At 68.7% G+C, this 56,417-nt stretch carries 49 protein-coding genes and 8 pseudogenes (1 of these 57 running past the window's edge); 28 read left to right on the top strand and 29 right to left on the bottom strand.

Going from position 1 to position 56,417, the window contains the following annotated elements; genetic code table 11:
- On the bottom strand, positions 1-1,200 hold the 5' portion of the coding sequence (locus OG978_RS44575) for a sensor histidine kinase (protein ID WP_326770778.1). The gene continues 36 nt to the left of window position 1, outside the view; the window shows 1,200 of its 1,236 coding nt (coding positions 1-1,200); the start codon lies at positions 1,198-1,200; the stop codon falls past the left edge of the window.
- A complete protein-coding gene (locus OG978_RS44580; protein WP_326770779.1) occupies positions 1,197-1,853 on the bottom strand; it encodes a response regulator transcription factor in 657 nt (218 codons plus the stop codon). Before OG978_RS44580 ends, OG978_RS44575 begins: the two co-directional genes overlap by 4 nt.
- Before the next feature lie 168 nt (positions 1,854-2,021).
- Between OG978_RS44580 and OG978_RS44585 the strand changes: the two genes are divergently transcribed.
- The 4 genes from OG978_RS44585 to OG978_RS44600 are packed head-to-tail and all read left to right on the top strand — an operon-like array spanning position 2,022 to position 5,609.
- Positions 2,022-2,555 carry a hypothetical protein gene (locus OG978_RS44585; RefSeq protein ID WP_326770780.1) on the top strand — a complete coding sequence of 178 codons (534 nt, stop codon included), beginning with the start codon at positions 2,022-2,024 and terminating at the stop codon, positions 2,553-2,555.
- A 2-nt stretch (positions 2,556-2,557) separates the two neighbouring features.
- Positions 2,558-3,694, top strand: coding sequence for a peptidoglycan-binding domain-containing protein (locus OG978_RS44590; RefSeq protein WP_326770781.1), 1,137 nt, complete (start codon positions 2,558-2,560; stop codon positions 3,692-3,694).
- Positions 3,694-4,419, top strand: coding sequence for an ABC transporter ATP-binding protein (locus tag OG978_RS44595; RefSeq protein WP_326770782.1), 726 nt, complete (start codon positions 3,694-3,696; stop codon positions 4,417-4,419). The genes OG978_RS44590 and OG978_RS44595 overlap by 1 nt, the downstream gene beginning before the upstream one ends.
- Entirely contained in the window at positions 4,416-5,609 is a 1,194-nt protein-coding gene (locus OG978_RS44600; RefSeq protein WP_326770783.1) for an ABC transporter permease, read from the top strand. Before OG978_RS44595 ends, OG978_RS44600 begins: the two co-directional genes overlap by 4 nt.
- A 263-nt stretch (positions 5,610-5,872) precedes the next feature.
- Here OG978_RS44600 and OG978_RS44605 read toward each other — a convergent pair whose 3' ends face one another.
- The 3 genes and pseudogenes from OG978_RS44605 to OG978_RS44615 all read right to left on the bottom strand — a co-directional run.
- Positions 5,873-7,222: an IS630 family transposase gene (locus tag OG978_RS44605; protein ID WP_266686931.1), complete on the bottom strand. Its 1,350-nt coding sequence runs from the start codon at positions 7,220-7,222 to the stop codon at positions 5,873-5,875.
- Between the two features lie 184 nt (positions 7,223-7,406).
- A pseudogene (locus OG978_RS44610) lies at positions 7,407-7,682 on the bottom strand (hypothetical protein); the annotation flags it as partial.
- A 476-nt stretch (positions 7,683-8,158) separates the two neighbouring features.
- Positions 8,159-8,626, bottom strand: a pseudogene (locus tag OG978_RS44615) (FAD-dependent oxidoreductase); the annotation flags it as partial.
- Positions 8,627-8,895: 269 nt separating this feature from the next.
- On the opposite strand from OG978_RS44615, the gene OG978_RS44620 reads away from it, so the two are divergent.
- Positions 8,896-9,291 (top strand): hypothetical protein, encoded by a 396-nt coding sequence (locus tag OG978_RS44620; protein WP_326770784.1) that lies wholly within the window; start codon positions 8,896-8,898, stop codon positions 9,289-9,291.
- A 301-nt stretch (positions 9,292-9,592) separates the two neighbouring features.
- On the opposite strand, the gene OG978_RS44625 is transcribed toward OG978_RS44620, so the two are convergent.
- The 4 genes from OG978_RS44625 to OG978_RS44640 all read right to left on the bottom strand — a co-directional run bounded on the left by OG978_RS44625 (position 9,593) and on the right by OG978_RS44640 (position 12,537).
- Complete coding sequence (locus OG978_RS44625; protein ID WP_326770785.1) at positions 9,593-9,949, bottom strand: helicase associated domain-containing protein; 357 nt, start codon at positions 9,947-9,949, stop codon at positions 9,593-9,595.
- A gap of 198 nt (positions 9,950-10,147) precedes the next feature.
- Positions 10,148-10,288, bottom strand: a complete 141-nt coding sequence (locus tag OG978_RS44630) for a hypothetical protein (RefSeq protein WP_326770786.1) — start codon at positions 10,286-10,288, stop codon at positions 10,148-10,150.
- Positions 10,289-10,549: 261 nt separating this feature from the next.
- On the bottom strand, positions 10,550-12,082 hold the full coding sequence (locus tag OG978_RS44635) for an alpha/beta hydrolase (RefSeq protein WP_326770787.1): 1,533 nt from the start codon (positions 12,080-12,082) through the stop codon (positions 10,550-10,552).
- A 185-nt stretch (positions 12,083-12,267) separates the two neighbouring features.
- Positions 12,268-12,537, bottom strand: coding sequence for a hypothetical protein (locus OG978_RS44640; protein WP_326770788.1), 270 nt, complete (start codon positions 12,535-12,537; stop codon positions 12,268-12,270).
- Between the two features lie 765 nt (positions 12,538-13,302).
- Here OG978_RS44640 and OG978_RS44645 point away from each other — a divergent pair.
- Complete coding sequence (locus OG978_RS44645; protein ID WP_326770789.1) at positions 13,303-13,668, top strand: hypothetical protein; 366 nt, start codon at positions 13,303-13,305, stop codon at positions 13,666-13,668.
- A gap of 341 nt (positions 13,669-14,009) precedes the next feature.
- On the opposite strand, the gene OG978_RS44650 is transcribed toward OG978_RS44645, so the two are convergent.
- Positions 14,010-15,005 (bottom strand): alpha/beta hydrolase, encoded by a 996-nt coding sequence (locus tag OG978_RS44650; protein WP_326770790.1) that lies wholly within the window; start codon positions 15,003-15,005, stop codon positions 14,010-14,012.
- A 114-nt stretch (positions 15,006-15,119) separates the two neighbouring features.
- Between OG978_RS44650 and OG978_RS44655 the strand changes: the two genes are divergently transcribed.
- Both OG978_RS44655 and OG978_RS44660 read left to right on the top strand, forming a co-directional pair.
- Positions 15,120-15,500, top strand: a complete 381-nt coding sequence (locus OG978_RS44655; protein WP_326770791.1) for a MerR family transcriptional regulator — start codon at positions 15,120-15,122, stop codon at positions 15,498-15,500.
- A 60-nt stretch (positions 15,501-15,560) separates the two neighbouring features.
- Positions 15,561-16,787 (top strand): MFS transporter, encoded by a 1,227-nt coding sequence (locus OG978_RS44660; RefSeq protein ID WP_326770792.1) that lies wholly within the window; start codon positions 15,561-15,563, stop codon positions 16,785-16,787.
- A 76-nt stretch (positions 16,788-16,863) separates the two neighbouring features.
- Here OG978_RS44660 and OG978_RS44665 read toward each other — a convergent pair.
- A pseudogene (locus OG978_RS44665) lies at positions 16,864-17,003 on the bottom strand (IS3 family transposase); the annotation flags it as partial.
- Positions 17,004-18,242: 1,239 nt separating this feature from the next.
- On the opposite strand from OG978_RS44665, the gene OG978_RS44670 reads away from it, so the two are divergent.
- The gene (locus OG978_RS44670; RefSeq protein ID WP_326770793.1) at positions 18,243-18,650 is read left to right on the top strand and encodes a hypothetical protein; all 408 of its coding nucleotides are present in this window, start codon (positions 18,243-18,245) and stop codon (positions 18,648-18,650) included.
- 1,111 nt (positions 18,651-19,761) lie between these two features.
- On the opposite strand, the gene OG978_RS44675 is transcribed toward OG978_RS44670, so the two are convergent.
- Entirely contained in the window at positions 19,762-20,604 is an 843-nt protein-coding gene (locus tag OG978_RS44675; RefSeq protein ID WP_326770794.1) for a hypothetical protein, read from the bottom strand.
- A 542-nt stretch (positions 20,605-21,146) separates the two neighbouring features.
- On the opposite strand from OG978_RS44675, the gene OG978_RS44680 reads away from it, so the two are divergent.
- A complete protein-coding gene (locus OG978_RS44680) occupies positions 21,147-22,538 on the top strand; it encodes a glutamate decarboxylase (RefSeq protein WP_326770795.1) in 1,392 nt (463 codons plus the stop codon).
- A gap of 293 nt (positions 22,539-22,831) precedes the next feature.
- On the opposite strand, the gene OG978_RS44685 is transcribed toward OG978_RS44680, so the two are convergent.
- A complete protein-coding gene (locus OG978_RS44685; RefSeq protein WP_326770796.1) occupies positions 22,832-24,787 on the bottom strand; it encodes a hypothetical protein in 1,956 nt (651 codons plus the stop codon).
- 207 nt (positions 24,788-24,994) lie between these two features.
- Between OG978_RS44685 and OG978_RS44690 the strand changes: the two genes are divergently transcribed.
- From OG978_RS44690 to OG978_RS48685, 8 genes are all read left to right on the top strand, one after another.
- Entirely contained in the window at positions 24,995-26,344 is a 1,350-nt protein-coding gene (locus OG978_RS44690) for an ABC transporter substrate-binding protein (RefSeq protein WP_326770797.1), read from the top strand.
- Positions 26,341-27,267, top strand: coding sequence for a carbohydrate ABC transporter permease (locus OG978_RS44695; RefSeq protein ID WP_326770798.1), 927 nt, complete (start codon positions 26,341-26,343; stop codon positions 27,265-27,267). The genes OG978_RS44690 and OG978_RS44695 overlap by 4 nt, the downstream gene beginning before the upstream one ends.
- Complete coding sequence (locus OG978_RS44700; RefSeq protein WP_326770799.1) at positions 27,264-28,130, top strand: carbohydrate ABC transporter permease; 867 nt, start codon at positions 27,264-27,266, stop codon at positions 28,128-28,130. The genes OG978_RS44695 and OG978_RS44700 overlap by 4 nt, the downstream gene beginning before the upstream one ends.
- Positions 28,131-28,132: 2 nt before the next feature.
- A complete protein-coding gene (locus OG978_RS44705) occupies positions 28,133-29,890 on the top strand; it encodes a glycoside hydrolase family 36 protein (protein WP_326770800.1) in 1,758 nt (585 codons plus the stop codon).
- A gap of 23 nt (positions 29,891-29,913) precedes the next feature.
- Positions 29,914-30,912 (top strand): LacI family DNA-binding transcriptional regulator, encoded by a 999-nt coding sequence (locus OG978_RS44710; RefSeq protein WP_326770801.1) that lies wholly within the window; start codon positions 29,914-29,916, stop codon positions 30,910-30,912.
- Between the two features lie 273 nt (positions 30,913-31,185).
- Positions 31,186-31,407 (top strand): hypothetical protein, encoded by a 222-nt coding sequence (locus OG978_RS44715; protein ID WP_326770802.1) that lies wholly within the window; start codon positions 31,186-31,188, stop codon positions 31,405-31,407.
- A gap of 131 nt (positions 31,408-31,538) precedes the next feature.
- Positions 31,539-31,661, top strand: coding sequence for a hypothetical protein (locus OG978_RS48680; protein WP_442817889.1), 123 nt, complete (start codon positions 31,539-31,541; stop codon positions 31,659-31,661).
- A 10-nt stretch (positions 31,662-31,671) separates the two neighbouring features.
- Positions 31,672-32,118: a hypothetical protein gene (locus OG978_RS48685; RefSeq protein ID WP_442817890.1), complete on the top strand. Its 447-nt coding sequence runs from the start codon at positions 31,672-31,674 to the stop codon at positions 32,116-32,118.
- A 1,435-nt stretch (positions 32,119-33,553) separates the two neighbouring features.
- Here OG978_RS48685 and OG978_RS44725 read toward each other — a convergent pair.
- Genes OG978_RS44725 through OG978_RS44735 form a run of 3 tightly spaced genes read right to left on the bottom strand, consistent with a single transcriptional unit; the run spans position 33,554 to position 37,142 of the window.
- Positions 33,554-34,423, bottom strand: a complete 870-nt coding sequence (locus OG978_RS44725; RefSeq protein WP_326770803.1) for a geranyl diphosphate 2-C-methyltransferase — start codon at positions 34,421-34,423, stop codon at positions 33,554-33,556.
- 14 nt (positions 34,424-34,437) lie between these two features.
- Complete coding sequence (locus OG978_RS44730; protein WP_326770804.1) at positions 34,438-35,685, bottom strand: family 2 encapsulin nanocompartment cargo protein terpene cyclase; 1,248 nt, start codon at positions 35,683-35,685, stop codon at positions 34,438-34,440.
- 35 nt (positions 35,686-35,720) lie between these two features.
- On the bottom strand, positions 35,721-37,142 hold the full coding sequence (locus OG978_RS44735) for a family 2B encapsulin nanocompartment shell protein (protein WP_326770805.1): 1,422 nt from the start codon (positions 37,140-37,142) through the stop codon (positions 35,721-35,723).
- Between the two features lie 833 nt (positions 37,143-37,975).
- Between OG978_RS44735 and OG978_RS48690 the strand changes: the two genes are divergently transcribed.
- Both OG978_RS48690 and OG978_RS44745 read left to right on the top strand, forming a co-directional pair.
- Positions 37,976-38,575 (top strand): AAA family ATPase, encoded by a 600-nt coding sequence (locus tag OG978_RS48690; RefSeq protein ID WP_442817891.1) that lies wholly within the window; start codon positions 37,976-37,978, stop codon positions 38,573-38,575.
- Positions 38,572-38,709 carry a hypothetical protein gene (locus tag OG978_RS44745; protein ID WP_326770806.1) on the top strand — a complete coding sequence of 46 codons (138 nt, stop codon included), beginning with the start codon at positions 38,572-38,574 and terminating at the stop codon, positions 38,707-38,709. The genes OG978_RS48690 and OG978_RS44745 overlap by 4 nt, the downstream gene beginning before the upstream one ends.
- A gap of 57 nt (positions 38,710-38,766) precedes the next feature.
- Here the strand turns inward: OG978_RS44745 and OG978_RS44750 are convergent.
- The 5 genes and pseudogenes from OG978_RS44750 to OG978_RS44770 form a co-directional block, all read right to left on the bottom strand.
- Positions 38,767-39,465, bottom strand: a pseudogene (locus OG978_RS44750) (TniB family NTP-binding protein); the annotation flags it as partial.
- Between the two features lie 20 nt (positions 39,466-39,485).
- On the bottom strand, positions 39,486-39,680 hold the full coding sequence (locus tag OG978_RS44755; protein ID WP_326770807.1) for a hypothetical protein: 195 nt from the start codon (positions 39,678-39,680) through the stop codon (positions 39,486-39,488).
- 141 nt (positions 39,681-39,821) lie between these two features.
- A complete protein-coding gene (locus OG978_RS44760; RefSeq protein WP_326770808.1) occupies positions 39,822-40,721 on the bottom strand; it encodes an alpha/beta hydrolase fold domain-containing protein in 900 nt (299 codons plus the stop codon).
- Between the two features lie 157 nt (positions 40,722-40,878).
- Entirely contained in the window at positions 40,879-42,321 is a 1,443-nt protein-coding gene (locus tag OG978_RS44765) for an MFS transporter (protein WP_326770809.1), read from the bottom strand.
- 3 nt (positions 42,322-42,324) lie between these two features.
- Positions 42,325-43,638, bottom strand: coding sequence for a M20 metallopeptidase family protein (locus OG978_RS44770; RefSeq protein WP_326770810.1), 1,314 nt, complete (start codon positions 43,636-43,638; stop codon positions 42,325-42,327).
- A 58-nt stretch (positions 43,639-43,696) separates the two neighbouring features.
- Here OG978_RS44770 and OG978_RS44775 point away from each other — a divergent pair, with 58 nt between their 5' ends.
- The gene (locus OG978_RS44775; RefSeq protein ID WP_326770811.1) at positions 43,697-44,842 is read left to right on the top strand and encodes an Lrp/AsnC family transcriptional regulator; all 1,146 of its coding nucleotides are present in this window, start codon (positions 43,697-43,699) and stop codon (positions 44,840-44,842) included.
- A gap of 323 nt (positions 44,843-45,165) precedes the next feature.
- On the opposite strand, the gene OG978_RS44780 is transcribed toward OG978_RS44775, so the two are convergent.
- Positions 45,166-45,432, bottom strand: a complete 267-nt coding sequence (locus OG978_RS44780; RefSeq protein ID WP_326770812.1) for a hypothetical protein — start codon at positions 45,430-45,432, stop codon at positions 45,166-45,168.
- Positions 45,433-45,475: 43 nt separating this feature from the next.
- Here OG978_RS44780 and OG978_RS44785 point away from each other — a divergent pair.
- From OG978_RS44785 to OG978_RS44800, 4 genes and pseudogenes are all read left to right on the top strand, one after another.
- A pseudogene (locus tag OG978_RS44785) lies at positions 45,476-45,655 on the top strand (DUF4267 domain-containing protein); the annotation flags it as partial.
- Between the two features lie 200 nt (positions 45,656-45,855).
- The gene (locus tag OG978_RS44790) at positions 45,856-46,278 is read left to right on the top strand and encodes a hypothetical protein (RefSeq protein WP_326770813.1); all 423 of its coding nucleotides are present in this window, start codon (positions 45,856-45,858) and stop codon (positions 46,276-46,278) included.
- Positions 46,279-46,521: 243 nt separating this feature from the next.
- Positions 46,522-46,755: pseudogene (locus OG978_RS44795) on the top strand (ATP-binding protein); the annotation flags it as partial.
- Positions 46,755-48,083, top strand: coding sequence for a PP2C family protein-serine/threonine phosphatase (locus OG978_RS44800; protein WP_326770814.1), 1,329 nt, complete (start codon positions 46,755-46,757; stop codon positions 48,081-48,083). The pseudogene OG978_RS44795 and the gene OG978_RS44800, both read left to right, overlap by 1 nt.
- Before the next feature lie 427 nt (positions 48,084-48,510).
- Here the strand turns inward: OG978_RS44800 and ltrA are convergent, their stop codons facing one another.
- From ltrA to OG978_RS44835, 7 genes and pseudogenes are all read right to left on the bottom strand, one after another.
- Complete coding sequence (gene ltrA, locus OG978_RS44805; RefSeq protein ID WP_326770815.1) at positions 48,511-49,965, bottom strand: group II intron reverse transcriptase/maturase; 1,455 nt, start codon at positions 49,963-49,965, stop codon at positions 48,511-48,513.
- Between the two features lie 867 nt (positions 49,966-50,832).
- On the bottom strand, positions 50,833-51,396 hold the full coding sequence (locus OG978_RS44810; RefSeq protein WP_326770816.1) for a hypothetical protein: 564 nt from the start codon (positions 51,394-51,396) through the stop codon (positions 50,833-50,835).
- A gap of 139 nt (positions 51,397-51,535) precedes the next feature.
- Positions 51,536-52,123 (bottom strand): histidine phosphatase family protein, encoded by a 588-nt coding sequence (locus OG978_RS44815; RefSeq protein ID WP_442817911.1) that lies wholly within the window; start codon positions 52,121-52,123, stop codon positions 51,536-51,538.
- Positions 52,124-52,143: 20 nt separating this feature from the next.
- A complete protein-coding gene (locus OG978_RS44820; protein WP_326770818.1) occupies positions 52,144-53,262 on the bottom strand; it encodes an IS630 family transposase in 1,119 nt (372 codons plus the stop codon).
- A 193-nt stretch (positions 53,263-53,455) separates the two neighbouring features.
- Entirely contained in the window at positions 53,456-53,902 is a 447-nt protein-coding gene (locus OG978_RS44825) for a substrate-binding domain-containing protein (RefSeq protein ID WP_326770819.1), read from the bottom strand.
- A gap of 20 nt (positions 53,903-53,922) precedes the next feature.
- Positions 53,923-54,081: pseudogene (locus OG978_RS44830) on the bottom strand (RNA polymerase sigma factor); the annotation flags it as partial.
- A gap of 26 nt (positions 54,082-54,107) precedes the next feature.
- Positions 54,108-54,476, bottom strand: a complete 369-nt coding sequence (locus OG978_RS44835; RefSeq protein ID WP_326763754.1) for a YciI family protein — start codon at positions 54,474-54,476, stop codon at positions 54,108-54,110.
- A gap of 200 nt (positions 54,477-54,676) precedes the next feature.
- On the opposite strand from OG978_RS44835, the gene OG978_RS44840 reads away from it, so the two are divergent.
- The 3 genes and pseudogenes from OG978_RS44840 to OG978_RS44850 all read left to right on the top strand — a co-directional run.
- Positions 54,677-55,321 carry a dihydrofolate reductase family protein gene (locus OG978_RS44840; protein ID WP_326770820.1) on the top strand — a complete coding sequence of 215 codons (645 nt, stop codon included), beginning with the start codon at positions 54,677-54,679 and terminating at the stop codon, positions 55,319-55,321.
- A gap of 447 nt (positions 55,322-55,768) precedes the next feature.
- The gene (locus OG978_RS44845; protein WP_326771072.1) at positions 55,769-56,047 is read left to right on the top strand and encodes a hypothetical protein; all 279 of its coding nucleotides are present in this window, start codon (positions 55,769-55,771) and stop codon (positions 56,045-56,047) included.
- A pseudogene (locus OG978_RS44850) lies at positions 56,004-56,164 on the top strand (DUF6879 family protein); the annotation flags it as partial. The gene OG978_RS44845 and the pseudogene OG978_RS44850, both read left to right, overlap by 44 nt.
- Between the last annotated feature and the right edge of the window lie 253 nt (positions 56,165-56,417).

Genomic DNA, 56,417 nt, shown 5'->3' on the forward strand with positions numbered 1-56,417 from the left:
CTGTTCCGGGGGAGCGGTGGGCAGTTCGACTCGGACGGTGAGGCCGCCGCCGGGGCGGGGGGTGGCGGTGAGCTCGCCGTGGTGGGTCAGGGTGATCGCCCGGACCACGGCCAGTCCCAGCCCGGACCCGTCGCTCCGGTGTTCCCGACCGCGCTGGAACGGTTCGAAGAGCGTGGGAATTTCGTCCGGGTCCAGCACCGGGCCGGTGTTGCCGACCTCGATGAAGGCAAGGCCGCCGGCGGCGCCGGTGGTCACCGTCACCGCGCCGTCACGGTGGTTGTGCCGCACAGCGTTGGCCAGCAGGTTCAATGCAATCTGCCGGAGCAGTGAGGGGTCGCCCGCGACCGGGGCGGGCTCCGGGTCGGCGGTGATCCGGATGCCCGCCGTCCGGGCCTCGTCGGCCAGGTCCGCCAAGGCGTCCCTGGCGGCGTCCTCGAGGTCGACCGGATGCGGCGTCGGCTGTGCGCTCTCGCCACGTGCCAGTGTCAGCAGTGCCGCGATCAGGCGTTCACTGCGGGCGTTGGCGTCCAGCGCACGCTGGACGGCGGGTCTCAGGTCGGCCGGGACCCGGCCTTGGGCCAGCGGGATCTCCAGAGCGGTGCGCTGGAGGGTGAGCGGGGTGCGCAGTTCGTGCGAGGCGTGGGAGGTGAAGCGGCGCTGGGCGGTGAAGCTGCGGTCGAGGCGGTCGAGCATGGCGTCGAAGGTGTCGCCGAGTTCGCGGACCTCGTCGTGCGGGCCGGTCAGGCCGAGCCGTTCGTCCAGGGTGCTGCCGGTGCTGATACGCCGGGCCGCCGCAGTGACCTGGCTGAGGCGGTGCAGTGAGCGGCTGCTGCCCCACCAGGCGAGCAGCGCGGCGAGTGCGGTGAAGACGGCGAGCAACAGCAGGGAGCGCAGCAGCAGGTCACTGAGGACGGTGTGCTGAAAGTCCTCGAAGCGCTGGGCGGGACTGACGACCGCGGCGGGCATCGAGGAGCCTTGCGGGGTGGCGGTGGGGCTCGGCTCCGCCTGGGCGGGAGCCAGCACGCCTGCGGGGACAATGCGGTGGCGGTTGTCCTTCAGGAGTTGACGGGTGCTCAGCCAGTTCAGCAGGAGCAGCCCGCAGCCGAGGACTGCGAAGACCGCCGTGGTCATCAGGGTCAGTCGGCCGCGCAGGGGCAGCCCGTGCAGCGAGAGGCGGCGACCGGCCCGGGCTCGGTTCACAGCCGGTACCCGTAGCCGGGGTCGTTGGTGATCAGTGGCGGTTCGCCGAGCTTGCGGCGCAGCGAGTGGACGGTGACCCGGACGGCGGTGGTGGCCGGGTCCAGCGCCGCGTCCCACAGGCTGTCCCGCAGCTGCTCGGTGTGGACCGGGGCGCCGTCCGCGGCCAGCAGCAGTTCCAGCACTCCGAGCTCCTTGGGTGTCAGCTTCAGTGGCCGGCCGTCGCGTTCGGCGACCCTGCGTACGGTGTCCAGGTTGACGCCGTGCCTGCTCAGCACGGTGGCGCTGCTGCCGGCAGGGGAGCGGCGGCCCAGCGCGCGCAGCCGGGCGATCAGTTCCAGGTACGAGAAGGGTTTGGCCAGGTAGTCGTCGGCGCCCTGGCCGAGGCCGTCGACCAGGTCGGCGAGGGCGCCGGCGGCGGTGAGCATCAGGATTCTGGCCGGGTAGCCGACTGTGTTCAGGGCCCGGCAGACGGCGTCCCCGCTCAGGTTGGGCAGGTGCCGGTCCAGGAGCAGGACGTCATACTCGGCGGCGGCCGTCATTTCGAGCGCGCGGGCGCCGTCGTGGGCGACCTCGCAGACCATGCCCTCGGCGCGCAGGCCCTCGGCGAGCATCGCGGCCAGGTCCACCTCGTCCTCGACGATCAGCACTCGCATTCTGTTCCACTCCACTCGCCGCGCTCTGCGCCCTGCCCTGTCCTGTCCTGGTCAACGATGCCTCGGCAGGCGTTAGCCAGCGGTTAGGCCCACACTCACCCGTGCATAACTCGTCGGTCCGTAGGAATGGTGGAGGTCAATGTCGACGTCCAGCAGGGAGAGCGGGAAATGCATACCAAGACCGTACGGACCGTACTGGCGGCGACCGCCGTGACGGCGGCGCTGGTGATGACCGGCTGCTCCTCACAGGGCACGGCGCCCAACGTGGCCGGGGGCGACGGCGCGGGGAAGAGCAAGCCTCAGGACGACAGCGTGGTCCGGCGGGCCTGGGTGGACTGCATGCACAAGCAAGGGCAGACCAGCGTCGAGCAGGACAAGGACGGCAACATCACCTTCCCGGCCACCGGAACCGGTGTCGACAGTCCCGGCTCGGCCAACGGCTTCGACGCGGCGAGCAAGGTTTGCGACGCCAAGGTCCCCGGCATCCACCAGGCCCTGAAGAAGGGCAACGAGAAAATCGTCGAGCAAGGGCGCGCGTTTGTCGCGTGCGCGCGGAAGAACGGCTACGCGGACATCCCTGACCCCGACCCCAAGAGCGGCGTCCTCAATTTCCCGGCGAAATCGTTCAACACCTCCGCGTGGGACGCCATCCAGCCGGCCTGCGGCAAGCTCCCGATGCCCGGCTACTCGATCGGTCAGTGATCATGAGCCGCACTGTTGAGACCACCGCCCCCGCCCGCACCTCGCCCGCCCCCGCGCGAAAGAAGCACCGTAAGGTCGTCGTCGCGCTCGTCCTGGTCGCCGCGCTCGGCGGCTCGGGTGCGCTCGCCGCGATGCGCCCCTGGGAGCACCACGGCACCGCCTCCCCGCAGCCGTCCGTCAGCCACGGCACCGTCGCGGTGCAGAAGGGCTCGCTGTCCACCGGCATCCAGGTCGGCGGCGCGCTCAGCTACAGCACCCCGACTCCCGTCATCGCCTCCGGCCACGGAACCATCACCGCCCTGCCCGCCGTCGGCGCCGTCATCAAGGCGGGAGCGAAGTTCTACGAGGTCGACGGACGGCCCGTGGTGCTGCTCACCGGGGACCGGCCGATGTGGCGCGACCTCGGCCCCGACATCAGTGACGGACCCGACGTCGAACAGCTCAAACGCAACCTGATCAAGCTCGGCCACGCCGACGGACTCGGCCTGGCGGCCGATCAGAAATTCACCCGTGCCACCGTCACCGCCGTCAAGCGCTGGCAGAAGGCCCTCGGTGAGAAGCAGACGGGAACGGTCACGCTCGGCAGCGTCGTCATGCTGCCACAGGCGACCGTGCGGGTGCAGCAGCTCGGCGCACAGCTCGGCTCGGCCCTCGGGGCCACCGCGGTCATGACCGTGACCGGCACCGACCTGGTCGCCACCGCGCAGCCCGCCGACAACCAGCTCTCCCAGTTCAAGCCCAACGGCCGGGTGACGGTGAAGCTGGCCAACGGCAGCACCATCGACGGACGCATCCGCTCACTGGTCCGCGGCGGCACCGGTAACGGCGGGGACAACGGCTCGGACGGCTCCGGTGGCGCGGACAAGACCACCGTCACCATCGCGCTGGACCACCAGCGGCAGGCCAAGCAGGCCGGGCCCTCCTCCGTGACCGTCACCGTCGTCGGCGAGACCGTCGGCGATGCGCTCATCGTCCCCGTCACCGCGCTGCTCGCGCTGGACGGCGGCGGCTACGGAGTCCAGGTCGTCAGCGGCACCACCACCCGGCTCGTCAGGATCCAGCTGGGACTGGTCGCCGACGCCAAGGCGCAGATCACCGGGGACGTCCAAGCCGGCGCCCAGGTGGTGATCCCGAAGTGATGCCCCATCAGCCACCCGGCAGGGCACCCGTGCTGGTACTCTCCGGCATCACCAAGGAGTACCCGGGATCACCGCCACTGCGCATCCTGCACGGCATCGACCTCACCGTCGAAGCCGGAGAACTCCTCGCCGTCGTCGGCCCCTCCGGCTCCGGCAAGTCCACCCTCCTTGCGCTGCTCGGCTCCCTCGACCGGCCCACTGCAGGAAAGCTGCACTTCGAAGGACGCGACCTGTCCGCGCTCTCCGACCCCGAACTGGCCGCCCTGCGCGCCCACCGGATCGGCTTCGTCTTCCAGCAGTTCTTCCTGCTGTCCGGGCTCACCACGGTCGAAAACGTCGCCACCGGCCTCCTCTACAGCGGCGTCCCCGCCTCACTCCGGCGCGCCAGAGCCGCCGAAGCCCTGCACGAGGTGGGCCTCGGGCACCGACTCCACCACCACCCCGACCAGCTCTCCGGTGGCGAGAAGCAGCGCGTCGCCATCGCCCGCGCCCTCGTCGGCCGCCCCGCACTGCTGCTCGCCGACGAACCCACCGGGGCCCTGGACAGCGTCTCCGGCGCCGCCGTCGTCGAGCTGCTGCGCACCCTGAACGCCAACGGCACCACGGTCGTCGTCATCACCCACGACCGCGAGCTGGCCGCCTCCTTCCCCCGGCGAATCGCCCTCCATGACGGCCGCATCGACTTCGACGAACGCGGCCCGCACCCCGCAGGAGCTGTCCGATGACGCCACCCCTGCGACGCACCCGGCTGCGCCCGACGGACATGCTGCGTCTCGGCATGATCGGACCGCGCACTCGCAAGATGCGCTCCGCCCTGTCCGCGCTCGGCATCTCCCTGGGCATCGCCGCCGTCATCGCCGTGACCGGGATCTCCGCCTCCAACCAGGCGCACCTGCTGGAGCGCCTGGACCGGCTCGGCTCCAACCTGATCACCGTCGCCCCCGGCAACGGCGCCGACCAGAAGCCGGTGCCGTTGCCGTCCACGGCCGAGAAGATGCTGGCCAACATCGCCCCCGTGCAACAGGTCACCGCGACCGGGGCCACCAAAGCCCAGGTCTACCGCAACGACCTGATCCCGGCGCAGCAGACCAACAGCCTCACCGTGCTGGCCGCGCGGCTCAACCTGCTCGACGTCCTGCACGCCACCCTGCAGAGCGGGCGCTGGCTGGACAAGGCGAGCGAGGACCTCCCGGTGACCGTGCTCGGCGACCAGGCCGCGCTCCGGCTCGGCGTGACCGCACCGGGCGAGCGGGTCTGGCTGGGCGGACAGTGGTTCGTCGTCACCGGAGTCCTGGCCCCGAACGAGCTCGCACCCGAGCTCGGAACCGCCGCCCTGGTCGGCTGGCCCGAGGCCATCGCCCACCTGGGCGCGGACGGGACCGCCGCCATGGTCTACCTCAGGGCTTACCCCGAACGCGTCCCTGACGTACAGACCGTTGCCGGAGCCACCGCCGACCCCGCCAACCCGAGCACGGTCGCCGTCAGCCGCCCTTCCGACCTGTACACGGCACGGGCCGAGACCAAGAACTCCCTCACCGGACTGGTCCTCGCCCTCGCTGCGGTCGCCCTGCTCGTGGGCGGCGTCGGCATCGCCAACACCATGGTGGTGGGAGTGATGGAACGCCGCGGCGAGGTCGGACTGCGCCGCGCGCTGGGCGCCCGAGGCGGCCAGATCGCCGTTCAGTTCCTCATCGAGGCCGTACTGATGGGCCTCATCGGAGGAGTCGGCGGGCTGTTCGTGGGCGGCCTCGCGGTCTACGGCTACGCCTTCGCACAGGGCTGGCCCGCCTCCATCCCGCTCTACACGGTCATTGCCGGACCCCTGGTGTCGGTACTGGTAGCGGCCGTCGCCGGAATCTACCCGGCACTGCGCGCAGCCAGGGTGTCCCCGACAGACGCCCTGCGCTCGGCCTGACCGACGCGCCGGAGCCGCCGACTGGCACACCGCGGCGGCCGGAGAGATCTGACTTTGAGTCGGACATGCCACGGGCCCGGGGGATCAGCCATGACATTCCCGGGGCCCGACTCATGGAGTCGCACAGTTCAACGACGACCTGGCTGACGCTGGCGGGTGCGGGAGTTGAAGTGTGAGCTGGGGTGTTGTAGATCGGGTGAGAACGGGTTGTGGTGTCCATTGGCCCGGTGGTGGGCTAGTGTGATGCGCCAGAAAAGGCGATCTTAAGTCTGCCGCTGGTTTTCGGTGCTGGGTGGGCTGATTTTGGTGAGGTAGTCGGCGAGGGACTTGAGGATCTCGTCGGCGGTCTTGGTCCAGGTGAACGGCTTCGGGTTCTCGTTCCAGGTGTCGATCCAGGCGGTGATGTCCTTCTCCAGGGCTGTCACGGAGGTGTGGACGCCGCGGCGGATGAGTTTGTCGGTCAGCAGGCCGAACCACCGCTCGACCTGGTTCATCCAGGAAGAGCCGGTCGGGGTGAAGTGGACGTGGAAGCGGGGGTGTTTTCCCAGCCACGTCTTGATCTCGGCGGTGTTGTGGGTGGCGTAATTGTCACAGACCAGGTGGACATCGAGTCCGGTGGGCACGGCCTTGTCGATCCGGATCAGGAACTTCTTGAACTCGATGGCGCGGTGGCGGCGGTGCAGTTCCGATATGACGGTGCCGTCGGCGATGTTGAAGGCGGCGAACAGGCTGGTGATCCCGTGCCGGTAGTAGTCGTGGGTGCGGCGTTCGGGCATGCCCGGCATCATCGGCAGTACCGGCTGCGAGCGGTCCAGTGCCTGGATCTGGCTCTTTTCATCGACGCAGAGAACCACCGCCTTCTCCGGCGGCTGGTGGTAGAGGCCGACGACGTCGACGACCTTGGCGACGAACTGCGGGTCGGTGGACAGTTTGAAGGAGTCCTGCAGGTGGGGCTTGAGGTCGAACTTCTTCCAGATCCGCCCGACGGTCGATTTCGACAGCCCGCTGTGCTTCGCCATCGAGGCACGCGACCAGTGCGTGTCCTTGCCCGGGACGGACTCCAGAGTCGCCACGAGTACGTCCTCGACCTGGTCGAGCAGGACCGAGGGCGGCCTGCCGGGGCGGGGCTCGTCCGTCAGTCCGTCCAGACGCAGGGTGATGAACCTGGAGCGCCAGCGGTTCACCGTCGCGTGGGCGATGCCGAGTTCGGCCGCGACCTCCTTGTTCGTCCCGCCCTCCGCACACCGCAGCACGATCTTCGCGCGCAGTGCCAGGAACTGCGCGGTCTTCGCCCGCCGCGCCCAGCGCGTCAGCTCCGCACGCTCGGCTTCGCTGAGCACCAGGTCCGGCTTGCGCCGGCCCGGCCGCGGCTCATCCACCAAGCCCGCCAGCCGCCGGGCCACGAACCGCGAACGCCACTTGCGCACCGTCTCCACGGACACCCCACAGTCCGCCGCCACAGCGGTATTTGACGCCCCGTCCGCACAGGCCAGGATGATCCGCGCCCGCTCCGCCACACGGGCCGGCACCCCGCCACCCGCCCAGCGCAGCAACTCCGCACGCTCCTCAGCGGACAGCACGACTTCGACAGCACGAGGGCCTCGATGCGACATAAAAACAGCCTACAGACTTAAGACCGCCTTTTCTGGCGCATCACACTAGTGAATCGCCCTGGGTTTGATGGAGACATCGAAGACCCGGAAGTGAGGCACCCCCATCATGGTGGACAGGGCTGCTGCCGCTGTGACTGCGGTCACCGCTGGCCGCCTCAGAGACCTGAGCACATTGCCGATCACCCTGCGACTTCGCCCTCGCCGCGGTCGGCGCTGACGATGCCTCCTCGGCCTGCCCCATGACCGGTGCTGTCCCAACGGTCTGGGCATGGCCTTGCCCGGGCTCCTCTACGGGAGCCAGCACTTCGCCGACCCGCGAGCGGGCGATGGCCCACTCCTGCCATTCCCGCTCGGCCACGGCCAGTTCGGCCTGGATGCGGTCGGCCTCCTCCTTCAGCCCATCCACGCGACGGCGGGCGGCGACCTCGCGCTGTTCCAGCAACCCCACGACCGATGGCATCCACGACCTCCACCGGAGCGACGACACGACACGCCACCACTCCCACGGGAACACCCGCCCGCTCTATGCCCGACCAGCGAAAACGCCATCCTCAGGTTCGGTACGACAACAGCTACTCAGTACCGACCGCACCTCATCGACGGCTGCCTCATGGGCACCGGCCTGACCATCGGCAGCTGACCACGATCAAGCCGACATCAGACAATCAAGTTCAGGAGCGACGGAATCGGCCGGTCGCGGGACAAGACCTTGTCCGAGTCGGGCCGGAGCTGGGCATCCGGCGGATACTATGAGAAGGAGCGGAGGTGGACCGTCGAGCCCCGTCCCATCGCCGCTGAACTGTGAAGCCAGAGCGCCGAGTTGGTCGGCCTGGAGCAGTAGCGCTCCGCGATCGGCGCACCCACCGTCACCAGCGTCGGGTCCGGACCGCCGACCCGACCGCCGGTGACGCCCGTCATCGGCGCGCGTGCCCGGGCTCACGTCATGGGCATGAATTCGGGCAGGGTGAGGGCCGAATGGGCCGGTCGTCCCTCCGCGGAGGGCATGGCGCTGAGATTGCGCAGCATGTCGTTGCGCTGCTCCAGGGCCCGAGCGGTGGTCGGGAAGAGTGTGGCATCGCCCTCGCCGACCTGCTCCTGGTTCACGGTCACAAACTCACGGGTGTTGTGTTCGTAGGCAGCGAAGCCCGCGGCGTGGTCCCGGTCGGCCAGGGAACCGGCGAGCATGTACGCGCCGACGAGCGCGAGGCTGGAGCCTTGTCCAGTAAGGAACGAGGGCGCGTACGCAGCGTCGCCCACCAGCGCGACCCTGCCGCTGTACCAGCGGGGCATGCGGATTTGGCTGACCCCGTCGAAGAACAGGTCATCCGCGTCGCGCATGGCGGCAAGCATGCCCGGGACCTCCCATCCCGCGTCGGCGAAGACCGCGGCGACCAGGTCCCGTTTCAGAGCCATACCCGGCGCCTCTGGATCCCAGGACCATACGACTGGCCCGTCCGACCCACCAACAACGTAGGACCCAACCAAGTTCAGTAGGGGCGCCCGGCCTTGCGTACGGCTCCGGATCCTGGAAAGGGAGCACAACCCAGGCTTCTGGTGCGAAGTACGCAAGATGCGAGTTATTCCCGAATCATGCGTCATGATCTCTATGGGTGTCCTCTGTCGCTACGGTTGCTTTGTTCTGTTTGCAGCAATCTCCGGAGAGGGGCGCAACTATGCGTGCGAAGAAGAGGATGCGGGTGGCCGGGCTCACGGTCGCTGGGCTGTGCGTGACGGGCCTGGCCGTGGCCGGCGGGATGGCGATCGCGGCCACCTCGGGCTCCCAGGCGCCCTACGCCCAGGCCGGAGCACTGGTCAAGGCCGACGGCTCGATCGTGCACTCCAAGGGCGTCGGAGAGGTCACGAAGTCGGGCCATGTCTACTGCGTGAAGATCAGCAACGAGGACGTCGACCTGTCCCGCGCCATCGTGACGGCCACTCCCCGCGACGGCATCGGCTACACCCTCCGCGCCATCGCAGGCGGCTGCGCGAACGGGAAGGGCGTTCAGGTAGCCACCTACAACGCCGACGCCGGCGGCGCAGCCACCGCGTTCTACGTCGCCGTGCTCTGACCCGACCCGGCCCCACGGAGGGCCCGTCCGCACGGACGAGCCCTCCACCATCGGACGATCAGCCAGCACACCGGCCTTCACGCGGTGGCAGGCACCGCGCCTGCCGGCACCGGCGCGCCTACCAGCCGACGGCCGATGCTTCACAGCGCACCCCCGCAGCCGCGAACAGTTCCCCGCCGCCCCCCGCCCACTCCACCCCCGACACGAAGAAGAACGGCGGCCCCCACACGCCCGCCCCGATTCTGCATCACCGCCACGACGAAGCAGCCGCCCGGACCGCCACTCCTGCCGTGCCCGCCTATCAGCGCATGCTGAGGGCATCGAGGTCGGCCCGCCGCTGCTCAGGGAGCTTCGCGGCGCGCTTGCGGACGTTGTCGAGCCACGTGCCGAGCTTGATCACCATGGGCCCGTCAGCACCGTTCTGACGGCCGCTTAGGGCATCCTCCGTCTCCAGGTGCTCGGCATGCTTCCGGGGTACTCTCAGGTGCCCCTCATGGGCGTGGTACTGCCGGGCTGCTGCCAGGTTGACCGCCCACTTCGTATCCTGCGTCTGCTTCACCGGCTGCTCCTCCTCCCCGGCCGCCTGGAGCCCGAGGGTGTTTTCCAACAGCCACTGCTGTGTGGGCAGGAGCTGTTGCCAGGACGGCCAGACCGACATCGCCGCCGCCTTCCGCCACGCCGGCCGCGACTACCACCGGCCCTTACGAGCCCTCGGTCTCACGTGACGAACCCGGACAGTTCTCGATCACGCAATGACCCTGGGTGTGCCGTAGCCCGTGGGAACGCACCAGGCCCCGGACGGTCACCGTCGGGGGCCTGGTGCTGTCTGCGGATGCCATGCCTGACTTCCCTGGCCTCAGCAGCTGCTGGTGACGAGGTAGTCCAACACCAGCAGGCCGAGCCCTGCGAGGCTGACGAAGGCCGCGCCCGCAGTACCTGCGGCTGCCAGCTGCGTGGCTCCCTTGCTGACGACGTACCGCTCGCACAGGACGGCCACCGCGAGCGCGCCGGCCAGGACCAGAGCAACGTGAGTTCCTGCAGGTAATGGGCTCCCGGCACCGGCTCAGACTCGAACGTGTGCCCCCACCCACCAAGCCCAGGTGATCAGCCTTGACGGTGCCCCGCTCTTCGAGTCCCCGTACGACCCGCGACCCGGCGTCAGGGCGGCGCCGACGTTCCCCGGTGACGAGGCGGGCTCTGTGCCCATGAGTGCGTCCGCCCCGGTGACGCCGGGTACCGCTGTCAGCCGCTGCCAGGGCTACGCCTCGCAGGTCAGGTCGTGCGTGGGGAGCCGTCCCGTGCGCAGGTAGGCGTTGACGCGCTCGTCGACGCAGGCGTTGCCGTACTCGCCGTACAGGCCGTGCTGGCGGGCGCCCTCCACGGTGAGCAGCCGGGAGCTCGGCCACTGCTCGCGCATGGCCTCGGCGCCGGCGTAGAGGGTGCGGGGGTCACCGGTGGCGTTGACGAGCAGGGCCGGGACGTCGTTGTCGAGGACGGTCGGTGCCTCGGCGGGCCGGTCCCAGAACTCGCAGGGGGTGATGTTGTTGGCCAGCGGCCCGGCGAGGGGGAACCGCTCGCGGGACTCCTCGACCGCGCGCCAGTAGCTGCCGACGCCGCGCCGCTCGGCCACGTCGCCGCAGACGATCGCGGTCATCTGGCTGCTGGAGGCCGAGCCTGCCCCGGTCAGCAGGAACTCCAGCTGCCCGGCGAGTGCTTCGGACGGCTCGACTGTCTCCCGGTCCGCGGCGCGCGCCAGCAGGCGTATGGTCCCGGCCAGGTCGGCGCGCCGCTCGTCGAGGTCGCTGCCGAGGCCGCCGATGAAGACGGAGGAGAGGACGTGCTCGTCCAGCAGGTACGCCATTCCGATCCGAAGCGGCTCCTCCGCAGCGGCGTCGCGGATGTGCTGCACCGTTGCCAGGACCTTGCCGCGTGTGGCGCCCAGCCCGTATGTGCCGTGCCGCGCGGCGGCCCACGACGCCCACGCGCGCAGGGCCGCCTCGTTGGCCGCCTCGGCGCCGCGCAGCAGGGTTTGGTTGTAGTACTGCGGGGAATTGACGCCGTCGAGCACCATGCGGCCGGTGCGGCCTGGGAAGAGCTGGGTGTAGACCTCGCCGAGGTAACTGCCGTAGGAGTAGCCGAGGTAGGAGAGGGTGTCCGCGCCGAGGGCGGCGCGGATGACGTCCATGTCGCGGGCGGTGTTGCGGGTGGTGACGTACGGCAGCACGTCGCCGTGTGCGCGCTCGCACCGCCGGGCCAGCTCGCGCGCGACGGCGACTTCCTCGCGGTACGCCGCCAGGTCGGCGCCCGCGGAGCGGACGAGGGCGGAGCCGAGGTCCCAGCCGCAGTCCAGCGGGGTGCTCCGGCCGACGAAGCGCGGGTCCATGCCGATCAGGTCGTAGCGGTCGGCGACCTCTCCCATTACCTCCGACTTGGTCAGCGGCATGTGGAGGCTGGGGCCGGCCGGTCCGCCGTCGTTGAGCAGCAGCGGGCCGACGCGTTGGGCGGTGTCGGTGGCCTTCAGACGGGATAAGGCGACGGTGATGGTGCGACCGCCGGGGTCGGCGTAGTCGAGCGGCACGGTGATGTCGGCGCAGTCGGCGCCGGCGGCGTCCAGTGCCTGGCCCAGCTCGTCGCCGGCGCCGAGGGCGCAGGCGTGCCAGGCGACGTGCTGGCCGTGGAAGCGGGCGAACGGGTCCGGGTCAGCGGCTGTGGCGGTGGCGGTGGTCGTCGCGGTGACGGCGAGCACCGCCGCGCACGCCGCGAAGGCCTTGATGCGTCGGGAAGTTGACATACCCGCACGCTAGGGGCGGCGGACACCTCGGCACACTCCGGGAAAACCCCCGAGTTGTCCCCCAAAAAACTCAGCCCACAACCCTGAGATTGCCCGTCCACCCCGGCGGCCTTCCGTAGTCGATCGGGTGCCGGGCTATAGCCGGAGGGCGCGGTTCACCCCTTCCAGGAGTGTCCAGACCTCGATCAGGTCCTCCAGCTCCCACTCCTGCTGCACTCGCGCGCCTTTCCTTTCGGGATCGTCGCCGGCGCGGTGACGGACAGCGCACCGGCAAGGCGGTCCAGGCCGTCGGCGGCGACCAGGGCGAGGCTGATGCCGGCCATCGACTCGCCCACGAGGCGCCCTGCCGACCGCTGCGCGAAACCGCGCAGGAGCGTCTCCTTCGTGCCGTCCAGACCGTCCAGCAGCGTGCCTGCCGCAGTCCCGTCCTCGATCGCCGGCCTCAACACCGGCATGCGCCGGACCCCCGCCGCGTCCACCAGCGTGTCTGTTGCTTCCGTGTCCTGCGCCCGCGCGAGGCGGATACGGGTCCCCGCAGGACCGGGCTATTTTGTCCGCAGCCGGTCGGCCGAAAACCGCGCGGGCGGGGTGTTGCCCCTCTTCGTTGATCGTTTGGCCACAGACAACCCCCTGAAGTCGGTGAGACTGGTGAGGTGGCATGTTGAGGTGTCGCGCGTTCCAGTGCGATCAGGGACACGGGGTGCGCGAGCAGTTCGTACCGTCCGTGCGCGGCGATCGCCGATACGGGCCCGTAGTCCGTGTAGAGCCGTTCCAACCGCTCCTGGTGCCGGCCGGTGAACTCCTCCAGCCGGGCCGGGTACGCCTCCCGCTCCCCGGAGCCGATCACCGACCAGAGCACGGGCAGCACCGCCTCGGTCATTCCGCTCTCGAAGCGGGCATGTACCGCGAAGCGGGGATAGGACCGCACCGCGACCGCCAGCGCCGCACCCCTACCCACTTCGCCTGCCGCCCGCCCCACCGCGTCCTCGGTGTACGCATCCGCACTCATCGAACACTCCCTCCCACCCGTCCAGACGTCCAGCGCATGCCGAGTTCGTCGAGTTCGGCCCGCCGTTCCGCGCTGAGCCTGTCCGCCCGTTTACGGACGTTGTCGAGCCACGTGCCGAGCTTGACCACAATGCCGCTGTCAGCACTGTCCTGACGGCCTGTCGGGACGGCCTCCGCCTCCAGCTGCTCAACGTGCTTCCGGGGCACCCGTAGTGTCCCTCACGGGCGTGGAACTGCTGGGCTGCTGCCAGGTTGGCAGCCCACTTCGCGTCCTGCGTCTGCTTCACCGGCCACTCCGCTTTCTCGGCCGCCTCGATTCCGAGGGTGTTCTCCAGAAGCCACCGCTGTACGGGCAGGAGCTGTTCCCACCCGAACCGCTGCGCCGTGACCCAGCGTCCGAGCTCTTCGCCCTGGACGACGACGTCGCCCGCGGCCGTGGGGAGTGCGCCACCGGCCTGGACGTGGTTCTGGACGAGGCGGAAGCAGCGCTGCCAACCGGTGTCCCATACCGGGCACCACCCCGGATCGATCGCATCCAGCTCATCCCGCCGCGCCTCGGTCATCGCCCCGGCCGCTGAAAGGACAGGGCGGCCGGCCGCACGCAGCTCCTCGTTCTCCAGCGCCCCACGGGCCGCCGCCCGAGCGCTCTTCGCCCACACACCAATGGGAGGTTTCCATCTTGAATTCGCAGGTCACTGGGCTGGCGTGAGCCGGGCATGGGGTGCTCGCGCCGGTCGTCCGGCTGAGCGTGCCGGAGTGATCGTCTGCCGCGCCGGTCTGCGGCGATCGAACTGCGTGAACTGATCGAGGCTGAACGCGAGTCCGGGCTGAGCAGCAGGAGGACCGTTCGACGATGGAGGCCGCGGCCCGGGCGCGGGGCGTCGCTCGCCGCCCCGTACCACGGACTTGCCGACCTGGGTTACAGCTGTCCGCCCGGTGCGGGCGAGGGGTTCAGGGCCCGGTTGAGTGCGGTCATGCGGTAGTCGGTGATGCGGGTACTGAGTTCGGCGTCGGGGGCGAGTAGTTCGCCGGCGTGGATGCCGCCGGGATAGACGTGGAGTTCGACGGGGACGCCTGCCTGCATGAGCCGGTTGGCATAGGCGATGTCTTCGTCGCGGAAAAGGTCGAGGTCGCCGACGTCCAGGTATGTGGGCGGCAGGCCGCTGAGGTACTCGGCCCGGGCGGGCGCGGCGTAGGGGCTGACATGGTCGGTGCCGACCCTGTCGCCCAGGAGGGACTGCCAGCCCTGGACGTTGGCGGCGCGGTCCCAGATGCCGATGTCGGTGATCTCGTGGCTGGAGTGTGTCGTGTTGCGGTCGTCGAGCATCGGGTAAGGGAGCATCTGGAAGGCCAGCTGAGGGCCACCGCGGTCGCGGGCGAGCAGGGCGACGCCGGCGGCCAGGCCGCCGCCCGCGCTGCCCCCGTAGAGGGCCAGCCTGCCGGGGTCGACACCGAGCGCGGAGGCGTTGCGGGACATCCACAGCAGTGCGGCGTAGCAGTCCTCGACGGGGGCGGGGCCGGGGTGTTCGGGGGCCAGGCGGTATTCGACGGAGACGACGACCGCGTTGACCGCCTCGACGAGGGGCAGCACCTGCCGGTGGTCGGTCCGGATGCTGCCGGTGATCATGCCGCCGCCGTGGATGTACAGGATGCCCGGGAGGGTGTCGTTGTCCGTGCTGCCTGCGGGCCGGTAGATCCGTACGCTCACGTCCGGGCCGTCGGCCGGTCCGGGCACGGCGAGGTCTTCGTACCGCACTCGGTCATTGGGCGGCAGTGCCGCGAGGGCTGCCCGGTTCATCTCCTCGTACAGCTCGCGCTGGCGCGGGATGTCGAAGTTGATGAGACCGCCGCGCCCGGTCAGCGCGTGGAGGCCCTGCAGGCCCTGGCGGATTTGGGGGTCGATGCGATCAGTCATGCTCGGGTCGGACATGTGTGTGCGCCTTTCCTTCGGGGGTGGGGCTGAGGTGCAGTAACGTAAAACCCTCACGTGAACGTGAGGGTCAATCGGAGATGTTGTGAGGTGGGCCATATGAAGATCGGCGAGCTCTCGCGGATGACCGGTGTCAGCGTGCGCGCGCTGCGTTATTACGAGGAGGAGGGGCTGATCCGGCCCGCTCGGGGCAGCAACGGCTATCGCGACTTCTGCGATGGTGCCGATGAGGTGGTCCGGCAGATCCGCGGGCTGATCGAGTGCGGGCTGCCCACCCGGATCATCCGCGACATTCTGCCGTACCTCGACGGCCCGTCGGATCTGCTGCCGCAGGTCCCCTGCGCGCAGATGCTCGACCAGGTGGCCGCCGAGCGGGAGCACCTCGACAGCCGCATCCGGTGCCTGACCCGTAATCGCGACGCCGTCGACGCCTATCTGCGGGCTGCCCGGAAGGCCGCCCGTGCGACCGTGGAGGCGTGAGACCGGGTGCGGGTCCCGGGTTTGACCCTCACGTAGACGTGAGGGTTTTAGCCTCCGGGCATGACCTCTGCTACTCGCTCTCCACGTTCTGCGAATTCTCCGTCCACCACCAAGAGTTGGCCGCTGGGTGGTCTGCTGGTGCTGGCCGGATCCGCATTTGTCACCATCCTCACTGAGGCCCTGCCGGCCGGAGTGCTGCCCGCGATGAGTGCCGACCTGGGCGTGACCGAGGCGCGTGCGGGGCTGCTGATCACCGTCTACGCGCTGGCCGCGGCCCTCACCGCGATCCCGATGACCGCCTGGACCCTGATCCTGCCCCGCCGCACCCTGCTGGTGGCGCTGCTCCTCGGCTTCGCGGCCACCAACATGGTGACAGCGATGTCCACCGGCTTCGCGCTCACACTTGCCGCCCGGGTCGTCTCCGGAGTGTCCGCCGGCCTGCTGTGGGCCATGGTTCCGGCGTACGCCGCGCGGCTGGCCCCGCAGCGCAGCGGCAAGGCGATTGCCACCGCGCTGGCAGGCATGACAGTCGGGCTGTCGCTCGGCATCCCGGCCGGCACCGCGCTCGGCGGCCTCATCGGCTGGCGTGCCACTTTCGGGCTGCTCACCGTGCTGGCCGTGGCCCTGGCCGCCACCGCACTGTGGCATCTTCCGCAACTGCCCGGCGAGACGGCGAGCCGTGGCGCGGGACTGATGCGTACCCTCCACACGCCCGGAATCCCCGCCATCAACATCGCGTCGCTCCTGATGGTCCTCGGTTTCTACGTGCTCTACACCTACATTGCCCCCTTCGTGGAACAGGCAGGGCTGGGGGTCGGCACCGGCACCGTGCTGTTCCTGTTCGGCCTGGGCTCCATGGGCGGTGTCTGGATCGCCGGAGCCGCCGCCGACCGCCGGCTGCGCGCCGCCACGATCGGCCTGCTGGCGTTGGCCACCGTGTGCCTGGCGGCATTCGGCGCGGTCGGGCACATCACCGCGGCCGTAGTACTCGGCGCGGTGTTCTGGGGCGTGACGCACGGTGGCATTCCGACGCTGACACAGACCGCGGGAGTAAAGGCGGCCCCACTCGATCCCGACACGGCCAACTCGCTCTGGGTCACTGGCTGGAATGTCGGCATGGCCGGCGGCTCCCTGCTCGGCGGCGCCGTCCTGGACGGCGCCGGGACGCAGGCCCTGCCGTGGGTGGCCTCCGCCCTGCTGGCGGCCTCCGTACTGACGGCCGTGCTCGCCCGACGCAACGGCTTTCCTTCCCCCAGCCGCATGTACGCCCGCGACGAGGCAGCATAAAGACCCTGCGGGTACAGCTCAGCCGTCCGCTCGGAGGCACAGGCTGAGGTTGATCCCCGGGAGTGGACACCGGGTTTCATGCGACGAGTGACAGCGTAGGTGACGTGATCAGTTGTTGTTCGAACTCGGCTGGGTGAGGTAGCCGAGCGCGGAGTGGCGGCGGCGCAGGTTGTAGTACGACATCCAGGCGAACAGCTCCAGCCGCGTCTGCGCCCTCTAGTCACAGCAGATCGTCAACACCGACGGGGACACCATGACCGTGAGGGACTTACCGCCAGTCAGTGACCTGGCGGAGCAACAGCAGCGTGGATGGTCCTGCGTCTGGTGCAGGACGGTCTCACTGTCGGCGAGGACAGGGATCTCGGTGAGAAGCGGGCCCGGCCCGCTGCGGGCGCCGCCTACAGCTGCTTCCCGCGGGCGTGCTCAGACACTCGCTCCTGCGCCGCCCGCGAAGGCGGCGGATGTCATAGACGGCCGTAGCCGATGGTCGGGCACCCAGGCCTGAGGGAGGCGGACTGAGGAGGGTGCGCCGGCAGCGACGCGGCCCTTGCCGCGACGTGCTCGACCGGGTGCTGGATCGGAACGTCAGCCGGCGCCGGGGTGGCGCCGGCTGACGCGTCCAACTCCTCTCACGGGGCGCCCATAGCGGTAACCAACTGTTCGGCGGCCGACGCGAATCGGACGCCTGATCGGTGGGATAGCCACTTCCCCAGAGAGGAGGGGCGGCCAACCGTTGGACATAACCGATATCCGTCGAGCCGCATATGACGGCAATAGGTATCGGTGAAATAATGCCCGAATGACCCAATTCGGTGCGATGAAATGTTTATTCTGTCTAGTTTGGAAATAGACGAACGGGCGGTGCGGACGCCTCAACCGCTCGTCGCGCGGCAGTTTCCTGACCGCTTATCAGGTCGCCTGTTCTGGGTCGTTCGCCGACGCCGTGGCAGGAATCGTGAGCGTCTGATGTCCGATCGGGTTCTTCCGGAGGCGCCGACGCGAAGTGCCGGATCGTTAATTCGGGCGCCCGCCGTGGGGTGCCGGATCGTTAATTCATGGCTCGCGAAGTGTCGGATCGTTAATTCGGCGGCGCGGTACGGATTTGTTGACGCCCGAATTTCGTGGGGGCGGGAAAGGTGCACTGTTGCGGGAGTGGGCGCTGTTGCGTTTGATTTTCCGCTTCGCATGGTTACTCCGAACGGGTGATTGGGGGCTTCCTCTCTTGAGGTGTCACGAATTTGTCCCGCTTACTGGATTACGAACCGGCGGGTCGCCCATCCCTTCCCGGGGACGTGGCTTCTACCCGTTCCGGTCCTCGCTCCCGTCACAGTGAAGTGTGCGGCGACCAGACGGTGTTCTCGCTCGCAGAACAGACCGTCCCCTGGGGAAGAGAAGGGCACCGCTCCACCGACGTCGTTGCCAATGAGCACCACGTCATCTGTAGGGAGTGTCAGCATGTTCCGTTCCCGTCTTGCCGCCGTCACCGTCACCGCCGCCCTGGCGGCGGGCGCCGTAGTGGGCTTCGCCCCCCTGGCCGCAGCGGCTCCCGCCGCTGTCGCCGCCTCCGCCTGCGTCAACGACCTGCAGGCCGCGGAGGCGTCCAACAACGCCGCCATCGCCGCCGACCAGGCCAACGACACCAAGACCGCCTTCTCCAACAACCTGAGCACCGCCACCTCGCTCGCCTCCGCGCTTGGCGACTGCACCGGGCAGCCGCCGGTGGTGGGGTCCAATGTCCTCACGGCTTCCGCGACCAACGCGACCGCCATCGTCTACAACCTGCTCGGAGCCGCCAGTTCGGCCCTGGCCTCCGAGCAGGCGACCGCTTCGTCGATCAGCCAGGCGCTGGCCAGCGCGACCTGACCGGCGCACAGGCGGGCGCCTGTGCCCAGGCCTTCTCATCCTGCCTCGGCCGGCCCGGCCGCCGTTCGGCCAGCGTACGAAAGGGCCCGGCCCTCCGAACCGCCGGAGGACCGGGCCCGTGCCGTGTGCCGAACCGCCCAAGCGATGTATTGCTTCGGGCGGTGCTGTCCCGTCTCATTTGATCTTTCCTCTGCGGGCGGCGGTGACCTGGGCTGATGCAATGCCGGGTGATACAGAACCATGTCGGAATCTCAGGAGATGTTGCCCCTCAGCGACGTCCTCCAACGAGTTGCCGCAGACCGCGCAACGCCTGCGGTCTTCGTCGTCGTGACCAAGGAGAGCATTGAGCCTTCGCGTGAGATCGCCCAGCGTCTCCAGGTGGTCGTGGGTCCGGGGTTCGTTGGGTATCGGCCACGGGTGGTTGGGCAGGGTGCGGTAGTAGCGCTCCTCCTCGATCCAGCGGACAAGTGATCAGCTCGGAGTGGTAGTTGACCCGTCCCTCGTCGTACTCGTCCCGAACCCGCGGGTCGAGGTCTTTCCACTCGTCCTCGGGCAGCAGGTCGAAGACGATCGGGTCCTCGTCAACGAAACGGCGCCAGCCCTCCAGCGTCGTCGTGGGCATCCGCCGGTCCTCAGGCAGCCCGAACTCCTGGGCATTCACCACCATTTCCTGGCCTCCTTGCGTGCGTCGAACGCTTTCAGCGGGACGACAAGAGACGGGACACAAGGGCCTGGCGCCTCAGGGCGGCCTGTAGAGCGCGGGGCAGCGTGACGTCCAGCCGTCACAGAATCGGCCTCTACTGGAGCGTATGACGGCTTTACGTCACGCTCGGCCGCCTGCTGCCTCGCGCGTCGGTGGGGCCGCGCGCTGGTGCACTCTCAGCGCCTGTCGGCCGCTATCGCTGGGGGGTGGTTAGTTGCGGTTGGGTGGTGTGTGAGCTGGGGTGTTGATAGTTGATTGAGAACGATGACGGGTGGGTTTTGAGGGTGTGGGATGGGTTTGGCCTGGGGTTGTTGCGGTTTCGTTGAGGTGGGGCGCGGGTGGTTGCAGATAGTTTCTGGGTCCAAAAGGCGCGGGGTGTGTCGTCTTCCCTGCCGAAGCCGTTCCTGCCTATGGGTGTTCGCCGAGTTGGAGGAGGCCGGCGAGGGAGAAGCACAGGGCGCCTGTGAGGGTGCCCCAGTTGGCGATGTCGGCGTTGACCGGGTTGCCGGTGGCGGGGCGGGTGAAGGCGGCGAGTGCGGAGACCATGAACAGGACGGAGCCGAGCTGGTTGACGGCGACGATCCACCAGCCGGGGTTGTGCGGGCGGGCGCATGGTCGGCCGTGGCAGATCTCGACGAAGGCCAGGTGGCCGGAGACCAGGAAGAGGGCGCAGCCGATCACGTCGGGCGTCCAGATCAGCCGGTTGATCTGTTGGATGTTCAGGCCCTGCAGGAAGGAGTCCAGCAGGTTGACGGCGAAGACGAGGGTGCCCGTGAAGAGGGCGAACGTGCTCAGCCAGTCCACCCGCATCGGTTCGTAACTCCACCACCGCCAGCGGCGGGTGACCAGTCGGCCTTCGCCGTCGGCGGTGTGGCGGGGCGCGTTGATCACCTGGAGCAGCGAGACGTACCCGCCGGTGTTGAAGAACAGGCCGCCCGCGAAGTAGATCGAGGCGCACTCGGTGGCGTCGCCGGAGCCGAACTGGGCGTCGGCCGCGCCGGCCGCGAAGAGGGCCCCGCCGATGACGAAGGCAAGTGCGGCGATGGCGTTGAGTCTGCGCAGCCGGGTGATGGCAACGGCGTCCGCCCGGGTGTGCCGGGTGGCCGCCGCACCGAGGGGACGGACGGCGAGTACTCCGCGCCGCCGCGCGAGCCGGGACTCCCACACGGCGGTGCCGCCGCCGGGAAGATGCCAGGTGAGCCGGGTGGTGAACGGTCCCGCGCCCTCGGCGCGCTCCTCAGGCTGTCCCACGGGCCGAGCCTAGACGTCGGGCAGGATCGGAAGGCGTTCGAAACGCCGTCCCACCGAGCTGTCCCTGCAGCTTGTGGGGGTGCGGCAGGGGCCTCGGCGGCGGGAAGCGGGGCGCGGCCGGCTCATGCGGGCGGGATCGCGGCGATACCTCACTCTTCCCCGGGGCTGATGGGTGGGCGTCGCTCGGTGCCGCGCCACCACGGCAGGCGGCCATAGGCGCAAATGTTGACGAGCGCGGCCGAGGTCCTGCCAGAAGACCGGCAGGTGGGTGGTTCCGTTGACTCCTTCGGTGGAGAGGTTGCCAGAGAAGACAGCGATGACGCGATCACTTCCCAAGTGTTTTATCCGCATTGGCCCGATAGTCGACGCGGCCGTCGTGGGATGCCAGGGCAGCGGCCAAGGCAGGGTGGTCGGCACAAGACCCGGGATGTCAACCTCGCTACCTGCCGTGGTGCCCTGGGTGGAGTACGCCCGCTGTCGGGCGCCGGTGCCCACCCATAGCCTCCAAGAGACACGGCAGGACGATGCGAAAGGTGCCACGGGTGGCTCTGCACAACGCCAAGAGAGCGGCTGCCGACCCGGCCGCCGACATCTTCACGTCACCGCTGAGCGAGCAGCCCCTGTCCAAGCGGGCCATGCCGGATCTGCCAACACCCCCGAACGTCGTCTACCAGCTGCTGCGCAGCGAACTCCTTCTCGACGGCAACGCGGCTCAGAACCTGGCCACGTTCTGCACCACCTGGACCGACGACGAGGTCCGCCACCTGATGGACTTGTGCCTCGACAAGAACATCGTCGACAAGGACGAGTACCCGCAGACCGCGGAGATCGAGTCCCGTTGCGTCAACATCCTCGCCGCCCTGTGGCACGCGCCCGCCGGCACCGACGGAGCCGAGAACGCCGTGGGCTGCTCCACCACCGGCTCCAGCGAGGCCGCCATGCTCTGCGGCCTCGCACTGAAGTGGAGGTGGCGCGACCGCCGACGCGCCGCCGGACTGCCGACCGACCGGCCGAACCTGGTGTGCGGGCCGGTGCAGGTGTGCTGGGAGAAGTTCGCCCGCTACTTCGACGTCGACCTGCGCCAGGTCCCGGTGGAGCCCGGGGCGACCGGCCTGCAGGCACACCAGTTGCGCGAGTACGTGGACGAGAACACCATCGGCGTCGTGGCGATCCTCGGGGTGACCTACACCTGCACGTACGAGCCGGTGGCGGAGATCGCGGCCGAGCTCGACCGCATCCATGAGGAGACCGGGCTCGATGTCCCCCTCCACGTCGACGCGGCCTCGGGCGGGTTCATCGCCCCGTTCCTGCACCCCGACCTGCAGTGGGATTTCCGCCTGCCCCGGGTCGCCTCGATCAACGCCTCGGGACACAAGTACGGCATGGCCCCGCTCGGCGTGGGGTGGGCCCTGTGGCGCGACAAAGCGGCCCTGCCGGAGGACCTGGTCTTCCATGTCGACTATCTCGGCGGCGACATGCCGACCCTCGCCCTGAACTTCTCCCGCCCCGGCGGGCAGGTCATCGCCCAGTACTTCATGTTCCTGCGCCTGGGCCGCGAAGGGTACCGGCGCGTCTACCAGGCATGCGCCGAAACGGCGCAGCACCTCGCCCGGCAGGTAGCCGACATGGGCCCCTTCACCCTGTTGTACGACGGCACCGGGGCGCTGCCCGCGGTCTCCTACACGCTGACCGATCCCGGCTCGGTCGGTTGGAGCCTGTACGACCTGTCCGACCTGCTGCGCATGCGCGGCTGGCAAGTTCCCTCCTATCCACTGCCGCCCAACCGTCAGGAGACCGTGATCCAGCGCGTGCTCGTGCGGCACGGTGTCGACCGGGACGAGATCGAGCTCCTCGCCGGCGACATGCGAAGGGCCATCAAGCGCCTCGACGAGGGACACCCGCACGACTCGACCCGCGTCGGCTTCCACCACTGATCAGCGCCCGGCAACGCCGCCCTCACCGGTGCCCGGCATCTGAGTCACCTGCTGCGAGGCCGCATCCGAAACGCCCACGACACCGGGAAGACCAAGCAGACCGAGCCTCTGTCGCAGTCGGATGGGTGTGTCGTGCAGGGCGCCGGACTCGCTGGCGGAGGCCTGCTTCTCACCCCAGACGCTTGCCCGGTCTTCGGTGCTCCAGATCGTCCAGGTGTACGAGGCCACAGCCCATGAACTGCGACCTCGTCACCTCAAGCACCGCTGTAGTGCTAATTCATGACACTCCCTCGTTACGAGACTTGCACAGTGACCTTCTGTCCGGGTGCGACGGACACCTTTGCGTAGGTGCAGGTCTTTCCGTTGACGGTCTTCTTCTTGACTGCTTGGGGGACGCCGTTGACCTTGATTGTCGAGTGGCTGCCGGGGAAGCGGGCCTCCCACTTGTAGCGGGCCGAACCCGTGGCGTTGGTCAGGGTCGACTTGGTGGCACCGTCATGACGCAGGGTGAAGGTGTTGCCGCCGATCTTGATGTCCTTGATCTGCAGCCAGCCCATTCCGGCGGGCATGCGGGACTGGGTGCTCAGGGCGCGCCCCGGGGCGTTGGGCTGCACGCCCATGAGGCCCTCGACGGTCTGGCTCAGCAGGGTGTAGGAGACTTCGGGATAGTCGCCGTTGGGGCCTTGCTTGGACACCGGGTGCTGATCGTTCCGCTTGTCGTAGACGTACTGCATCCACTTCCAGGCCGTGTCGTTGTACTCGTAGGCGAAGAACGTGTCCGGCAGGTAGCTGATCGCCTCGACGTTGGACGGCTTGCCGCTGCCGCTCGCTTGCTCGTCGACGTAGTCCAGGTAGGCATCGGCGCGCGCCCCCGGATTCATGATCTGTTTCATGGGCATGAACCAGCTGTTCTCCTTGCCCCAGCCGGTGAGCGCCTCGCCGTCGGTGGTGTAGCCGCGGACCATGTCGGCCCCTGAGCCGGAGCCGCTCCAGGTGTCGTTGAAGTACGACTTGAGGCTGTCGGCCTTCTGCCGGAACTTCTTGGACAGGGTGCTGTCGCCCTTGGCGGCGGCCAGGTCGGACATCGCCCGGTAGGCCTGGTACTGGGATCCGATGGAGTCCCCGGACTCGGCCAGGTGCTCCTCTCCGACCTCGTTGTAGCTGGCGGCGCCCGCGAAGATGCCGTTGCCGGTGCCTTCGGCGACACCGTTCGGCTTGTTGGCGTCGTGGAGTTCGATGAAGTCCTTGGTCGCGTGCTTGTAGAAGTCCCAGAGCGTGCCCTCGTTGACGTAGGCGCTGTCGCCACTCCAGCGGTAGGCGTGATTGGCCTTCTCTACCAGCTCGAACGTGGCCGGGACCTCTCGGACGAAGGAGGTTGGGCTCCGGTAGTCGATCGAGAGGTATGTCTTGTTGTCGAAGTTGATGGCCCATACGGGGTAGTACTTGTGCTCGGGCGTCGCGGAGCCGGCGAAGGCACGCAGCATGGCCTTGTTCGCGTCGTTCAGTCCGAGGATGGAGGCACCGGCGAGCTGGTGGGCCATATCGCGTGAGTAGTAGGCGCTGCGATGCGCATACCCGGCCCAGTAGGACGGGCCGTAGGTCCCGGTTCCGGTGCCGGACAGGTGGTTCTCGTCGACGTTCAGCGGACCGGTCGCGCCGGGCATCTGAACCCAGCTGTTGGCCTTGCGCTTCGACCAGTTGAACATCTCGACGATCTTCGGGTCGGAAGACGAAATCTCCGGGTCGACCGGGGCCGCGGGGGAGACCATGACGTCGTCGGCGTTGATCCAATTGCTGCCGGATTCGAAGGCGAGCTCCAGGTCGTCGCCGTTCTTCAGCGACACCCGGCTGATCGTGTACCGGGCGTAGCCGGACCGGCTGGGCAGATCCACCGCACCGGCCTGCGCGCCGTTCACCCGGGCGACGAACCTTCCCCCCGTGCCGCCGGTGGCGATCCAGGCGGAGAAGTCGTACGTACCGTCACCGGACGCCGTGATGGTCTGCGCCACCTTGTTACCGCTTCCGGCATCCAGGTAGGCGAGCTTTGCGCCACCGTGCGGTGCGTTGGTGGCGACTCCGGTGCCGGAAGTGAACGTCCATCCCGTGGTGCCGTCCTCGAAGCCGAGATTGCTGAGGGGCAGCGCTGAGGTGGCTGCGATGGCCGGACTGCCCAGGGTCAGTGGTGTGAGCGGGGCGAGTGTGGCGAGTGTGGCTACGACTGCCAGGCGGACAGGACGGCGATGCCTCATGGCGTACTCCAGTGCGGGGCTCGAATGAGTGGCCGAAAGCTAGCAGCGGCGCTCGACGGGTTGCAATAGTCCTGCAGACTTGTGATGCGGAATCGATCAGAAAGTTTTCAATCAACCATTGCAAGTTGGATTGGCTGGTTGCTAACTTCCCTCCAGTCGACCCGACGTTCGGTCGATGTCCGAGCCGCATGTAGAGGTGGTCATCTCATGGACATGAGCCGTCGCAGAGTTCTTGGAGTGGGCGGCGTACTCGCCGCAGGAGCGGGCCTCGGCGGCCTGACCGCCTGCTCCGGCACCGGCAGCGCGGGCGCTCAGGGCGGCGGTCTTGGTGACGCCACCAAGGGCTCAATCACGGTGTGGAGCTGGCAGGGCCCGGCGGCGGAGTTGCGAGCGCTGGTTCCGGCGTTCAACAAGAAGTACCCGGACATCAAGGTGACCGTGCAGGACATCGGGAACCCGGCGATCTGGGACAAGATCACCACGGGCATGGCAGCCGGAGGGGCGGGCCTCGCGGACGTACTGCACATAGGCGTCGACTACCTGCCCGGATACGTGGACCGCTTCCCGGGCCAGCTTGCCGATCTCGGCAAGCTGGGAGCCCACAAGTACCGGGACGCCTTCGCGAAGGGTTTGTGGGAGACGGTCTCGCCCAAGGGCGAGCGGGTGAACGCGCTTCCGTGGGAGGCGAACTCGGCCGGGTTCTACTACCGTGCCGATGTCTTCGAGGAAGCCGGTGTCGATGTCGAAGCGCTTGACACCTGGGACGACGCGATCGAGGCCGGCAAGAAGATCAAGGAGAAGACGGGCAAGTACCTTCTGGGGATCGACAAGCCCGCCTCGCAGCAGGACTCGGCGAACTTCTTCCAGCTGCTGCTCCAGCTCCAGGGCGGCTTCTATTTCAACACCGACGGCGACATCACCCTCGATTCCGCCGAGGCCGTGCGTGCCATGTCGCTCATCAAGAAGATGAACGACGCCGGGCTTGTCAGCGACATCTCCGGCGGCTGGAACGCACTGATCAGCTCGATCAAGAAGGGAACGGCGGCGGTCCTGCCGTGGCCGACCTGGTTCGGCGGCATCATCGAGGAGACGGTCCCCGACCAGGCGGGCAAGTGGGGTGTGCGTCTGCCCCCGTCCGTACGCCGCGGCGGGACCGCCGCCGCCACCGTGAACTCCACACACCTGGCCGTTGCCGGTACCAGCAAGCACCAGGCCGCGGCCTGGAACTTCGTGGAGTTCGTGCTGACGCGGCCCGAGTCGCAGGTCAAGATCTACCGGGGCAAGGGGATCGCCCCGGCCCTGTTGAAGGCGTACGACGATCCGGTCTTCCACGAGCCGTCGAAGTTCTTCGGCGGTCAGAAGAAGGGTGAGATTTTCTTCGGTGCACTCAAGGCGCCCTCGCCGGCATACAACTACACCTCCGACTACGCCCGAGCGCTCAAGGTGGTCACCGACGCCCAGACGAAGGTGCTGCTCAAGGGCGCCGACCCGGCCAAGGTGCTGCATGCGGCGGCGGACCAGCTCGCTTCCCAGACCGGACGCAAGGTCGCCCGATGAGCGTTGTCACTTCCCCGACCCGTACGGTGCGATCGGCGGGTGTGCGCGACTCCCGACCACCGCGCTTGAGCGCCCGCCGTCTCGCGCCGTACGCCTTCGTCCTGCCCGCCGTGCTGCTGTTCGCCGCCTTCAAGCTCTACCCGATCGGCTGGTCGTTCGTTCTCAGCCTCCACAAGACGGTCGACGGCGTCGACACGTTCGTCGGAGCGGACAACTACAAGCGGCTGCTGGACGACCCGCTGTTCTGGACGGCACTGAAGAACACGGCAGTCATCCTGGTGGTCCAGGTGCCGATCATGCTGGCGCTTGCCACTGGCCTGGCCGTCGCTTTCAACTCGGCTTTCCTGCGGGCGCGTTCGGTGTTCCGGCTCGGATTCTTCATGCCGATGGTCACCGGCCTCGTGGCGTACGGTGTCGTCTTCTCCGTCCTGCTCAACGAGAAGTACGGGCTGGTCAACTGGTTGCTCTCGCTCGTCGGAATCGGCGAAGTGCCGTGGCTGACTGATCCGCTGTGGGCAAAGATCTCCCTCTGTCTGGCACTGACCTGGCACTACACCGGTTACAACGCGGTGATTCTGCTGGCCCGTCTGCAGACCATTCCCAAGGAGCTGTACGACGCCGCCTCGGTCGACGGGGCCGGAGCCTGGCAGTCCTTCCGTCACGTGACGCTTCCGGGACTCCGTCCGGCGATCCTCCTCGCCACGGTGCTCTCCACCATCGGCACCCTGCAGATCTTCGACGAGCCGTACATCCTCACCCGCGGCGGCCCCGACAACGCGACGCTGACCATCGGCGTGTACCTGTACCAGAACGCCTTCACGTACTTCGACTTCGGCTACGCGTCGGCCATCGCCTACGTCCTTGCGGTGCTGATCGGAGTCCTCGGCCTGATCCAGTTCCGGGTCCTGGGAGACAAATCATGACGACCCCCGCACGTGGCGCCGCCCGCGCACCACGCACCGGCCTGCACCGCCCAGGCCGCGGCATCCTGCTGACCTCGGGGCTGGCCATCGCGCTCGCCGCCGTACTCCTTCCCTTCTACTGGCTCGTCATCGCCAGCACCCACAGCACTGACGAGATCTTCGACTCCACGCCACCACTGCTTCCTGGCGGGGACCTCGGCAAGAACCTCTCCAGCCTGCAGGAGACCGCGTCCTTCGGGCAGGTCGTGCTCAACTCTCTGCTCATCGCGGTCATTTACACAGTCTGTGCAGGAGCCGTCTGCACGCTGGCCGGCTACGCCTTCACCAAGTACCGCTTCAAGGGCCGTGATGCGCTCTTCGGCATGCTGATGCTGGGGCTGGTCATCCCGACCCAGGTCACACTGGTTCCGCTGTTCAAGATGATGGCCGAGCTGCACTGGCTCAACACGTATCAGGCCGTGATCATGCCCAATCTGGCGCTGCCGTTCGGCATCTTCCTCATGCGCCAGTCGATGGCTGCGCTGCCCGACGAGCTGCTCGACTCCGGCCGCATGGACGGCTGCGGCGAACTGCGTCTGTTCCTGCGGGTCGTCCTGCCGCCAATGAGGCCCGCCCTGGCAGCACTGGGCATCTTCCTGTTCCTCTACCAGTGGAACGACTTCATCTGGCCCCTGATCGTGCTGCGCGACGATGCCTCCCTCACCATTCCCGTCGCACTCGCCTCGCTGCAGGGCGTCGACGACACCGACTACGGGGCCATCCTCACCGGAACGGCCGTCGCCGCCATTCCCATGATCATCGTCTTCCTGGCCCTTCAACGCCACTTCGTCTCCGGCCTGCTCGCCGGTGCTGTCAAGGAGTGATCGTGAGCACCCAGTCCACCGAGGCCGTCACCACTGCGGAACTGGCGCCCGCCACCTTCGAGCCACTGCTCGACACCGTGGAGATCGCCGTCCTGGCCCCGGGCGCCGACCCCGCCTGGTCACTGTCCGAAGTGCCTGGCGGCCTGAGAATGCTGCATGTCGAAGCCCCCGGCTCACCGGTGGAGATCCGGCTCTCCGCCCCGCTTGGCGATACAGCCGGCTACTGGCACCCGAAGGCAGGCTGGAGCCGGACCCTGGTCGCCGACTGGGAGGGCAGGTCCAGGGTCAGCCTCATCGACGGCCTCGCCGCCGGGTGCCTCTACGACTACTCGGGCGCCACACTGCTCGCATTCGCCGCAGCCGACCCCGTCCCCGAGGTCGCCCTGCGCTTCGGAGTGTCCGAGGAGAACGACACCCACGTCGTCCACCTCGAACTGCCGCCTTCCACCACACCGCACCGCATCCTCTTCGTACCGCGCAGCCCCTCAGTTGCCTGGGCCATGCGCCTGCTGCGCGGCTGGTACGAAAAGCAGATCCCGGCTGTCATGCCAGTTCCCGAAGCGGCCCGACTGCCTCTGTACTGCACCTGGTATGCCTTCAATCAGCAGGTCGATGCGACAGCCGTCGAGCAGCAGGCCGCACTCGCCGCGGACATGGGCTTCGGCACGCTCATCCTGGACGACGGCTGGCAGATTTTCGGCAGCGGCCGCGGATACGCGGGGGTGGGGGACTGGCTCCCCGACCCCGACAAATTCCCCGACTTCGCCACTCACGTCGCCCGCGTACGCCGACTCGGACTGCGCTACATGGCCTGGGTCGCGCCTCTGCTCCTGGGCCCCCGGACCGACTGCTACGAGCAATGGGCTTCCTACGCCCCGGCCCTCGCCAAGGTTCCCGGTGCTCACGTCCTCGACCCCCGCAGCCCCGAAGTCCGCTCCCACGTCGTCCGCCTGTGCGTGCGCCTGGTGCGCGACTACGGTCTCGACGGACTCAAGGTCGACTTCCTCGACGAAGCCATGGCCTACGCAGGCGATGGCAGGGGCGATGTCGGGCAGGCACTCACCCTCCTGCTCACCGAACTGCGCACCGCGTTGCTCGCCGAGCGGTCCGATCTGCTACTGGAACTGCGTCAACCCTACGTCGGTCCGGGCATGGCCGCGTTCGGCAACATGCTCAGATCCTTCGACTGCCCGGCCGACTCCACGGCCAACCGCGTCCGCACGATCGACACCGCGCTGCTCGCCGTTGGCGGTGTCGTCCACTCCGACCCCTTGCTGTGGGACACCACGGCCCCCGCGGCGACCGCCGCACGGCAGCTCATCGGGGCACTTCACTCCGTTCCGCAGGTCTCCGTGCGCCTCGACGCACTCCCCGAGGACCACGCCGAAGCGGTCCGCTTCTGGCTCGCCCAGTGGCGCCGCTTGCGCCCCCAACTGCTCGACGGAACGGTCGAGCCCGGCCGCCCTGACGATCTCTACACTCTGGTGCAGGCCGGAGCGGACGGGATGAACGTGGTGTCCGTGTTCAGCGACCGGACCGTACCGGTGCAGCCCGCGGTCCATCGCGAGACGGTCCTGATCAACGCGACTGCCGAAAACCGGCTGGTGCTGGAGGTCCAAGATGAGGGAGCGCAGGTGGAGGCCGAGATCCGTGATCCCTCCGGCCGTATCATCGAGCGGACCCGGATCACACTCACCCCCGGCCTGCACAACCTGCCAGTGCCGAACATGGGGCTGGCCCTGATCCGGAAAACTGCATGACCCTGCCAGCGAAAAGGGGACGAATGAAGGTCGGCATCGTTGAGATCGCTGCCCGGGCGGGTGTGAGCGAGGCCACCGTCAGCCGGGTCATCAACCGGCGTCAAGGAGTGGCGACGAAGACCAGGGACGCCGTCGAAAAGGCCATGGCAGAACTCGGCTACGAAAGGCCCGTGGAGGGCCAACTGGTCACGGTGATCACCGAGCACGTCTCCAACCCCTTCTTCGCCGACGTCGCCGAACGCATCGAGGCGGCACTGGCACCACACGGACTCAAGGCCGTGTTGTGCCCGGCGTTTCCCGGAGGGGTCCAGGAACGGGAGTTCATCGCCTCGATCATCGACAAGGGCATCGCGGCCGTCGTGTTCCTGTCCTCGTCCAACACCGTGGAGGGTGCCGACACCGAAACCTATGAGATGCTCCGCTCCCGACGTATCCCGTACATCGGTGTCAACGGGGGGTTCGCCGACAACGTTCCCGCGCCCGTCTTCTCCACCGACGACGCGCTGGCAGCCGAACTGGCCGTGGACCATCTCCACCGTCTCGGTCACCGCGCCATCGGCATGGCATCCGGGCCGGCCGGCAACCTCCCGGCCGACCGGCGTGTGCAGGGCTTCCTCGACGCCATGGCCAAACGGGGCAGCAAGGACGCCGAACGCTGGGTGATAAGGCAGTCCTACACCGTCGAAGGCGGTCAGGCAGCCGCGCATACCCTGCTACAGCTCGGTGCCACCGGCATCGTCGCAGCCAGCGACTACATGGCCCTCGGCGCGATTCGCGGCATCCGCCGACAGGGATTCTCGGTCCCTGGGGATGTCTCCGTCGTGGGCTACGACGGCTCCATGATCACGGAGTTTGTCGATCCGCCCCTGACCACCGTGAGGCAGCCGGCCGACCGGCTCGCCCTCGAAGTCGGCCGCAGCGTCCTGTCGCTCGTCAGTAACCGCGAAGTACCGACGGGAGAACTCTTCTTCGACCCCGAACTGGTGATCCGCTCCACAACGGGGCCCGCGCCGCACAAGTAATTTGGGTGCGGCTCGGTTCAAGGGCATCTTCACCACCTGCCTCCGGCTGATCGATCCGTTGCTCACCGAGTTGGAGATCGACCCGAAGGCATACTGGGGCGGCTACGTCTCGCTGCACGACAGGCTGATCGAGGAGCAGGTCAAGGCCGTCCGCATCCAGTTGGAGGGCAAGCTTGCCAGGGCGCGAACTCTCTTCGAACAGCGTTACGGACACTTGGCGGCGAAAGAGCGTGAGATCGCGCGGCGACGATCACGCGGCAGTCGCCGAGATACATGGAGCACGATGAAGAGAGGCCCTGCCCGGCCTGCGGCTCGAAGGGCTGGCTCATGGGTGACACTCATATCGACGAGACGAACGAGCCCGTCGTGGTCTTCACGCCCTACGTCTTCGCCTGCTCCGCCTGCGACCTCGGTGTCGAGAGCGAGGAACTCTGGGAACTCGGAGGCCTTGGTGACGAAGTCGTCCTCGACGTGACCCTGAGGAGTTCTACGTGAGCTGGGAGCCCGACGAGGACCTCTGCAGAGACAGGTAAACCCTCGACCGCACGTCCACCCCGCGAGACGCGCTCACGCTCGCCGGATCGCTCGCCTCGGAACTGGAGGCCGCCGAGGAGGTGGTGCTGGCCGTGCCGCTGTACAACCTCGGTGTCTCCCAGCACTTCAAGACCTGGGTCGACCTGGTCATCGCCGGGGCGCCCCTGGGCAGCCCAGTGCTCAAGGACAAGCCGACCGTCCTGGTCACCGTGTGAGGCGGCGGCTATGGCCCTGGCACTCCGCGAGGGCTGGGGCCACTCCATCCCGTACCTCAAGCGCATCCTCGTCGACGTGTGGCACGCCGACCTCACGCTCGACTTCGATTCGGTGCGCCCCGGTTCCGGCCTCGTCGTCCAGGAGCCCGCCGACGAACCCGCCGACGAACCCGCGGGCGAGCTCGAGGCGGCTCGCCATCTTCCCGCCTCGCGGGTGGGCCCCGTCCTCATCGAGCAGTTGACAACGCGGGCAGGCAGCTTCTCTCCAGCATCAGGCCGGGGTGTCGGCTCGTCGTATGCCCGAGGCCGGGGGGTGGCCCCTCCACTCCACCAGCCGCTCCTCCCTCCAGGGGTATCCCCTGGAGCCTCCTGCTGCGGCATCTCCTGCGCCCGCCTTTCGGGGTACCGGGCGTTTGCACTGGTCACCATGCCCGTAGGGGCGTGGTCGGGATGCTGACATCCCCTCTGCGCACCCCCTGCCGCCCGCCTACCGAAAGGGAGAGGTGGGGGCGGGTGGGCGGGGAGCGCCTCGGGGATCGGTGGCCGGCCAGTCCCTCTCGCGCGTCGGTGGGGCCGCGCGCGACGGTGCCTCGGTGTTCACCGCGCCGCGGTGAACAGAGCGCCATGGCACCCGCCCAGCGCCCCAGGAACGGACGGGCGAGCAGACGCGGGAGGGGCCCATCGAATCCGGGCCCCTCTCGTGTCTGCACCCCGACCGTCTACCAGTGCATGCCGAGTTGGTTGAGGTCCGTCCGGCGCTGCTCGGGGAGCTTCGCGGCGCGTTTGCGGACGTTGTCGAGCCGGGTGCCGAGCTTGACCACCACGAGCCCATGGGGAGGCCCCCGGCCCGGCCGGGCGAGCCGACGCTCCTGCAGTCACGGCGCGGCAGTCTGATCCGGCGGCACTTTCCCGATCTGGTCGCCGCGGCGAAGCAGCCTTCGTGGGTGAGAGTCGCGCGGAAGTTCTCCAGGGCACGGGGAGCGTGACGAAGCCCTTCCCCGGCGGGGGAAGGGCTTCGTGAGCGAGCGCCGGGCAGGCCTTGCACCTGCATTTCCCCGTAGGAAGCGGGACGTCTTTCCTTGGACCACCAACGCAGCGTCAGTCACCCTGAGTTGCGGCGAACTGTCAAGATCAACTATAGCGTATGTGGGCCGTCGGCCGGCCCCGGTCGACGCGCGGCGGTTGAGCGGCAGATCCGGCCGATGCGCGCGCTCAGCGCCAAGGCGTTCCCCGATTCGGAGACCGTGGTGGACGATGCGCCGGCCCCGATCGAGGCGGTCCGCGCCCAGCGCCGCCGTCGTCAGGCTGCGGCCACCGAGGTCGCAGCTGGGGCGGACTGCGTGATGCAGAGCCATCAGGGCTCGGAGGCGTCGCTGTTGGTTTGCCGGTTCGGCGAGCGGATCAGCAGCTCAGGCCTGGGCGTACGAGTAGGCCGCCAATACGGGCAGGCAGTTTTGCGCCCGGGAGAGGGGACGGGCCCCTTGGGCTTGGTATTGGGAACCGAGCGGGGATTTCGGCGCGAGCCTGCCCGGGCAGGGGACGAGGCGGGAGCGGATTCCGGTGCTCGCTCGTCAGTAGCCGCGGGGTTCTCCGTCATCGATCGGCTGGAGGCCTGCGGGAGGGAGAACGCTTGGTGGTTGTGTTGTCGAGACGGTCGTCGGGTGGCTCAGGTTCGTCCGGGAGATGGCTGTGTGCGGTATCCCCATCGGAGTCTGTGCCGCACGAGTTCTGGTCGGCGGTGTTGTGCCTCCTCTTGGTGAGCAGGTCTGGGACCCACTGTGTCGGTGCGGGATCCATCGGGGAGCAGACTCTCCTATCTGGACTTCTGACGGGGGTGCTGCGGGACGCGTGCCCGCGTGTCCGGGGTGCGTCCCGCAAGCGGGTCGACGAGATCAGATCCGGTCGGCGGCGATCAGCAGGTACTGGAAGCTGCCGTTCTTGTACGCGGTCAGGAACGTGTCCTCGATGCCGGTGACCAGGGAGGACCTGGCGCGCAACTCCCAGTACGGGATGGTCGCCGCGGTGAGGTCCACCACGCTGATCGGCACGAGCCGGTTGTTCGCCATCTCCTTGAAGTAGGTGGAGCGGGGGTGGATGTCGCAGATGTAGTGGGCGTTGATCGTCGAGACCTCGCGGGAGGGCAGCCCGTACGTGTCGTTGTAGCAGCCGGTGATGGTGACGTACCGGCCGCCGCGTGCGAGGAGGCGGGCGTATTCGCCGAACAGTGTCGACAGGTCGACGTACATCGTGGACTCGTTGTTCCAGATGGCGCGGAACGAGCCGGTCTCAAAGCCGGTGTCGAGCATGTTCTTGAGGCGGAAGCGCACCTTGCCGTCCACACCGTGCTTCTCGGCCTGCGCCATGGCAAAGGCCACCTGGGTCTCGGAGATGGAAATCCCGTCCACGTGGCAGTTGAACCGCTTGTTGGCGACAAGACTGCCGCCGCCCCGGCCGCAGCCGGAGTCCAGGAGGCGGTCGTTGGGGGTGATGGCGCCGAGGTGGTCGACGAGGAAGTCGGCCTGGGCGCACTCCAGGCGGTGCAGTTCGGCAATGATGCGCTCGTCGCGGGTGTCCTGGGGGCCCTCCAGGACCGACCAGTCGACGTCGCCGATGCCGTAGTGGTGATGGTAGAAACCGTCGACCTCGCCCAGCCGGAGGTTGACGGGGTTCTTCTCGCGGTTCCAGTAGTCGGCCACCGACTCCTGGTACGGACTGATGGCCGGGGCTGCTGCCGCGCCAGCTCGGTGCGCTGTGGTGGTCATGCGGTTGCCTTCTCTCACCAGTAGTTGGGCAGGGAGTAGCGGTAGATGTTGGTGTGGTGCCATTCGTGGTTGCCGGCAACCCAGGCGGCGAGGCCGGTGGTGTAGCGGGCCAGGACCGGGTCCTGGGCGGCCAGGACGGAGGATTCGTCCTCGAAGGCGTGCATGATCTCGTTGTGGATGTCGACGGCCTTCAGGTAGGCGTCCTTCAGGCCGCGGCGCTCCTCGGCGGCGATCACCACCGGGAGGTTCAGGTGGTGCTCGTCGATGGCCATCTCTTTGGTGAAGGAGTACAAGTCGTTGACGAGCGTGGTGGCGTTGCAGGCCAGCGCGGTGACGCGCTGGACCTCAGGGCGGGAGTAAAGCGGTTCGGGCAGTTCGTAGCCGTCAACGGCGTCCACGATGGACAGGCAGGGGCGGAAGTTGTTGAACTGCCGCATCACCAGGTACTGCCACACCGGTGGGGTGGTGCGGGTCTGCGCCCAGGCGCCCTCGGCGAGATACCCCAGGTGCAGGCGTGCGATGTCGTGGATGAACCGTGTGACCTGGCTGGGAGTGGCGATGTCCCGGAAGGCGCGGATCGCATCGGCGTAGGAGCGCAGCGGAGCGTCCGCGCCCAGCCCCTCCTGCCACTGCTGCTGGTAGCCGTCCGCGGTGTGCAGGGGGTCCAAGGCGCTCTGCGCGATGATGAGCCGGCCGCCCAGGCCGACGGGGGACCCGCCGTAATCCTCGCAGTAGCAGTCATCGACGACGTTCTCCGCGACCAGCAGTTTGCCCGCGACGACGAGCCGCTCCAGATCGGCCGCCGCTGGGTGCTGCAGGACGACCGCGCGACCGACCTGGAATCCAGCGAAGTCCCCTGCCCATTCAGGGGGAAACAGGGCGAGCTCACGGGCCCAGGCTTCGAGTCGCCGGTCCACCTCGGCGACCTTGGCCGGGTCGGCGGGCACGGCGGGCGGACAGTGCAGGCCCGGAATCGGGTCACCGGCGCTGGGCCGGGCCACGGAGGCAGGAGCTGACCGGCCGTCGCCAGCGGGCGGCGGAAGGAGGGCCCTGGCCGCTGATGTGCCCAAGCCGGTCGGGCCGCCGGGAAGCCACGCCGCCGCCCGCTCCGCCGGGGGTACGGGCCCCGCAGCCGTCGGCTCCGGCGGCGGGGCCGACAGATCCAGTTTCCCGGGACGTGCCGGGTCGGACAGCAAGGCGCTCACCGGGCCCGCCACCTCATGGGTGGCGGGGGCGGCGAACATCTGGGACAGCAACGACACCGTCTCAGCCCTCCTTCACTCGCCGGATCAGGTGCTCAGTCACGCGGTCGTACCTCGACGTTTTCGAGAATGCCGATCGCATCCGGGACGAGGACGGCGGCGGAGTAGTAAGTGCTGACGAGGTAGGAGATGATCGCCTTCTCGTCGATTCCCATGAACCGGACGTTGAGTCCGGGCTCGACCTCGTCCGGCAGACCGGTCTGGTAGAGGCCGATGACGCCCTCGTTGTCCTCGCCGGCACGCATGGCGATGATCGAGGAGGTCTGGTGTTCCGAGATCGGGATCTTGCCGCACGGCAGGATCGGCACGCCCCGCCAGGCGGGGATGTGGTGGCCGTCGACGTCGACGCTGCTGATGGCGATGCCCCGCTTGTTGCACTCCTTGCCGAAGGCGGCGATGGCACGCGGGTGGGCGAAGATGTACTCGGTCCCACGGCGCATGCTCAGCAGGTCGTCGAGGTCGTCCGGAGTGGGCGGGCCGGAGTGGGTCGGGATGCGCTGGTCGAAGTCGGTGTTGTTGAGCAGCCCGAACTCGGGGTTGTTGATCAGCTCCTTCTCCTGACGCTCGCGCAGCGCCTGGATGGTGAGCCGCAACTGCTGCTGCGTCTGGTTCATCGGCTGGTTGTAGAGGTCGGCGACCCGGCTGTGCACCTTCAGCACCGTCTGTGCCACGCTCAACTCGTACTCTCGCGGGTTGAGTTCGTAGTCCGCGAACGTGGTCGGCAGGATCGGCTCGCCCTTGTGGTCGGACAGGAAATCGATCGCGGCCTCACCGGCCTTGTTCGTCGGCTTCTGCGCGTCGGTGCTGCGCTGGTGGACGTGAGACCGCAGCGCCTCATGCTGGCCGGCGACCGCCTTGTACGCGCTGTGCGGCAGAGCCAGGACTGTCGTCGCAGTCAACGCACGGGCCGTGAAGTCCCACTTGCCGTCCCCCCCGGCCAGCACGTTGCCGCCGAAACTGTCGCCGTCCGACAGCCGGCCCACGATGGACTCACCCTCGTACTGCGCGGGCCTGACCTTCTCCACCTTGCCGTGCACGATCAGGTGGACGTGATCGGCCTTCCGGCTCTCCTCCACGATGACCTGGCCGGGATCGAACTCCTTCTGGACGAACTTGTCGGCCAGCGCGCCCAACGCCGTGCGATCGTCGAACCCACGCAGCAAGGGCAGCTCGGCCAGCTCCTCCGGGATGACACGAACCTTGGACCCGTTCTTTTCGAACAACACCTTCCCGTCCCCAACCGTGAACGACAGGCGCCGGTTCACCCGGTAGGCGCCGCCGGGAACGTTGACCCACGGCAGCTTCCGCAGCAGCCACCGCGAGCTGATCCCCTGCATCTGGGGTTCGGACTTGGTGGTGGTCGCGAGATTCCGCGCCGCCGCGGTGCTGAGGCTGAGCTGCTCCTGTGCTTGTTCCTGCGCCTGCGTGGCTTCTGACGGGCGCGTCTCGACAGTCATCGACTACCTCTCCCAATTCATTGAGATGACCCGCCTGACTCCAGCAGGGCAGACTTCACCAAGGGACAGGCGGAATCACGTTCCGTGCCTATTGCTAACGCATCGTGACGAATGGGTGCGGCAGGCGCGCCTGCCGCGCTCGAGCGCACCGCGGCAGCGGCGGTTTCTCGCCGAGCGCCTGGACGGGCTGGTGGACGAGCCCAGGCCCGGGGCGGAGACGTCCCTGCTCATTGCCGGTTGCGGCCTGCGCGCGGCACGGCCCGGGTCCGGCCCCCCTCCACGGTGGGGAGCCGGCCCGGCATGCGTCTCGTGATGGTCGGGAGGAAGCCGCAGCCCCACGTTTCCCGCCGGGTGCGGAGGTGTTGTGCGGCTGGCCGGGTGTTATGCGGTGGCGGCCCGTGCCGGCACCGCCCGGCTGCTCCTGGCGAAGCTGGCCTCGGCGGCGGGACCTCGACTTCGGCCCCTTCGCCTTGACCGGGCAGCGGCGCCCGGCGAAGTCCAGACCCTCGACGTTCACGCCCAGGATCTCCTCTGGCTCTGAGTGACGAGGAGTAGCGAATTCAGTGCTGCTTCGTGTAAGCGGACACTTCGCAGTCGTGGGCCGGAGAGCCGCAGAACTGCGCACTTCCCGGCCTGAGTTTGCCGGTCTCTTCCCTGGTCAGGGGATGGCGGACCGGTTTGTGTCAACCCGAGGATCGCCTTGGGGCCGTCTCGGTGAGCCTGGTGGGTTTCTGCGTGTCGGGAGCCTGGCTCTTTCGTCGGTGGAAAGTGCGGTCGGTCCGGGTTCGTCGGGCCGGGCGGGATCTGTACGGGCATCGGGATGCGAATCCCGGATGAAGGAGAAGCGCGATGGGTGCGGAGATGCGGGGCGCGGGCGGTGGTGCGGGACGCGGCTGAGATCTCTACCGAACCCGGGGCGGTTCACTGAGCGGCCGAGTTGGCCTGCCTTTGATGGCGTCGAGATACTGACCCCTGTGAGTAGCGTCGCGTTCGTGGTCATCTCAGGTCTACCGGGCAGCGGGAAGAGCACCCTGGCACGGAGTCTGGCCAGGCGCCTCAGCCTTCCGGTGATCGATAAGGATGTGATCCTGGAGTCCCTCTACGACTCGCTCGGAGTCGGTGACCACGCCTGGCGAAACAGGCTGAGCAGAGCAAGTGACGACATCATGTTCGCCTTGGCAGCGGACGCCGGCCGGGCCGTGCTCGACAACTGGTGGCATCACGACACCGCCCCCGACCGACTCCAGAGCCTCGCCGGCCTCTTGATCGAAGTCCATTGCGACTGCGACGTCGCCCTCGCTGCCGAGCGATTTCAGGCACCCGACACCCCGGCCACCTCGACCCGCAACTCACCCCCCAGCAGGTCGCCGAGCGCGTGGCTGCTGTCCGTGCCACTTACCCGGGCCCACTCAACTTGGGCGGTCCGTTGTTGACCGTCGACACCAGCCGCGCCGCCGACGTTGCGGAGATCGCGGAGAAGATCGCACACACCCTGGGCACCAACCACAACGAGCAGACGACACTTCGCACGCGGGCCCGGGCCGAAGCGCCTGCCGCGGCCAGTTGACCCCCGTCCGTGAGGGCGGCGGACCTTGAGCCCGCGGAGCTCTTCTTGACGTCCGTATCATGCCGGTGTGGCCGGTCGGCGGGTGCGTGGGCGCCTGTGTTCTTCGGCGAGGTGGTCGAGCTGGACGGCTTCCAGCGATGTCTTGGTGATGCGTTCGGTGCCGTCGCAGATGGCGGTGATGGCTGTCTGGCGGATGAGGCGGGCGAGGCTTCCGATCCGTCCCGCGGTCCGCTGGTGAAGGTAGGACGCGTGGCGGGGGAGGGTCCCTACCCGGTGCGCGCGGAGATCGAGCGCGGCTTCCACCGCCGTGATCAGCTCTTTGAACGGCTTGTGTTTCCCGAGCCGCGCCGGGAACGCTCCGCATTCCACCAGGCTCGCGCGTGCGGCGAGTTGCGCGCCACGCACACCGCTGAACAGGGCGGTCGTGGTGACGTCGATGCCCGCGTACATGAACGTCGCACCGATGCGTTCGGTGAGGCCTTTGAGGAGGTCGGCGGTCTGGGCGCCGGTGGTGGTGCGGGGGTTGAGGCTGTGGATCTCGTCGATGAGAACGAGACGGACACCGGCCTGGTTGTAGGTGTGGCAGACCGCGTCGGTGATCTGGGCCTGGGGCATCCGGGTGGTGACGGGGATGCCGAGGTAGCGGGCGAATTCGGTGGCGAGGGTTTTCGCACTCGCGCCGGGCGGGACGAGGACGTACGCGACCGGTACCGGGGGATGCGCGGACGAGGCCGACAGCGGGTGCCTTTGGGTGTGGAGTGCCGGTGGGCGGCGGTTCACCATTTCTCAGCCTCCGCGCGGGCGTCATACAGCCCGTACCCGGTGTGCGGGACGCCCGGCAAGCCGTCGTCGTCTTCATCGGCGTCCTGGTCCGGGTGTAGCGGCTCGTCGGGGGCGTCGTCGAGATCGTCGAGGCTGTCGGGCCTTTGCAGCTCCCGCACCCGCGCATGCAACTCGGCCGACACCTCCATAACTTCCTACCCGCCCCAGTGGCCCTGCGCCGGTGGGAGCGATCTCGGTCACGTCCTGGAATGCAGGGAGTGTTCCACGCCACCTGCCCGTCCGGCCCGAGCACGGGGTCCGGGCGTGCGCAGCGCACGCGTGGGGCACCGTCAGCTCGTTCTCAGGGCGGCGCAGAGGGTGGCGCGGGCTGCTCTGCCTTCGGGGATCGGCAGGAGGGGGTAGACGTGCAGCATCGTCGGCGCCTCGTGGAAGTCCACTTCGAGGCCGGTTGTCGTGGCGCGGGCGGCCAGTCGGCGGGCGTCGGGGTTGACGATGTCGCGGGTTCCGCTGAACAGCGTGATCGGGTTCAGCCCGGTGAGGTCGGCGAGAAGGGGGCTGACGTGCGGGTGGTCGGCGGGGAGGTCTCCGCGGTACAGGTCCCCGGCGTAGCGTGCGCCGGGGACGGCGAGCCAGGGGTCGCGGTCTTCGAGCGGGGCGATTCCCGGGTTGGTGAGGGTGATGTCCAGCCAGGGCGAGATGAGGATCGTGCGGGCGGGCGGGGGCAGTCGGCGGTCGCGCATGTGGAGGGCGACGGCGAGGGCCATGCCGCCGCCGGCGGAGTCTCCGATGAGACTCGGACCCGTGTCGGCCCCGTCTTCGAGGAGTTCGGCGGCCAGGTCGGTCACGGCCGGTACCACTTCGACCGCGGTGGCCAGGGGGGCGAGTGGGTAGATCGGCACCGTGACCCGGGTGTCGGTTTCGACGGCCAGCTGGGCGATCAGCTTCCAGTGCTGAGGGGCTATCTCGTTGATGTACGCGCCGCCGTGCAGGTAGATCGCGCGCCGTCGGGGGGTGCGGACGCGCGGGGTGACCTCGTAGATGGGCCATCCGGCCACCCGGCGTACGGCGAGGTCGACCGAACGCTCAAGGCCGGCCGGCGGCGCGTACCCGACCGGGCGCACCGAACGGGCGAGGACCTGTCCCCGGACAGCCTCCGCCGAGCTGAAGAGTTTCTTGGCGCCGCGAAGCCTCAGCACGGTTGGCATCGCTCTGCTGGTCAGGCTGGGCACGGTACGGCTCCGTTCCTGGGGCGCTCGGTGTACTTCGGTGACAGGTCAGGCGGTGACAGGTCAGGTCAGGTCGGTTTTCTTCGACTGGGGGTGGTCTCCCTGACGGACTCGAGCTGCTGTGCGGCTCCACGGGCAAGCACCGTGATCGTGCTACGAGCTACTGGCCGGCGCTCCCGGGCGGCTTTCCCTCGTGACGGCGGGCCAGCCGGCTGAGTGCGGCGGCCGCCAGTGCGCAGAGTGCGCTGACGAGCCAGACGGTGCGGTAGCCGTTCTCGCCGGGCTGGCCGGTCGTGGGAGAGACGAAGGCGCTGAGGAGGGAGGCGAAGAGGCCGCCGGCGACCGCGCCGCCCAGGGTCTTGACGTTGTTGTAGAGGGCGGCGGCGATACCGGTGCGGGAGACATCCGACGCCTCGACGATCACGGTGGGCATGGCGCCGAGCGACAGGCCCATCCCGAGCCCGAGGAGGAAGGACTCCGCCGCCATCTGCCACACCGCGTCGTGGACCAGCGCGTACAGGACGAACGCGGCGGCCACCAGCCCGAACGCCGTCACCAGGGTGGCTCGGTAGCCGATCCGCCGGGCGACCGCCGCGGTGGCGAAGGAGCCGAGGACGGCGGCGACGTAACCCGGCAGTGAAACAAGTGAGATGGCCAGGGCGGACAGGGCGAAGCCGTATCCCGCCGTCGTTGGATCTGCGGCGAAGAACATCGTGTTGGGGGCCTGGCTGCCGAAGTAGAAGATGCCGAAGAGGAATGCCGCGAGGTAGAAGGGGCCGGCCTCGCGGCCGACGAGGGCCCGGAGGTCCACCAGCGGTTCGGCGGCGCGCAGCTCCACGAGAATCCAGATGATCAGGAGGAGGACACCGAGGAGGAGAGGGCCGAGGACCGCCGGGCTGCCCCATGCTCCGTTCTTCGCTGCGCCGACGCCGCTCAGCAGGGCGAGGACGGCCACGCTGAGCAGTGACACGCCGGGCCAGTCGACCCGGCCGCTCGCCCGATGGGCGGATTCGGGTACGGCGACGTACGAGACGGGCACGCAGACCAGTGCGAGCGCCGCCGGTATGAGCAGGGTCAGGCGCAGATCCCCCGAGGCGGAGTGGACCAGGGCCAAGGCCAGGCCGCCCACGAGGGAGCCGAGTGCCAGCGAGCCGACCAGCAGGGCGATGGCCCGCCGTGCCTCGGCGACGGGCAGCCGGTCGCGCACGAGGGCGATCTCCAACGGCAGCAGGGCGGCAAGCGGTCCTTGGAGGAGCCGCCCGGCCAGCAGCACCGGGTAGCTGTCCGCCAGCGCCACGATCAGGGTTCCCGCCGCGGTCACGACGAGGGCAATCCGGAGTATCCGCCGGTGCCCGTACAAGTCGCCGAGGCGCCCGAACAGGGGGACACACACGGCGGCCGCCAGCAGCTGGACGGAGATGATCCAGTTGGTGTCGGCGGTGCCGATGCCCAGGTGCGCGGCGAGGTCGGGAAGGAGCGGTGTGATGCCCGCCTGGAGGACCCCGCTGGTGAGCTCGAAGAACACGAGCAGGCCGACGACGGCGGTGACGGCACGCGCGGGGATCTGCGCGACCGGTCTGGCCGGGCTGTTGGTGTGGGTCATGGGTCACTCCTGCGAGGAAGGCGAGACCGGGGATCCGGCGGAGGAATCGGACGTTACGGAGGGTGAGGGTGAGGGTGAGGGTGAGGGTGAGGGTGAGGGTGAGGACGAATCCGAGCGGGCGGAGGTGGCGCGTGCGAGGCGCCGCAGGGCCAGTCCGGCGAGCAGCGCGGCAGCGTGGGGCAGCGCGGCATCGTCGTAGACGGCCTGGGGCGAGTGGTTCATCGGGGCCGTGGTGGGGTCGGTGCCGGCCGGGCAGGCGCCGAGCCCGAGGAACGCGCCCGGCACCTCGCGCAGCACGAAGGAGAAGTCCTCCGAGCCGGCAAGCGGCGTCGGCGCCACAAAGACCCGGTCCTCGCCGAGGACGTCCCGGGCAGCTTCGATGGCGAACGCGGTCTCGCCGTCGTGGTTGATCGTCGGCGGGTACTGGTGGACGTAGTCGATGTCCACGCTCACGCGGTGGGCAGCGGCGATGCCGTGCACGGTCCGCTCGAACGCCATGCGGACGGCGGCCCGCGAGGCGTCGGAGAAGGTCCGGACGGTGGCGGAGAAGCGGCCCGACTCCGGGATGACGTTGGGCGCGGTACCGGCCTCCAGGCGGCCGACCGTGACGACGGCCGGGTCGAAGATGTCGATCTCACGCGTCACCAGGGTCTGCAGCGCGGTGACCATCGTGCACAGCGCGGGCACGGGGTCGACGGCGGCGTGCGGGGACGAACCGTGGCCGCCGACGCCGCGCACGGTGACGTGGACGGTGTCGGAGGCCGCGAGCATGGGGCCCGGTCGGGTGGCGGCGAATCCGGTCGGGGCTCCACGGGAGACGACGTGCAAGGCGTACGCGGCGACGACCCGCTCACCGGCCGCGTCGAGCACCCCCTCGTCGATCATGATCTGGGCGCCGCCCTGGCCCTCCTCGCCGGGCTGGAACATGAGGACGACGTCACCGGCGAGCTGCCCGCGGCGGGCCGCGAGCAGGTGTGCGGCGCCGACGAGCCCGGTGGTGTGCAGGTCGTGACCGCAGGCGTGCATCCGCCCGTCGATGACGGACGCGTAGGAGACACCGCTGTCCTCGTGAACGGGCAGAGCGTCCATGTCACCCCGGAGGAGCACGGCCGGCCCGGGCCGCCCGCCGCGCAGCACGGCCGTGACCGAACTGAGGGCCCGGCCGTGCGTGATCTCCAGGCCCAGCTCCTCCAGGGCAGCGATCACCTTCGCCTGGGTGAGGGGAAGGTCCAGGCCCAGTTCCGGCTCCCGGTGCAAGGCGTGACGCAGCGCGGTCAGGACGGGAGCGAGAGCGTGGGCTTCGTTCAGTAGTGACATGGGCGTATCGTGGCGAGCCGCACCACCGACAGAGATCATCCGCAGGAAACAGTCATACATGAGTCATATACAGCCGGAATCGACCATCCAGGCCGATGTTCTCGACGACCTCGACCACCTGCTCGTCACCGCACTCCAGACCTCGCCGAGAGCGCGCTGGGAGCAGATCGGCGCGGCCATCGGCGTCGATGCCACGACGGCGGCCCGCCGCTGGAAACGGCTGACCGAGGCCGGATACGCGTGGCTGAGCTGCCACCCCGCCGGCATCGGCCCCACCCCGCCGGTGGTCGCCATCGTCGAGGTCGACTGCGCCGCCGGCACCCTGCACCAGGTGGCCGCCGCCATCGTGGACGACCCGCACCTGATCACGATCGACCACGTCACCGGCTCCCGGGACCTGATCCTCACCGGTGTGTTCCCCGACCACTCGGCGCTCGCCCGCTACGTCGGCCTGCGCCTGGAGGCGCTGCCCGGGGTCGCCGCGACCCGCTCCCAGATCGCCTCCGCCGTACACGCCGTCGGCAGCCGCTGGCGACTCGACCGACTCGCACCCGACGGCAGGCAGGCCCTCACCCCGGACCAGGCCAGCGGGGGCACCGTTCTCCGCCGCGGCCTCTCCTCCGCCGACGGACTCGACCACCACCTGCTCGCTCTCCTCGGCGAGGACTGCCGCACGTCGGCCGCCCTCCTCGCCGAGCGCACCGGAGCAAGCCCCAGCACCATCCGTCGGCGACTGGACCGCTTCCACCGCGCGGACGCCCTCATCTACCGCTGCGAGGTGGCCCGCTACCTGTCCGGCTGGCCCGTCGCCGTCACCCTCTGGGGCGTCGCACCGCCCGACGCTGCCCGGATCACCGGACAGCTCATCGCCCAGCGTGAAACACGCCTGTGCGCCTCGCTCTCCGGCCCGCACAACCTCCTGCTGACCGTCTGGCTGCGTTCCATGGAGGACATGTCCGCCTTCGAGGCCCGTCTGTACGCCCGCTTCCCCGAACTCACCATCACCGACCGGGCCGTCACCCTGTGGCCGCTCAAACTCGCCAGCCAGATCCTCGACCCGCAAGGCCGCCGCATCCGCGGCGTTCCCGTCTCCTTCTGGCACGACCCGGCAGCCGAACGCACCGAGGAAGACCTCATCCGGCGCCTCGCCGAGCCTCGCCGGCCCGGGCCAGATCGGATGCCCGGTACGCCCGACCACGCTTGATCCGCTGCGTGCCCCACAGCTCTGTCCGGGCTGGACCACCCGCACCACTCCAGATCGACTCCCGCATCACCACCGGCGACCCGATACAGACGACGCGGCCAGACCTCCACTCGCCAGCACCCGGGCGCGCGCGGAAGAACCCGTCAAGGCCAGCTGACATTAGCGGCCCAGTCTCGGTGGCCGCCGCCTGCGAGGCGGCGGTCACCGACCGCTCAGGCGGGCGGTGGCCCCGGCGCCCTGTTCGATCTGTACGCGGGCGGCTTATGGTGGCGGCCGGCGGCGGCCCGGCCACCGCCGATCTGGCAGGTCGATCGATCTGGAGGTCATGGGATGGCGGCTCGCCACGCGGGATGCAATGCGGGATAGAGGCTGACCAGGAAATAACCAGCCGCGATAACGAGCAAAGCCGTGGTGAGGCTGGTCATGGCGACCAGCAGGCCAGCGCCGAAAATGCCCACCGGCACCGCGGCCACAACCGCGGCCATGATCGCGCCGGACACGCGTCCCCGGAGCTCCGAGGGAATACGGCTGAACTGGACAGCGGTCAACAGCGGGTTCACCGGTCCAGCAGCGATGCCGGCGAGAGCCATGGCGACGACAAGCGTGGGAGTTCCGGGCATCGCGGCGATGACGAAGGCCCTCGCCGCGTACGGCGACATGACCACCGTGCTGGCCCACCACGGCTCCGTGGCCACCGCGCTCGGCGTCCACGGCCTGACCGCGACGCTGATGGTGGTCAACGGCCTGCTGATGATGCGCGAGACCCGCAAGGTCGCGGCCGCTCCGGCGACGCCCGCCCCGCAGCCCGCCTGATCCCATCGGTCCAAGGTGGCCCGGACCCCGGCCGGGCCACCTTGGCGCGTGCCGGTATTCGCGTGTCAGCGCCCGCCGGGAAAGGCCAGGCAGACGATCTCCTTCCAGTGAGCGACGACCTGACGGCTGAGGCGAGCAGGACCGCGGTGCCGGGGCGCCAATGGCCGCGATGAGCAGGACGCACCTGCCGTACGGGCTCCATGCCCGCCGGATCAGCCTCACCGCCCTCGGGGCCCCGCCCCGCGGCGCGAGGCAGCTCGATCCGGTGGCTGGAGGAGACGCTGCTCAGCGGCTACAGAACCGTCCTCGGCGACGGCTTCCGATGCGACCAGAGGCGCGACGTGAGGCGCGACCAGGAGTGCGACCAGAGACGCGACCTCGGGCCCTTACGGTTGATCAGCGTGACCGCCCGCCGCAACCTTGGCACCGGCCCCGAGGCTCCCTCGCAGGGCATCCGCGCCGCACAGGCCGACCTTCTCGACGCGCTGCCCGGCATCCGTCTGCCAGACCTCGGCGAGTTGCGAGCCCGCGGAGTCCTCGGGGCCCACCCGCAGCGCCGCCGAGACCGCGACGGACCCTCGGGGCTGGCCGCGCGGGGCGCTGCGCCGGACTTGATTTCGTGAGAGTCAGTGGGGCGGGCAGGACCAGGAGCCACTGTCTCGGGAGATTGGGAGCCAGCCGGTATGACGGTGTGCAACATGCCGCTTTCGGTGTAATAGGCGGGTTGGGTTGTTTGGCTGCGCCACTCTGTGGTGGTTGATCACGGTCGTGTCAGGAGGCTGTGGGTGCACAGATCTCGTGAGTGGCTGTATGAGCGGATCCGCCGGGACAAGCGGCAGAACCCTGAGATGTCGGAGCGGGCACACAAGAAGGGCGCCAAGCTGCTGTTCCAGATTTTCACAGAGCGGGAGGAACACAAGGCCACCGCCGTGGCCTTGAACGCCCCGTTCAGCAAGTGGGACAAGGCCTTCACCGATCCCCGGCTGTGCGCGGCGATCGCTGACCGGCTCACTTTCAAGACAACGCTGATTCAGACGGGCACCGATTCCTACCGGCTGAAGGCCACCGAGACCGAACACCACGCCGCCAGGTGCCCGTGATGGCGGGCCGAGAGGAAGAGCCTGAGCAGCCCGGCATTCCTGATCTGCAACTGCGGCTGGATGCCCAATTGGACCAGATCGCCGGGCAGCTGCGGGATTTGGCGACCGTCAAGGACCGGCTGCAGGGCCTGCTGGAGGCGGTGCTGGCCATCAGCCGGGAGACGGAACTGCCCACGGCGCTGCACCGCATCGTCACCACCGCCATGAGCCTGGCCAACGCCCGCTACGGTGCGCTGGGAGTGCTGGACGACTCCGGCGAGTACCTGCAGCAGTTCATCACCGCTGGCCTGTCCGAATCCGAGCGCGCCGACCTGGCCGGGACCGAGTTTCCCCACGGGCGCGGCGTTCTCGGACACCTGATCCACCACCCCGAACCCCTGCGCGTCGACGACATCCCCTCCCACCCCGCCTCCGCCGGGTTCCCGCCCGGGCATCCCCACATGCGCACCCTGCTCGGCGTCGCCATCAGCGTCCGCGGCACGATCTACGGCGACCTCTACCTGTCCGAACGCCGCGACGGACAGCCCTTCGACCGAGACGACGAAGACATCGTCGTCACCCTGGCCGGCGCAGCCGGTATCGCCATCGAAAACGTCCGCCTGTTCGAGCAGATCCGCGACGGCGCTGAACACTTCCAGCGCCTGCTGCTGCCCACCCTGCCCGACCTGCATCCCTTCACCGCAGCCGCCACCTACCGGCCCGCCCCCACCCCCGGCCACCTCGGCGGAGACTGGTACGACGCCATCTGGCTGCCCGACAATGCGTGCGCGGTCGTCATCGGCGACGTCGTCGGCCACGACCTGCGCGCGGCCGCCGCCATGGCCCAGACCCGCAGCATGCTGCGCGCCCTCCTCTACGACCGCCTCACCCCGCCCAGCGCCGTCCTGCACCAGCTCGACCGCACCCTGCACGCCATCACCGACCTGCCCGTCACCACCGCCTGCCTCGCCCGCATCGAACCCGAAGAAGAGGGCTGGATGCTGCACTGGAGCACCGCCGGCCACTTCCCCCCACTCCTGCTCACCCCCGACCGGCAGACGGAATATCTCCACGCTGAACCCGGCCTGCCCCTCGCGGTGAACACCGAACAGCACCGCCCCGACCACACCCACCCCCTGCCCCCGGGCGCCACCGTGGTCTTCTACACCGACGGCCTCATTGAAGACCCCGCCCGCAGCGTTGACGAGGGCATGACCCAACTCGCCGAACTCGCCGCAGCCCACGCCGACCTGCCCCTGCAGGACTTCGTGGACACGCTGGCCGACAACCATCCCAGCGACGGCCACGACGACACGGCCATCCTCGCCCTACGCACCCCGCACAACTGACCCTCAATGCCCGGGCGCAAAAGCGGGCCCACCGAACCACGCCTGCCAGAGCGGCCCAAAGGACCCGGCATCAATTTAACGAGCAGTTGGCCCTTCGTGTCGGCCAACACCCGCCGCCGGGCAATGAGTCCACCGGCTCCACGAACGGCGCACAGCGGCTCGTGATCAACTAGTCTGAGTGGCTCTCATTCACCGGTTCTGGCACACATTCTGTGAGCGATCTCGAGGCGGGCTTCACCGAGTTCGTACGGCCTCCAATCGGCGCTGGTCGCGTGCCCCGCTCCTCCGACCGATGCCGGCCAGCACGGTCTTTCGCTGAGTAGGCCCGGAGCGCGGTGCCGGGATTGCTCCCGGTCCGTTTCTCCGGACCTCTCGCCGAACCCGCCGTGCGCCTCTCAGCGCAACGGGCTCTCCACGGTCTCTGCCGTCAGATGGGGTTCGCAGGGTGCCATGGGTTGGGGATCCTGCTGGCCCGGTATCGGTAACGGCTGACCGTGACCGATGCGATCTGGAACAGTTCGGCCCCGTCCGCCGCGATCGGTAGCCACCGCCCGGTGGGGGTGGTGAACCGGCGGCGGACTTCGCCCCAACTCCAGTGGTGACGTTCCCGCAGCATGCGGATCAGACGCCACCACACGAAGGCGTCAAGCTTCGTGAAGACATGCTTGGCGACAGCGTGCTTGAAGTAGTTGGCCCAACCGCGCATGATCTGAGTGAGTCTGATCAGCACGGTGGCGAGATCCTGCTGCGATGTCCTGCCTGTCACAGCACGGACCTTCGCCTTCAAGGACCGGATGGGCCGGTCCGCGATGAAGGTGTAGACGTGCCATCTGTCCGTGCCTCCTTTGCGTTTCCACTGGATGCGGAAGCCCAGGAAGTCGAACCCATCACTCATGTGCGCGATCCGGGTCTTCGCCTGCGACAGGCGCAATCCCAGAGGTTCGAGCACGTCAGCGACTTCTTCGCGCAGTGCCGCAGTGTCGGCCTCGGTGCCGTGCACCAGGACGACGAAGTCGTCCGCGTAGCGGACGACCCGCCACGTCGGCCGACCCTTGCGGCGCCGGTGGGCGCGTTTACCTTCGGTGGCCATCGTCCCGCCCGGCTCCCACGTCTCGTGCAGGTGCTCATCGAGCGCCGACAGAGCAATGTTCGCCAGCAGCGGGGAGAGGATGCCGCCTTGCGGGGTGCCGGTCAACGTCTCCTTGTTCTCACCGAGTTCAGTAAGAATCCCGGCCTTGAGGAAGGCTTTGACCAGCGACAGGACACGCTTGTCCTTCACCCGATGACGCACTCGGTCCATCAGGGCCGTGTGGTTGATCGAGTCGAAGCACGCCTCGATGTCCGCATCCAGCACCCAGCGATATCCCCGGGTGCCGAAATAGTGGATCTCGGCGATGGCGTCCTGGGCCCGCCGTCGGGGCCGGAACCCGTAGGAGACCGGCTTGAAGTCGGCCTCGAAGATCGGTTCCAGCACCAGTTTCAGCGCTGCCTGAGCGACCCGGTCCGCGATCGTCGGAATCCCGAGTTTACGGACCTTTCCCGAGCCTCCCGGCTTGGGAATGCTGCGTTCCCGCACCGGCAGAGGACAGAACGCACCGCCCTTGACGGCGACCCGCAGGTCGTTCAGGAATCCGGGGACACCGATGGATTCCTCGACGTCGGTGGCGGTCAGGCCGTCGACGCCGGGAGTCCGGGCTCCCCGGTTGCCCGCGACCCGGTCGAACGCCACCAACAGCGTCGCCGGATCGTGCACGAAGTTGAACAGGTCATCGAACCGGCGGCCGGGATCGGCCACCGCCCAACGGTGAAGCTTGGCCTGCATCTCCAGTACCCGGGCCCGAGGGCCCGGGGCTCCGCCATTCGGCGGGGCATCTTCCGGCATTGCAGCGTCCTTCCCTTCTCGATACCGCTGCCGCCCTTCCCCATGCGGCCGGCTTTCCCGGCCTCGGAGTACTACGGCGGCTCCGCCCCGTCCCGGACCGATCGGCGGTCGATGCGCCCAGCCCCGGCAGCCTGCTGGAGACAGGTAGCGGGGCGAGGTTCGGGACGGTTCCCGTGTTCACTGTGGTTCGCTCGACGGAGTAGGAGCCCGACTGTGTCCCTGCGGCATCGCCACGAGTACGCCGCAGGCTTTCCTCGTGGCCTCCCGGCCAGCTTTCGTAAACCGACCCAGGAGTTGTCAGACCACCCGAAAGGATGACCCGAGTACGCACCGCTTCCGGCCCAGATCCACCAGGTTGGAGCCGGAGGCTCGTTAAGAGACGTAAAACGCCGGTTCCTTGCGTACTCCTCTCCATCACACTTGCCGGACCCGCCCCATCTGGCAGTACTGGTCACGTCCCGGCTTCGTCAGGGCCGCTCTCACCCTCCCCGGCATCACCCGGATCAGGCTGCCCTCAGCTTCAACCCAGCTGCTGCGACAGCGGGTTGGTGCAGGCCTTCCACCTCCACTCGAACCAACAGCGCCTCACGGCGCAAACGGAATGTGTGCCAGAGCCCATTCACCCTGCGAAAACACATTCGGCGGAGTGGCAGACCATGCGTGAGCTCAGCCGCCGCGCCTTCCCCGGGACCGAGGCCGTACCTCAGGATGCGCGGCCCCGATCGATGCCGCCCGCGCCCAGCGCCGCCGCCAAGCCGCGGCGGCCGAGGCGGCCGCGCTGCGCCGGGCGTGTGCTGAGCGGGCTGGCCAGCTGACCGGCGATGCCGCGTCCGTGTTCCGGGAGTCAGCGTGGCTGGCCTGGTCTGGTTAGGGAAGGGGGCAGGTGAGCGGGAGGACGCGTTCGGTCAGTTGCCCGGTGAGGTGGGTGTCGGTGAGGTCGGCGTTGGTGAGCCAGTCTGCTGCGGTCAGCTGGTCGGCCAGGTGCTGCAGCTCGCCGGAACCTACCGGGACCCAGGCGGCAAGAGCATTCAGGGCGATGCCCTGGCCGCCGGGACCGAGGCGTGCCGAGGCGTCGGTCTGGGTGGCCAGCGTCAGGGCGAGCAGCCGGGTGGCGGCGGTGGCCTTGGCTTTGCGGAGCTTCTTGTCGGAGACGACTTTCTGGGCCCATCCGCTGAGCTTGGGCCGCAGCTTCTTGCCGAACGTGAACCGGCCCGGCTTGTCGTCGTCAGGAACCAGGGAGGGGACGGTGATGGGGGTGGGGCTCTCGGGCCGGGAAGCGAGCAGGTCACCGGGGGTACCGGGAAGACGTAGCCAGCCGCAGTCTGCCAGCTGCGTGACCAGGTCTTCCGGCTCGCTCATCTTCAGGGATCGGGTCTGGTCGTTGAGGTTGTAGCCGCGCAGGTCGTGGATGGAGCCGCCGCTGCGGGTCACGCACACCCAGCGGCCGGAGTAGTCCCGCTTCTCGTAGACGCGGGCGGTTCGGTCGGAATTGTTGGGGATGCCGAGCCGAGCGGTAAGCAGCCCCGATAATGTCGGGACGGGCTGGCACTGCCGGACAGCCGGGGTCCGGCTAGTGCTCTGACCGGGAACGTTTGCCGGGTTGCGCCGGTGGCGGGCCAGTTGGTGGGACGGTGTATTCCCATCCTGGCTGCCAGTGGGCCGGGGCTTGGACGAGGTCTTCGAGGTCTGCGCCGGTGAGCAAGCAGTCCAGGGCCCATCGGTTGGCCGAGTGGGCGATCAGCAGAATGCGGCTGCCGTCCCACCGTGTGGCCAGGTCGCCAAGGAAGTCTTCGGTGGCGGCCAGAACTTCGCGGTAGCTCTGGCCGCCGGGGAACGGCTCGTCGATGTGCCGCCCCCGCAGCGGGGCAAGAGCTGCTTGCGGGCGGCCGTTGAGGCGCCCGTAGTTGCATTCACGCAGGCGGCGATCCTGGTGGATCGGCACTGTGGTGCACGCGAAGGCGATCCGCGCGGTGTCCACGGCGCGGTGCAGGTCGGAGGTGAACACCGCCGCGATGCCGTCGTTGCGACGGCGGTCGCCGAGTTCCCGGGCCTGTCGGCTGCCGGCCGGTGAGAGGACTCCCGGTAGCCAGCCTGTGGCGATTCCGGCCTCGTTGTCGATGGTGGTGGCGTGGGTCTCGTAGACGAGCCGGATCGGCATCTTCGCCCTGCCGTTCATGATCAGGCCGCCTGGAGAGGGCGTCCGCCCCAGCGGATGCCCTTCTCGCCGCGGATACGGGCACGTTCCCTGCGTTGGGCGGCAAGCACATCAGGGTGGCGGGCGTTGTCGTTGCGCCAGCGGAGGTAGGCGTGCAGGGCCCGGGTCTGCACGGTGTGGTTGGGGTGGTTGGAGTTGGCGATGGTGAACTGTCGAAGCGGTCCGAAGTGGGCTTCGATCGGGTTCGCCCACGAGGCGTAGGTCGGGGTGAAGCACAACTCGACTTTGTTCTTCCTGGCCCAGCGGCGGATCTCGGTGCCCTTGTGGGCAGACAGGTTGTCGAGGATCACGTAGATCGGGGCGCCGTCGGGCCGGGCGGCCCGGATCGATTTCAGCGCGGCCAGCGTGTTGGCGGCGCCCTTCTTGCGCCGGTTGACGCCCCACAGGGTGTCGTCGCCGAGCGAGTAACAGCCGTGGAAGTAGCGCACGCCGTGAGTGCGGTGATAAGTGGCGGGCAGCCGGTCGGGGCGCTTCTCAGCGGCCCAGCCCGAGCCCGCGGTGGGCCGGATCCCGAGCGGGCCGAACTCGTCGAAAGCGAAGACCCGGTCCGGGAAGCGGTCGAGGACCTCCTCGATCCGGTCCAGCTTCGTCTCCCGGTCCGGGTCGGGGGATTCCTTCCATGTCTTGGTGCGCTGGAAGGTGATGCCGCGGCGCAGCAGCAGGCATCGTAAGGCTTCACGGCCGATGCGGATGACGTGTCCGTGTACTTTCCGCAGGTAGGCGGCGAGTTTGCGGATCGACCAGCGGGTGAAGGGCTGGCCGAGTTTGGTCGGGCGGGTGGTGGCCGCCTGGATGACGAAGTCCTCGTCGTCAGGGGTGAGCAGGCGAGGACGGCCTCCCGCCCACTGAGGGTCCAGGCAGGCCAGGCCGATCTCGTTGAACCGGTGGATCACCTCCCGCACCGTGCCCTCGTCGGCCTGGACCAGCTGGGCGATCACCGGTACGCGGTTTCCGCCGGCGGACGCCAGCAGCATCATCGCCCGGCGATAGCGCACCGAGCTGGTACTGCCCCGGCGCACGATCTGCTGCAGCTTCTGCCCTTCTTGGTCGGTCAGTCTGCGCACCCGCACAGGCTCGGCCACCACACCTCCAGCGATCGGAACGGACGTCACCGCCCATCCAACCGCTCCAACTACCAACCCGGCGAACCTATTCGGTCACAGCACTAGCGAGAGGCGATGACACCCCCTGCCCGACACCGACTCCGGAACAGGCAGCCGAGGGCCTTCGCCGCGCTGCGACCGCGGATCACCCCATCGAGGTTCTAGGGCGGCCTCAGGTGCCGGGGTGGTGCACGACCTCGGTTGGTACGACGGTTCTTCGGCACGGTTCCTGCAGCGTGCTCAGGCCCTTGGCGATGCGGTCGAGGAGCAGGTGGGCCGGGCGGCGGCCCACTTCGTCCGCGTCGTAGGCCACGATGGTGACGGGCACGTCCGGCAGGTCGGCCATTTCGAAGTCGTCGAACCCGGCGAGGGCAGTGCCGCTGCGCAGCCCGCACACGGCACGGTAGGCGCCCAGGGTGTTGCGGTTGTTGGCGCAGAACAAGGCGGTTGGCGCGTCAGGGCGGTCGAGGATGCGGCGCGCGGCGGCCTCGGCGCTGGGAATGTCGTAAGCGTCTCTGCTGATCCACTTCTCACGCGGTGTGATCCCTGCTTCCTCGTGGGCCGCCCAGTATCCCCGGAAGCGCTCGGCGCTGGTGAACAGGGCGGGCGGATTACCCACCAAGCTGATGGACCGGTGCCCGTGGTCAGCCATCCGTGCGGGTTGTCCGGGACGCCCTCGGTCGGCCAGCGTGTCGCCGCGGCGAGCAGTGCCTCCTGCACGGCGTCCTCGCTCAGGTCGAACTGCCCGTACCGGCGCACCAGCGCGCCGAGGGCCTGCGGCGCGAGCGCGCGCAGCAGGCCCTCGACGGTGGCGCGGTCGGCGCTCACGCGGTCGGGCCGCCGGAGAAGATCACCTGGCGGACCTCGATGCCCAGGCCGTTGAACCGGGCGTCCGGGATCATCGCGGCCAGCTCCAGCGCGCGGTCCCTGTTCTCGACGTCGACCAGGTAGTAGCCGCCGAGGAACTCCTTGGCCTCCAGGTAGGGGCCGTCGGTGACGACCGGCACACCGTCGCGGACGCGGACCACCGAGCTCTGTGACGGGTCGGCCAGTGCCTCGGTGCCGATCATCTCGCCGGACTCGCGGATCGTCTTCATGAATGTGCCGTGGCCGTCCATGATCTCCTGGCGCTCGGCCTCCGTCAGTTCCTCCATGATGGCCGGGTTGATGTGCATGATCAGCAGGAACTTCATGTCCAACTCCTCACCGTCGTGGCGCCCGGTCGGGCCCCGTCATCGGGTGGTCGTCGCGGACCGACCGCCCTTGACATGCCGGCGGCGGGTTCAGCAGATCAGATGATTCTGCCGGTACGGGTCAAGATCCGTCGATCGGCTCCGACCTCACGGTGACGATCCAAGTCTCACCACCGTTATCGCCATCACAGGAGGAACACGTGGCTCAGCTACTGAGAGTCCAGAACTTCAACGTCTCGAGTGACGGAATTGGTGCCGGTGAGGACCAGACCCTCGAGAGGCCATTCGGTCATGTCGAGCCCGAGAGGCTGTTCGCCTGGGCCGGCGCCACGGCGAGCTGGCCCATGCGCACCGACCCCGGGGGCAGCCGGGGTCTCGACGACTACCTCACGCGGGACTACGCCCGCAACATCGGCGCCGAAATCATGGGCCGCAACAAGTTCGGTCCCCAGCGCGGGCCCTGGCACAACCACGAGTGGCGCGGCTGGTGGGGTGACGAGCCCCCGTTCCACACCCCGGTGTTCGTCATGACCCACCACAAGCGTCCTTCGTTCACGCTCTCCGACACCACGTTCCACTTCGTCGACGGCGACCCTGCCACGGTCCTCGAACAGGCCCGGGAGGCGGCGCAGGGCAAGGACGTCAGACTCGGCGGCGGGGCCACCACCATCCGGCAGTTCCTCGACGCCGACCTCGTCGACACCCTGCACGTGGCGGTCTCGCCGGTGAAGCTCGGGTCCGGAGTACGACTCTGGGAGTCCCCCGATGAGCTGCTCGACCGGTTCCACCTGGAGGTCGTTCCCAGCCCGAGCGGGGTGACGCACCACCTGTTCTGGCGAAAGTGACCGGTCCTCAGGGCTGGCCCCGGCCAGCTGTTTTGCCTCCCGGGGCCGCCCTGAGGCGGGCCGTCGAGTCGCGCCTCGGGCGGTCAGCTGTCCGGCGCGGAGACGATGCACGACCTGCACGAGACGCTCCGCACGCTGACCCACGGCCTCTCCTGGGACACCCGCCTCACCGGCCCTGACGTCGCGCTGGAAGTCACGCTCGGCAAACGGCAGGAGCTCCCGCTGCACGCGACCCATGTCGTCGGCGTGACCCGGCTCTTCCATAACGCTGCTGGCACCATCGGCGCCCGCAGCACACCAGGGGGAGGGCGCTGTCTCCACTGTGACGGGACCGGGCTTGCCCGCCCACTGTGGGAGCCGACCGAGCCGCGCCCTTGCCCAAGGGTGTCGGCGCGCGGGACGGTCGTCGCTCAACTATGCGCAACCGACTCGACACGGGAGCATGCGATGACGTTGCGGTTCGTCGGGATCGACCTGAACACCGGAGGCGAGGGATCGCCGACGGTGTGGGTGGAAGAGGAGAGCGCGGACCTGGTCCTCCAGGGCGAGGAAGCCGATGAATTCCTCAAGACCCAAGTCGGCTCCACCCAGTGGGTGGCCGGCCACAAGACGGGGATCCCCGCTCGTGAGCGGGTGATCCGGATTCCGGCCCGCATGGTGCCGATTCTGAGGGAGATGTGCGATGCCGCTGAACGCGCAGCAGCTGAACACCGCGACGTTCGCTGAGTTGCTCGCCGGCACCCATCGCACGGCTGTCCACCTGGAGATGCGCGACGTCTACGCCGTCGGTGACGAAACGGACGACTACGCCGCCTTCCTGGGACCGGCGTCCCGAACCTCGATCTGAACCCCCGGACTGCCCGCGAAACATGACCGCCTCTCCCTCGTCCAGCGCCCAAGGAGCCCGTGAGGCGCTCGCGGTGCGCCTGCAGCACCTGCGCAAGTACGTCGGGCCTCACCGGGAAGGAACGGCCGGTTCCGTGGTTGAAGAGCGTGGACCATCCTCCGAGCCGCATTGCCCCGTCGATCGCCCAGGCGGTGGAGCGGCAGTCGCATGAACGCGGGCACTCAGCCTCTGGGTGTTCCCGGAGCCGGA

Source organism: Streptomyces sp. NBC_01591 (assembly GCF_035918155.1).
Taxonomy (GTDB): domain Bacteria; phylum Actinomycetota; class Actinomycetes; order Streptomycetales; family Streptomycetaceae; genus Streptomyces.

Coding starts and splice junctions, on each gene's coding strand:
- OG978_RS44625 (WP_326770785.1), bottom strand. CDS start 9,949: ATGTCGGTCTGGCCGTCCTGGCAACAGCTCCTGCCCACACAGCAGTGG.
- OG978_RS48685 (WP_442817890.1), top strand. CDS start 31,672: ATGGCCCTGGCACTCCGCGAGGGCTGGGGCCACTCCATCCCGTACCTC.
- OG978_RS44580 (WP_326770779.1), bottom strand. CDS start 1,853: ATGCGAGTGCTGATCGTCGAGGACGAGGTGGACCTGGCCGCGATGCTC.
- OG978_RS48690 (WP_442817891.1), top strand. CDS start 37,976: ATGAAGGAGAAGCGCGATGGGTGCGGAGATGCGGGGCGCGGGCGGTGG.
- OG978_RS44700 (WP_326770799.1), top strand. CDS start 27,264: ATGACGACCCCCGCACGTGGCGCCGCCCGCGCACCACGCACCGGCCTG.
- OG978_RS44765 (WP_326770809.1), bottom strand. CDS start 42,321: ATGACCCACACCAACAGCCCGGCCAGACCGGTCGCGCAGATCCCCGCG.
- OG978_RS44725 (WP_326770803.1), bottom strand. CDS start 34,423: ATGACCACCACAGCGCACCGAGCTGGCGCGGCAGCAGCCCCGGCCATC.
- OG978_RS44685 (WP_326770796.1), bottom strand. CDS start 24,787: ATGAGGCATCGCCGTCCTGTCCGCCTGGCAGTCGTAGCCACACTCGCC.
- OG978_RS44655 (WP_326770791.1), top strand. CDS start 15,120: ATGAAGATCGGCGAGCTCTCGCGGATGACCGGTGTCAGCGTGCGCGCG.
- OG978_RS44635 (WP_326770787.1), bottom strand. CDS start 12,082: ATGTCAACTTCCCGACGCATCAAGGCCTTCGCGGCGTGCGCGGCGGTG.
- OG978_RS44690 (WP_326770797.1), top strand. CDS start 24,995: ATGGACATGAGCCGTCGCAGAGTTCTTGGAGTGGGCGGCGTACTCGCC.
- OG978_RS44670 (WP_326770793.1), top strand. CDS start 18,243: ATGTTCCGTTCCCGTCTTGCCGCCGTCACCGTCACCGCCGCCCTGGCG.
- OG978_RS44715 (WP_326770802.1), top strand. CDS start 31,186: ATGGAGCACGATGAAGAGAGGCCCTGCCCGGCCTGCGGCTCGAAGGGC.
- OG978_RS44590 (WP_326770781.1), top strand. CDS start 2,558: ATGAGCCGCACTGTTGAGACCACCGCCCCCGCCCGCACCTCGCCCGCC.
- OG978_RS44845 (WP_326771072.1), top strand. CDS start 55,769: ATGACGTTGCGGTTCGTCGGGATCGACCTGAACACCGGAGGCGAGGGA.
- OG978_RS44660 (WP_326770792.1), top strand. CDS start 15,561: ATGACCTCTGCTACTCGCTCTCCACGTTCTGCGAATTCTCCGTCCACC.
- OG978_RS44710 (WP_326770801.1), top strand. CDS start 29,914: ATGAAGGTCGGCATCGTTGAGATCGCTGCCCGGGCGGGTGTGAGCGAG.
- OG978_RS44620 (WP_326770784.1), top strand. CDS start 8,896: ATGCGTGCGAAGAAGAGGATGCGGGTGGCCGGGCTCACGGTCGCTGGG.
- OG978_RS44585 (WP_326770780.1), top strand. CDS start 2,022: ATGCATACCAAGACCGTACGGACCGTACTGGCGGCGACCGCCGTGACG.
- OG978_RS44695 (WP_326770798.1), top strand. CDS start 26,341: ATGAGCGTTGTCACTTCCCCGACCCGTACGGTGCGATCGGCGGGTGTG.
- OG978_RS44735 (WP_326770805.1), bottom strand. CDS start 37,142: ATGACTGTCGAGACGCGCCCGTCAGAAGCCACGCAGGCGCAGGAACAA.
- OG978_RS44640 (WP_326770788.1), bottom strand. CDS start 12,537: ATGCCGGTGTTGAGGCCGGCGATCGAGGACGGGACTGCGGCAGGCACG.
- OG978_RS44790 (WP_326770813.1), top strand. CDS start 45,856: ATGCCCGCCGGATCAGCCTCACCGCCCTCGGGGCCCCGCCCCGCGGCG.
- OG978_RS44605 (WP_266686931.1), bottom strand. CDS start 7,222: ATGTCGCATCGAGGCCCTCGTGCTGTCGAAGTCGTGCTGTCCGCTGAG.
- OG978_RS44770 (WP_326770810.1), bottom strand. CDS start 43,638: ATGTCACTACTGAACGAAGCCCACGCTCTCGCTCCCGTCCTGACCGCG.
- OG978_RS44800 (WP_326770814.1), top strand. CDS start 46,755: ATGGCGGGCCGAGAGGAAGAGCCTGAGCAGCCCGGCATTCCTGATCTG.
- OG978_RS44600 (WP_326770783.1), top strand. CDS start 4,416: ATGACGCCACCCCTGCGACGCACCCGGCTGCGCCCGACGGACATGCTG.
- OG978_RS44835 (WP_326763754.1), bottom strand. CDS start 54,476: ATGAAGTTCCTGCTGATCATGCACATCAACCCGGCCATCATGGAGGAA.
- OG978_RS44775 (WP_326770811.1), top strand. CDS start 43,697: ATGAGTCATATACAGCCGGAATCGACCATCCAGGCCGATGTTCTCGAC.
- ltrA (WP_326770815.1), bottom strand. CDS start 49,965: ATGCCGGAAGATGCCCCGCCGAATGGCGGAGCCCCGGGCCCTCGGGCC.
- OG978_RS44815 (WP_442817911.1), bottom strand. CDS start 52,123: ATGCCGATCCGGCTCGTCTACGAGACCCACGCCACCACCATCGACAAC.
- OG978_RS44780 (WP_326770812.1), bottom strand. CDS start 45,432: ATGGCTCTCGCCGGCATCGCTGCTGGACCGGTGAACCCGCTGTTGACC.
- OG978_RS44755 (WP_326770807.1), bottom strand. CDS start 39,680: ATGGAGGTGTCGGCCGAGTTGCATGCGCGGGTGCGGGAGCTGCAAAGG.
- OG978_RS44595 (WP_326770782.1), top strand. CDS start 3,694: ATGCCCCATCAGCCACCCGGCAGGGCACCCGTGCTGGTACTCTCCGGC.
- OG978_RS44650 (WP_326770790.1), bottom strand. CDS start 15,005: ATGACTGATCGCATCGACCCCCAAATCCGCCAGGGCCTGCAGGGCCTC.